This is a genomic window from Azospirillum aestuarii, from assembly GCF_016632405.1.
GTDB lineage: Bacteria > Pseudomonadota > Alphaproteobacteria > Azospirillales > Azospirillaceae > Azospirillum > Azospirillum aestuarii.
This window is the reverse complement of the sequence record NZ_JAEPIV010000020.1, coordinates 1-54,502: the sequence shown is the minus strand read 5'-3', so window position 1 is coordinate 54,502 and position 54,502 is coordinate 1. Positions and strand designations below refer to the sequence as shown.

Sequence of the window (54,502 nt, the reverse complement as noted above, 5' to 3'; positions counted from 1 at the left end):
GACGGCTTCATCCGGCCGGCCTCGTCGAACTCCTGGAACGCCTTGGCCACCGACGACTGGTTCGGGATGGTCACCATGCGCATCCAGCGCCCCAGCACCCGCATCGCGTTGACCGCGTTGAACGACTGCGAGCCGCCCGACACCTGCATCACGGCCAGCGTGCGCCCCTGCGTCGGCCGGACGCCGCCGCTCTCCAGCGGCAGCCAGTCGACCTGGCATTTCAGGATGCCGGTGATGGTGCCGTGGCGTTCCGGACTGACCCAAACCTGTCCCTCCGACCATTGCGACAGCGCACGCAGTTCGGCCACCTTGGGGTGGTCGGCCGGCACGCTGTCCGGCAGCGGCAGGTCGCGCGGATCGAAGATGCGCGTCTCCGCCCCCATGCGCTGGAGCAGACGCTCGGCCTCCTCAGTGAGGAAGCGGCTGTAGGACCGTTCCCGCAACGAGCCGTAGAGCAGCAGGATGCGCGGCGGGTGGGTCAATGGCCGCGCGGGTGTCAGCCTGTCGAGGTCGGGGACGTCGAAATAGGGTTCATCCAGGCTCGGCAAGCTGTCGAATCCGGTCGTCTCGATATCATGCATGGGTGCGTCCTTCGTACCAGGGCTTGGTCGCCTTGGCGATCTTCACGACCGACAGCATCACCGGCACCTCGACCAGCACGCCGACCACGGTGGCGAGCGCCGCGCCGGAACCCAAGCCGAACAGGCTGATGGCAGCGGCGACCGCCAGTTCGAAGAAGTTCGACGCTCCGATCAGCGCCGCCGGCGCCGCCACGCACCACGCCACGCCAAACCGGCGCGACAGCCAGTAGGCCAGCCCGGCATTGAAATAGACCTGGATCAGGATCGGCACCGCCAGCAGCAGGATGACCAGCGGCTGCGCCAGGATCTGCTCGCCCTGGAAGCCGAACAGCAGCACCAGCGTGGTCAGCAGCGCCAGCAGCGACACCGGCTGGATACGGTCGAGCACACGCTTCAGCGCCATCTCGCCACCGGAGGCCATCAGGCTGCGGCGCCAGAGCTGGGCGGCAACCACCGGAATGACGATGTAGAGCACCACCGACAGAAGAAGCGTGTCCCACGGCACGGTGATGGAGGCCACGCCCAGCAGCAGTCCGACCAGCGGGGCGAAGGCGAAGACCATGATGATGTCGTTCAGCGCCACCTGGCTCAGCGTGTAGTGCGGCTCGCCATCGCACAGGTTCGACCACACGAACACCATGGCGGTGCAGGGGGCGGCAGCCAGAAGGATGAGGCCGGCTATGTAGGAGGAGATCTGCTCCTGCGGCAGCAGCGGAGCAAACAGGTGGCCGATGAACAGGCTGCCGAGCAGCGCCATGGAGAAGGGCTTCACCGCCCAATTGATGAACAGCGTTACGCCAACACCGCGCCAATGCTCCCTCACCCGCCCCAGCGCGCCGAGGTCGATCTTCAGCAGCATCGGCACGATCATCAGCCAGATCAGCACCGCCACCGGCAGGTTGACCTTGGCAACCTCCGCCGCGGCGATGACCTGGAACAGGCCGGGCACCAGATGGCCGAGCGTGATACCAGCGACGATGCACAGCGCCACCCAGACGCTGAGGTAGCGCTCGAACAGGCTCATGGCGGGGCGGGCCGCCGGAGCGGCATGGATGTCAGCAGTCATGATGCATGTCCGTCAGGAGGTTTTGCCGATGCGGTGTCCGGCGGCATCGACGACCTGCTCGCCATCTTCCTTGGCGAAGGCGCCGCGCTGCGCGTCGGGGAGGATGTCGAGCACCGCCTCGGACGGGCGGCACAGCCGCACACCGAGCGGCGTTACCACGATCGGCCGGTTGATCAGGATCGGGTGGGCCATCATGGCGTCGAGCAGCCGGTCGTCGCTCAGCGCTGGATCGCCAAGCCCGAGTTCCGCGTAGGGCGTGCCCTTCTCGCGCAGCACGGCACGCACCGAAACGCCCATGCGGCGGATGAGGTCGGCCAGTTCGTCGCGCGCCGGCGGCGTCTCCAGATACTCGATCACCGTCGGCTCGACGCCGCTGTTGCGGATCAGCGCCAGCGTGTTGCGCGAGGTGCCGCAATCCGGGTTGTGGTAGATGGTGACCGGCGTCATCGCGCCGCATCCGGGGCGGCGGGCGCCTGGCCCATGTCGTCCAGCTTGCGCTTCAGCGCCAAACGGTCGAGCGAGGCGATGGGCAGGCTGATGAAGGCCTGGATGCGGCGCTGGATTTGACCGAACACCGTGGCGGTGAAGGCCGCCTTCTCCGCATCGGTGCCCTGGGCCCTGGACGGGTCGGCGAAGCCCCAGTGGGCCGTCATTGGCTGTCCCGGCCACACCGGGCAAACCTCGCCGGCGGCGTTGTCGCAGACGGTGAAGACAAAGTCCATGTGCGGAGCGTCCGGTGCGGCGAACTCGTCCCAGGTCTTGGAGCGCAGTTCGGCGGTCGGGAAGCCGAGCCGTTCCAGCAGGTCGTGGACATAGGGGTTGATGCGCCCGGACGGCTGGCTGCCGGCGCTGAATCCGCGGAAGCGGCCCTTGCCCTCCCGGTTCAGCAGGCACTCCGCCATGACGCTGCGGGCGCTGTTGTGGGTGCACAGGAACAGGACGTTGTAGACGCGGTCGGTCATCGCTGGATTGCCTTTCCAGGCCGCGGGGCGCGCGGCGGTTGGGATTGGAACCTCAGGCGTCGTGGTCACATCCGTCGGGACCACACAGAACGGCCTGGGTGAGGTCGGCGGAGCAGAGCTCGGGACGGCCTTGGCAGCAGTCCTCCATCAGGAAGGCGATCAGCCGCCGGGTGCCCTCGTAGTCGCAAGCGTAGAAGATTTGCCGCTGGACCCGCCAGGAGCGCAGCAGCCCGGCGCGCTCCAACGTCGCCAGATGGTGCGACAAGGTCGAACCGGGCACGCCGACCCGCTGGGCGACATCGCCGGCGGTCAGCCCGTTCGACCCGGCCTGGATGAGCAGGCGGAACACGGCCAGGCGGGTGTCCTGGGCCAGGGCGGCGAAGGCGTCGATGGCGTTCCTTGTTTCCATGATTTGACGTTAATCGAAATATGGAAGGGAGAGCAAGACAAAACCTGTCTCGGCGACAATGGCGCAGGCACCACCGTCCCCTCTGCCGTTCACTCCGTTGCCCACGGCCATATCATCCGTTAAGCTGATTGTTCGATTGATCGGGCATGATCGAAGGCGCGGCGTCTGACGAACCCGGCTTGGGCATGCTCCGCGACGTCACTGTCCAAGATGGACTGATCCTTCAGCCGAGGGAGTCCAGCATGCCAGGGGTGGGTGGACCAACGCTTGGCGATCGGGCACGCTGGACCCGGCGTGCCGTGCTGGGAGTCTTTTGCACGTCCGGCGCTCTTGCGCTCGATCGACGGGCCGCCGCTGGAGCCCTGGGCGATGCCCCCCTGCGCTTCGGCCTGACGCCGGTGTTCCTCGACTCCGACGCCCACCTCCTCACCATCCTCGAACGCTACCTCTCGGCCCGGCTCGCGCGCCCGGTCCAGCTGACGAAGCGGCGGACCTATCAGGAGATCACCACGCTCCTGCTCACCGGACAGTTGGACGCCGCCTGGATTTGCGGGTTTCCCTACGTCCAGTTCCGCAGCCAGCTGGCTCTGGTCGCAGCCCCCCTCTACCGCGGCCGTCCGCTCTATCAATCCTACGTCATCGTCCAGGCCGGCGACCCGGTGTCCGGTTTCGACGGGCTGCGCGGACAGGTCCACGCCTTCTCCGATCCGGACAGCAACTCCGGTTTCCTGGTGACCCGCCATCTCCTCGCCACCCGGCACGAGACGCCGGCGAGCTTCTTCCGGCGCAGCTTCTTCACCTACGGACACCGCAACGTGGTGCGGGCGGTGGCGAGCGGCCTCGCGCAGAGCGGCAGCGTCGACGGCTACGTGTGGGACGTCATGGCGGAAAGCGAGCCGGATCTCGTTGGACAGACCCGGGTTCTGCACCGCTCCGCACCGCTGGGCTTCCCGCCGATCGCCTGTCAGACGGCCCGTCTCGGCAGCCCCCTGGTGCGCGAGCTGCGGGAGGCGTTCCTCGGCATGGACGGCGACCCGGACGGCCGGGAGGTGCTGCGCCTGCTGCGGCTCGACGGGTTTGCCGGCGCCGATCCGTCGCTCTACGACGGCATCGCCGCCCTCTACGACGCCGTGAGGACAGCGTCATGACGTGGCCCCTGCGCCCGCGCGCGTGGCCGCTGGCGATCACGGTGCCGCTCCTGGTGGCGGGGCTGATGACCGCCGTCGGCTCGGCGATCTCCTCCTCGGTGCTGGCCCGTCTGGCGGATGACCAGGAGGCGCAACTCCGCCAGCTCGCCGGCGCCCACCTCGGCAGCCTTGCCGTGGCTCTGGCGCCACACCTCGCCCGCCAGGACGTGTGGGAGACCTTCGACGTGCTCGACCACGCCCGGCAGGCCGCCTCGGTGGCCTCCACGCGGCTGCTCATCGTCACGCTCCCCGACGCCTTCGTCGTCGCGGCCAGCGATCCCATGGCCTATCCGGTCGGCACCGCGCTTCCCCCGGCCTTGGCGGCGCATCTGGACGGCGCGGACCTCGCCATCGATGACGGGCGCGGCGTCGCGTGGTCCCACCGCCTCATCGGCACCGGCGACGCCCCCCTCGGCCACATCCTCGCCGAGATGGACATGGCGCCACTGCTGGCGGTCCGGCACGAGGTGCTGCGGACGCTGGTGGTGACCAACGCCGGGCTGACGCTGCTGCTCGCCGCCGTGGGCTATGGTCTGGTCGCCCGCCTTCTGCGGCCGCTCCGGATTCTCGACGCCTATGTCGAACGCATCCGCTCCGGCTCCGTCGAGCCGATCCCGGCGCGGTTCATCGCCGAGGAGAGCAGCGAGTTCGGCCGCCTGTTCCGCCGCTTCAACGCGATGGCGGCGGCGATGGCCGAACGCGAGGCCCTGTCGGCCAGGCTGGCGGACGAAGAGAAGCTGGCGCTGCTCGGCCGCCTCGCCTCCGGCATGGCGCACGAGGTGAACAACCCGCTGGGCGGCCTGCTGACCGCGGTCGACACCCTGCAGCGCCACGGCGCCGACGACGCCGTGCGCCACCGTTCCACCGCGCTCCTCGAACGCGGCTTGCGCGGCATCGGCCACGTCGTCCGCGCCGCTCTCGTGGTCTACAAGGAACCGGCGGGGGCCGGGGCGCTGTCGGCGGCGGACCTCGACGACCTGCAGTTCCTGATCGCCCACGAAGCGCAGCGGCGGCGCACCCGCCTGATCTGGGACAACCGCATGCCGGAGTCCGTGGCCGTGGACGGCACCGCGGTCCGGCAGATGGTGCTCAACCTGCTCCTGAACGCCTGCCGCGCCTCGCCGCCGGGAGCGGCGGTGGTCCTGGCCGCCACTACCTCGGCGATGGGGGTGAGCATCACGATCCGGGACGAGGGGCCGGGCCTGCCGATGGACATGGCCGAGGTTCTGGCGAGCCGGGGAACGGCGCCCCTGCCGCAAGGCGGCCGGGGACTGGGGCTGTGGACGGTCGGCCGCCTGCTCGACCGCGTCGGCGGTGGCGTGGACATCGAGGTCGGGCCGGCCGGCGGCACCGCCATCACCCTGACCATCCCACAGGCCGAGAGGAGACCGCGCCATGCCGCCTGACCCACCCGCGGCGGCGGAAGCCCCCGGCACCGCCCCGATCGTCGCCGTCATCGAGGACGACCCGATCATGGGTGAATCGCTGGTCGACCGGTTGGCGCTGGAGGGCTACCGACCGGTCTGGTGGCCGACCGGTGGCGAGGCTCTGGCGGCGTTGGCCGGGGTTCGGCCGGATCTCGTGGTTTGCGACATCCGCCTGCCGGACATGAACGGCGAGGATCTCTTTCAGGCCGCGGCTTCGCGGCTGCGCGGCGTCCCGGTTCTGTTCATGACCGGCTTCGGCGACATCGGACAGGCGGTGCGACTGGTCAAGGCCGGCGCCGACGACTATCTGACCAAGCCCTTCGCCATCGCCGACGTCCTGGCCCGCATCGACCAGCTGCTGCGGTCCCGGCGCGGCGGCGCGCCGACCGGCGCGCTCGGCGTCTCGCCGGCTATGCAGCGGGTGGAGCGCCTGCTGCGTCGCGTCGCCGACGTCGACAGCACCCTCCTCATCACCGGCGAGAGCGGCGCCGGTAAGGAGGTTGCCGCCCGCTTCGTCCATCAACTGTCCAAACGCGCCCAGGCTCCCTTCATGGCCGTCAACTGCGCGGCCATCCCGGGCGACCTGATCGACAGCGAGCTGTTCGGCCATGAGAAAGGCGCCTTCACCGGCGCCCACGCGACGCACCGCGGTTACGCCGAGCGGGCCGCGGACGGGGTGCTGTTCCTCGACGAGGTGGCGGAACTGCCGCTCCCGGTTCAAGCCAAGCTGCTGCGCCTCGTCCAGGAACGCGTGTTCTTCCGGGTCGGCGGCGAGAAGGCCCTCTCCTGCAACGCGCGCCTGGTGTGCGCGACGAACGCCGATCTGGAAAGCCGGGTGCGCGAGGGGCGGTTCCGCCAGGACCTGCTCTACCGCATCAACGTCATTCCCGTGGTGATCCCGCCCTTGCGCGAGCGCCGGGAGGATATCCTGCCGTTGCTGGTGGCCTACCTGCGTCATTACGCCGACAGCTTCGGTGCCGCCGTCCATGGCTTCACGCCCGCGGCCGAAGCGCGTGCCCTGGCCCATGGCTGGCCCGGCAGCGTGCGCGAGCTGCGCAACCGCGTCGAGCGTGCCGTCGCCCTGGCGGACGGCCCCTGGATCGGAACGGATCTTCTCTTTCCCGAGGGGGATGCCGCCGACACCGTCGTCCCCGCCCCGCCCTGGCCGCCGCTTGCCGCCGTGCGTGACGCCGTCGAGCGTGAGCACATCGCCGCCACCTTGCGGCGGTCCGACGGGCAGATGGCCAAGGCGGCCGATCTGCTGGGAGTCGGCCGGACGACGCTGTGGGAGAAGATGCGCCGGTTTGGCCTTGTGGCGGGCCCCCTGGAGCGGTTGCGGGATTAGCCTGGCCCTTCAGGGGGGCCGTCCACGCCCCATATGGAGCGGGGGCCTGCGACACCCCTTCGTTGCCCGCACCGCAAGACAGGAGCCGGCCATGTCGGAACACCGCGCGATCGACCGCCGCACCCTCGTGCTGAGCGTGGGCGCCCTCGGCACCACGGCGCTGCTCCCCAAGCCGGGCATGGCCGCGAGCCTCGTCCCGACGCCCGGGCAGACGGAGGGGCCGTTCTACCCGGTCAGCTTCCCCGACGATGCGGACAACGACCTTGTCCAGGTCCAAGGGGCTGCGGCGCGGGCACTCGGCACCGTCGCTCACATCGAGGGGCGTGTTCTCGACCGCGGTGGGCGCCCGATCCCCGGCGCCGTCGTCGAGATTTGGCAGTGCGACGCGCAGGGGCGATACCGGCATCCGCGCGCACCCGGCCACGACCGGTTCGACGGCGGCTTCCAGGGCTATGGACGCACGGCGGTCGATGCCGGCGGCGTCTACCGGTTCCGCACGATCAAGCCGGTGCCCTATCCGGGCCGGACGCCCCACATCCACTATGGGGTGATCGTTCCCGGCGCCGGACGCTTCGTGACCCAGATGTACGTCGAGGGCGAACCACGGAACGAGCGCGATGGCCTGCTGGCCAGCATCCGCGATCCGCAGGCGCGCCGCAGCGTGATCATCCCGTTGAGGGCCATGGGCGACGGCGAGCCGGGAGCCGTCAGGGGCACCTTCGACATCGTCCTGGAGCTGTGAACGCACCCGGAACGTTGCGAAGCTCGCCGGCGCCCTGCCTTGGGTGAGGATCCTGGATGGGCTCGGACTGATCGTACCGTTCCGGGATCGCCGACCGTTCGAGGCGTTCGGAAATCCGATCGTGACGCCCTCACGCGGAGGATTTCCCACCGGCCGGCGTTCGGAACTCCGAACGTCCTCTCCCCGCGGTGTGCTCCCCAGCTCGGCGGTTCGCGGCCCTCGCACGGGCTGGCCCCGATCTTGCTCCTGGCGTTGGGGAACGAAAAAATCGAGGGAGGACGCCCTATGACCGGATGCCAGAAGCTTGTCGAACTCGGCCGTCGCCAATTCCTGCGCAGCGGCGCCGCCGCAGCGGCGGGTGTGGCGGCCGCCACCGCGGTCTCTTCCACCCCGGCCAAGGCGGCGGTGTCCGCGGCCCGGGTCAGCTACCCGGCCAACCGCTTGGCCAACCTGAAGGACCTGACGGTCAACGAACCTCTGCAGATCGCCTACCCGGACAGCGACTCGCCGGGCGTGCTGATCAAGCTCGGCACCCGCGTGCCGGGCGGCGCCGGGCCGGACGGCGACCTCGTCGCCTACTCGACGCTGTGCCCGCACAAAGGCTTCCCGCTCGCCTATGACGGCCGCGACCGCACCTTGAGCTGCCCCGGCCACTTCTCGCGCTTCGACACCGAGAAGGAGGGGCAGCAGATCTGGGGACACGCCACCCAGAACCTGCCGATGTTCCGCCTGGCGGTCGACGCCGCGGGCGACATCACCGCCGTCGGCACCGACGAGCTGATCTACGGGCGCACCCGCAACGTGCTGCAGGGCTGAGGGAGGACCGGACCATGACCTACAAGCGCGGCGTCGATCAGCTTCCCATTCCGCCGGCGAACGCCACGGTGCGCAACGTCACCTGCGACTTCTGCATCGTCGGCTGCGGCTACAAGGCGATCTCCTGGCCGGTCGACCAGCAGGGCAGCGTGCGGCCCGACCAGAACGTCTTCGGCGAGGATCTCTCCCAGCAGCAGGGCGCCGAGAGCCCGGCCTGGTACGCGCCGTCGATGTACAACATCGTGTCCCAGAACGGCCGGCTCGTTCACCTCGTCATCAAGCCCGACAAGGACTGCGAGGTGAACGCCGGTCTCACGTCGGTGCGCGGCGGCCGGATGGGCGAGACCCGCTTCTCCGACCAGACCGGCACGATGACGGCGCGTCTCGGCCAACCGATGGTCTGGCGCTATTCGCAGATGATGCCGACCTCCTGGGAGGATTCGCTGGCGCTGGTCGCCGACGTCACCCGGCGGGTGATCGAGGAGATGGGCGAGGACGGGGTGATCGTCTCGGCCTTCGACCACGGCGGCGCCGCCGGCGGCTACGAGAACACCTGGGGCACCGGCAAGCTCTATTTCGACGCGCTCAAGATCAAGAACATCCGCATCCACAACCGGCCGGCCTACAACTCCGAGGTCCACGCCAGCCGCGACATGGGGGTCAGCGAACTCAACAACTGCTACGAGGACGCCGAACTGGCCGACACGCTCTTCGTCGTCGGCGCCAACCCGCTGGAGAACCAGACCAACTACTTCCTGGCCCACTGGGTGCCGAACCTGCGCGGCGAAACGCTCGACAAGAAGAAGCGGCTGCTGGCCTCCGAGCCGCACGCGGCGGCCCGGATCGTCATCGTCGACCCGCGGCGCACGCTGACGGTCAACAGCTGCGAGACGGTCGCCGGCAAGGAGAACGTCCTGCACCTGGCGCTCAACCCCGGCAGCGATCTGGCGCTCCTCAATGCGCTGCTGACCGAGGTGGTGGCCAAGGGGTGGCAGGCGACGGACTTCATCGGCCGGCACACCGCCGGCTTCGACGCGGCGGTCCAGGCCAACCGGCTGTCGGTGGAGGAGGCCGCGACGATCACCGGGCTCAAGCCGGAGGACATCCGCAAGGCGGCGCAGTGGATCGCCGAACCCAAGGCGGGTGGCAAACCGCGCCGGACGATGCTGGCCTACGAGAAGGGGCTGATCTGGGGCAACGACAACTACCGCACCAACGCGGCGATGGTGAATCTGGCGCTCGCCACCTGGAACATCGGGCGCGAGGGCACCGGCTGTGTCCGGCTCGGCGGCCACCAGGAGGGCTACGTCCGCCCGTCGGACGCCCATGTCGGCCGGCCGGCGGCCTACGTCGACCAGATGCTGATCGGCGGCCAGGGCGGCGTCCATCACGTCTGGGCGGTCGACCACTTCAAGTCGACGCTCAACGCCGAGGAGTTCCGCCGCATCTACCGGCGCCGCACCAACCTGGTGAAGGAGGCGATGGACAGCGTCCCCTACGGCGACCGGCCGGCGCAGGTGGAGCAGATCGTCGGTGCCATCAAGCGCGGCGGCCTGTTCAGCGTCGTCGTCGACATCCTGCCCACCCAGATCGGCGAGGCGGCGCATGTCTGGCTGCCGGCGGCGACCGCGGGCGAGATGAACCTGACCTCGATGAACGGCGAGCGCCGCCTGCGGCTGACCGAGCGCTACATGGACCCGCCGGGCGTGGCGCTGCCGGACGCCCTGATCGCCGCCCGTCTGGCCAACGCGCTGGAGGCCTCCTTCCGGCAGGCCGGCAACGCGGAGTATGCCGGCCGGTTCGCCGGCAAGTTCGCCTGGAAGACGGAGGAGGACGCCTTCCTGGACGGCTATCACCAGCACGCCGAGGGTGGGGAGTTCGTCACCTACGACCGTCTGCGCGCGGCGGGCACCAACGGCGTCTTCGAGCCGGTCACCGGCTATGAGAACGGCCGGCTGGTCGGCACCAAGCGGCTGTTCACCGACGGCACGTTCAAGACCGAGGATGGCCGCGCCAAGTTCCTCGCGACCCAGTGGCGGGGCCTGCAGGTAGCCGGGCGCGACCAGCAGCGTGAGAAGCACCCGTTCCTCATCAACAACGGCCGCAACAACCTCGTCTGGCAGAACGCCTTCTACGACGTCCACACGCCCTTCGTGCGCGAGCGCAACGGCGTGGCGCCGATCGAGATGCACCCCGACGACATGACGCGGCTCGGCCTGCAGGCGGGCGACCTGGTGGAGATCTACAACGACGTCGGCTCGACCCAGGCGATGGCCTACCCGACGCCGGCGGCCAAGCCCGGACAGGCCTTCATGCTGTTCATCGCCCCCACCGGGCAGGTGGGCAACATCATCAGCAAGGGGACCAACGAGCTGATGATCCCCAACTACAAGAACGTCTGGGCAAACATCCGGCGGATCGGCCATGCGCCCGGCGCCGACGGCATGAGCTTCAAGAACACCGAGTACCCCAACAGCCTGTGACGCCCAAACGCTGGAGCGGGGGGACGGACAAGCGCCCCGCCCCCGCTCCAGGGCTCCGCCCAATCAGGGAGGACGATGCAGAGGATAAGATGAGCGGAGCACCTCTGTTTCTCGGATGTAACGATGGCTGGGTTGCCGCATATGTTCCAAAGGGTGTAGAAAATAGAGACACACCAAAGGCGCGTGGCACCTGATGCATCTGGCGGAACTCCACCTGGAGAATTTTCGGCTCTTCGCGCGCTTGGCGATCACACTGCGCCCCGGGCTGAACGTCCTTGTGGGTGAGAACGACGCAGGAAAATCGGCGATCATTGATGCGGTCCGTTTGGTTGTTGGCGCCGCCGGACACGACACCGCACGGATCGATGCGGATCGCGATTTTCACTGGAGGAATGATCAGCTGGAGCCGGAAGCGCGGCTGTCGATCACCTGCAAGTTCGCCGGCATCTCCGAAGCCGACGCCTCCGGCTTTATCGAGCATCTCACTTACGAAGGCACTCCAGAAGCACCGCAGGCGCCTGTTCTGTACCTGACGCTGGTGGCACACCGTCCCACGAGAGCGGTCTCGGTCAAGGTCAAGCACGCCTCTCGCTGGCGTGTCTCGGTGGAATTGCGGTCCGGAAAGGATGGCCAGGGGCCCTGGTTCGAAGGACCCGCCCGAGCGCTTCTGGAAGCCACCTATCTAAAGCCTCTGCGTGATGCCGAACGTGAGTTGTCCTCTGGGCGGAACTCGCGTCTATCGCAGATTCTTCGTCACACGCTCGCCATTGCAGCGGAGGATGACGAGGCGTTCGACGTCGATGCCTTCGTCAATGCCCTCGGTTCGGGAGACTCGAACGTGTCGCTTCCGCAGACGCTGTTGCGGCGCGGTGAACTGGCCGATCATTTGATCGAAACCCACTCCGGGGTGAGCAAGGCGCGCGCCCGTCTGAATGAGGATTTTCTGCACCATCTCGCCTTGGGCTCCGATCGGATGTCCAGCCACATCGGCGTTGCATGCGGCGCCGATGAGATGCGGCTGCGGTTGTTGCTGGAGAAGTTGGAATTGCTGCTGCTTCCGAGTGCGCCGCCAGCCGCTGACGCCGAGTCGTCGTGCGCGGCGACGGCACGCCGCCCCCGTCTGCTTCCGCGTGGGCTCGGCTATCAGAACCTGCTGTTCATGGCCTGTGAGCTGTTGCTTTTGGGACAGGACGAGGAAAAGATGCCGCTTCTCCTCATCGAGGAGCCGGAGGCGCATCTGCATCCCCAACTTCAGCTTCGCCTCATTGATTTTCTGCTCAGCCGCACCGAGCCAGGTCTTCGCTCCGCCGCCGGGGTGCGGAAGGAGGAACCGGCAGCAGATCCGGAACCGACGGACAGCGACCGGAACATCGGGAAGGTGGCGCCGTCGGGAACTGGCAATGGCGCGGCACGGCCAGACACCCGGTCGGAGCGCCCGGTGCAGGTGCTGATGTCCACCCACAGCCCGGTCCTTGCGTCGAAACTGCCGCTTGGTAGCCTGATCGTTCTCGCGGGTGGTCAAGGCTTCTCCTTGGCGGAAGGCCGGACCCGGCTGGACGCTGGAGACTACCGGTTCCTGCAACGTTTTCTGGACGCGACCAAGGCCAACCTGTTCTTCGCGCGCGGCGTCATTATCGTCGAAGGGTCGGCGGAGGCGTTGCTGTTGCCGACCATTGCGTCCCTGCTCGGCATCGATCTGGCCAAGCATGGAGTGTCGATCGTCAATGTCGGCGGAACCGGTTTGCACCGCTACGCCCGCATTCTTATGCGCAGTGATGACGCTCCAGGCCCCTGTCCCGTTGCTTGCGTGACCGATCGTGACGTGCTGCCGGATTGTGCGCGAGACATCCTCAACCTGAAGCCTGGAAGCCGGCAGAAGACAGAACCCCAGATCGATGCCGAAGCGTGGATGAAGACGAAGGTCAAAGCGGATGGGCAACGCGTGAAGACGTTCGTTTCGGATCACTGGACCTTGGAATACGATCTGGCGCGCGCCGGGTTGGAGCGCGAAGTCTTCATCGCCGGGCGTATGGCGGCACACGACAATGAGCTCGACGGACCGGGCGACATGGCTGGAGCGGCGTGGACAGTACGGGAAGCCGAGGCCGAACAAGCCTATAAGCGCTTGCAGGAAGGCTGCCCCGACCCGATCGAGCGGGCGGTCCGCGTCTACAAGGTGGTGGCGGCCGGTTCGAAGGCGGCGGCGGCTCAGATCCTGGCCCGTATGCTGGAGGAGCGCTACGGCACGGCCGCCGAGCGACTGGTCTTCGCCGGCAAGGTGCCACGCTACCTGAGCGCGGCCTTGCGGCATGCCACGGGCACCGACCAACCGATGCCTGTTGTCAGAGCCGAGGCGCTCGCCGACGAATGAGCGAGGCCTTTTCGCTGCCCGTCATTGATGACGCCGATATTTCCTGGATCGAAGAGGCGTTGGGCTTGCGCTTCGAGGGCGAACGCCGGGATGTTCTGCGGGCCTTGGACTCCGGCGATGTCGAAGCCTGCCCGGGGAGCGGCAAGACGACGCTCCTGGTTGCCAAACTGGCCATTCTGGCTCGCAAGTGGACGGCGCGGAGTCGTGGCATCTGCGTGCTCTCCTATACCACCGTCGCCCGCGAAGAACTGGAAAAGGGGGTGCAGCGGGTGCCGGAGGCGGCACGCCTGCTGGCCTATCCGCATTATGTCGGGACCATCCACGGGTTCGTGAACAGCTTCTTGGCTTTGCCTTTCCTCCGGTCGAACCGTACGGGGCCAGTTGCAGTCCGTTTCATCGACGACGACCGGTGCCGGGCCGTCGCGCAGCGGATCATTTGGGAGGATGATCGGTTCGAACCGATTAGAAATTTCGCCCGCATCCGCGCCCAGAATTCATCACGAAAAGCCACGGCCGACGCTCCGAAGAAGACCGTGACGGAAGTTCTATCTGAACTGTGCGATACACTGGAGTACCGGGGGGCCGATTTAGGTCTGGACCTGTCGTCCTTTCAGTTGAAGGATCCAGAGCAAGCTACCTACAAATCCATGATTAAACTTCGGCGCCGCCTCCGCCAACTCGGGTGTTTCTTCCATAATGACATGTTTGCGTTCGGGGAACGGCTGATTGCCGAGGTGCCGCAGTACCCCGCTCTGATACGGCACCGCTTTCCCTGTGTTTTCATGGATGAGATGCAGGACACCCGCCCTTTGCATGCCGCCATGCTGTCGCGGCTTTTCCCCAAGGACGCCTGTGCGCTGCGGCAGCGCTTCGGCGACAGCGATCAGGCCATCTATGACGGAGACCGCGGCGAGCCCGGAGCCGTTCCGGTGGATGCCTTTCCGGACGCGCAGGCGCGCAGCCTGCCGCGCAGCAACCGGTTCGGGGGCTGGATCGCCGCGCGGGCGTCCGCCGTGGCGCCGAGCCGTCGTGAGATGGAAGGCGATGCCTTGCATCGCTGGGGGGCCTTGAAAGGCGAACCGACCGGCAGCCGCGGCCACACCATTTTCCTCTTCGGCCCCGAGGCCATGCATGAACGTCCGCTGCAAGCCTTCGGCACGCTGCTGTGCCGAGAGTTCGACGGCGATACCCTTCGCCATGGGGTGTTCACGGCCGTCGGGCGTGTTCACGCCCCTCCGGGTCAGCGCGCACGTAAGGCGGATCAGTTGCCACACTCCGTCCGTGACTATTGGAGCCGGTACGAACCGGACGCCTCCCGCCGTACGGCGCGGCCGCGTGTTCTTGCCGACTACCTGTGTCTGGCTCACCACCGACGAACCGAAAGCGGCGAACTGGGGCCAGCCATTACGGAACTGGCGCTGGGTTTGATCCATCTGCTGGAAGCGTGCGGAGCGCCCGCTTTCGGAACGCGCCACAACCCGCTTCGTCAACTTCGTGCGTATGCTTCTGAACGGCCGGCCTTGTGGCAGGCGATGCAGAAATGGCTTTGGGACTGCGCGACCATGAGCACGTCTCCCAATCCAGCCGCTTGGCCTGTCATCAGAGTCGCGACGGAAGCGCTTGTTAAAAGCCACCAGGAAGGAGGATGGCATGGTTCGCACCAGATGGAACCGATCGATGCGTTTCTAGAGTGGCCCGAGGAGGCGATTTTCCGGCCGCCCGAACAGCCTCCCCGCCACCTCTATGTCCACCACGGCGAGGATGGGAGGTCCGTGAACATCCGGCTTGGCTCGATCCACAGCGTTAAAGGGCAGACCCACACCGCCACCCTGATCCTCGACACGTTTTTTTACTCGTGCCACATTGGACGACATTTCCGGCTGCTGGCTGGTCGTAAGAGCCCTATGGCCCTAGATGCACAGCGATTGCTTTACGTTGCCATGACACGGCCGAGCCATTTGCTGTGCGTGGCGCTGAGAGCCAGCCATTTCGGTGAGGGCAAAGCTGCGCTTGGTTGGGAGCGTCGCCTGCAAGACGTTGGATGGCGGATTGAGCGCGTTGCCCCCTAACCGCACCCCTCTCAGACCGGCGCCCGATTGGTTCGCTCAATTCGATGGTTCTGGAAACGGCGATGTAGGCAGCCCATCTTGTCTCCGGAAAGCGGCGCGTGTCCCACGCCGCCGCGTGGAACGAGATGGCCCCGATGACCTCGCTGGATGTGACCACCGCTGCCCGCTGCTTCGCTGAGTTGGGCCATCCGACCCGGTTGGCGATCTACCAGCGTCTGGTGCAGGCCGGTGACGGCGGCATGACGGTGGGCGCCATCGGCGAGGAGATGGGCGTGCCGGCCTCCACCCTGTCGCATCACCTCAAGCAGCTGATGATCGTCGGGCTGATCGAGCAGGTGCGCGAAGGCCGCATCCTGCATTGCCGCCCGCTCTACCCACAGATGGAGGGCTTGGTCCGCTTCCTCACCGAGCAGTGCTGCGCCCGCCCGATGACGCCCCGGGCGGCCGAAGCGGAGACCGGGGCGCCGGGCTGCTGCTGACGGTCAACGTGGCCGGCGGCACGCCGCGAAGCCGAAGCTTCCCACCACCACGAGCGAGGCGGCGATCGCCGCGACGATCACCGGGCCGTAGGAGCCGTTCCACCGCCACAGCAGGGCGGCCAGCGTCGGCGCGACGGCTTTCAGCAGCGCGGTCGGCACCGTCAGCACGCCATTGACCGCGCCATAGGCCGAGCGGGTCAGCATGTCAGGCACCGCCGCGCCGCGCACGATGGTCATGATGCCGTTGGCGCTGCCGTAGAGCAGCGCAAAGGCGACTAGGACAGGCGTGCTGTGGCCGGCCAGGAACAGCAGGGCGAACGCCGCCGGCAGGGCGAGGGTTGTGGCGACGCCGATCCCGCGGATCGACAGGGTGTGGGCGGCGGCGGCGATGACGATGCGCCCGGCGACCTGGGCCGGACCGATCAGCGCCATCGCCCCCACCACAGCCGCCGCCGACAGCCCGCGCTCGATCAGCAGCGGGTAGAGGTGGAAGCTCAGCGCAGAGAAAATGGCGTAGTAGACGGTGAAGGCGATGGCCAGCCCCCAGAAGACCGGCTGACCCAATGCCCAGCGCACGACGCGGCGGTCCTCCGCCCCGCTGGCGGGCGCGGCGGTGGTCGCATCGCGCCGCCCGTCGATCACCGCCAGATGCAGGGGCACGCACAGGGCCAAGTTCACCAACGCCAACGCCTCCAGCGTGCCGCGCCAGCCCAAGCGGTCGAGCAGAAGCTGGGTCAGCGGGATGAAGATGGTGCTGGCGAATCCGCCCCACAGGGTCAGTGCGGTGATGCCGCGCCGGGCGCCGGCGCCGTAGCGTCGCGCCACGACGGCGAAGCCCGGCTTATAGAGCGTCATCGATTGGGCGAGCCCGAGCCCGATGAAGACCAGCACGAGCGGCCAGCCGCCGGGAAGCACCGACCAGGACCACAGCAGGGCGCCGGCCAGGAGCGAGCCCGCCGTCATCACCGCCCGCCCATGGCCGCGGTCGATGGCGCTGCCGACCGGGATGGCGGTCAGGCCGGAGCAGCCCAGCGCCAGCGACGCCAGCAGGTAGATCTCGGTCTTGCTCCAGCCGAGCTCGGCCGCCATCGGTTCGGCAAGCAGCGGAAAGCTGTAGATCAGGGAGCCCCAGGAGACGATCTGCGCGGCGCCGAGGCCGGCGATGAAGGCCTGCGGCGAGCGGAGCGCCCGGACCGGCACCCGCCCGCTGGACAGCGTGCCGCTCACGGCGCGTGCGGTCCGCAACAGCCACCCGCTTGGCCGGGAGCGACGAGCACGGGCTCGGGCGCGCAGCACGACGCGGCCGGCGCCGGCACGCCGCAATAGCCGGTGTCCTGCTGGGTGGCCGCAGCGCTCGGAAGGTCGCTGCTGCACACTCCGGTTTCCGGCAGGTCGAGCTTCACTGCGTGGGCGGCGTCCAGGTCGCCGGCGAGGAAGGCCGCGATCGAGCGCACCTGCTCGTAGCCGGTCGCCATCAAGAAGGTCGGGGCACGGCCGTAGCTCTTGACGCCGACGGTGTAGAAGCCCGGCTCGGGGTGGGTCAGCTCGCGCACGCCGTGCGGCCGCACCGTGCCGCAGCTGTGCAGGTTCGGGTCGATCAGCGGACCCAGCGCGGCGGCGCATTCGAGCCAGGGATCGAGGCGCAGGCGCAGCTCGCGCAGCGGTGCGAGGTCGGGCCGCTGGCCGGTGGCCACGATGATCTCGTCGATCCCGGCGATGCGGCGCCCACCGCCGTCCTCGACGGCGAGGCGGCCGTCTTCCGCCACCACTGCGGCGGCGCGGAAACCGGTGATCAGTTCAATGGCGCCGCTTTCCTGCCGTCGGCGCAGCGCTGTGCCCAGGGCGCCCCGCGCGTGCAACGCGTCGCCGTCGCCGCCGCCGAACACCCGCCGCAGGTCGTCGCTGCCGCGCACCGCCCAGACCACGCCGGTGCCCGGCTGTTCCTCACCCAGCGTCGCCAGATCGAGCAGCGCATTGGCGGCCGAGTGGCCGGCGCCGATGACGAGGACCCGCTTGCCGGCGTAGCGGGCACGCGCCGCTCCGAGCACGTCGGGGATGCCGTACGCGATGCGGGCGGCGTTGGTCGTCTCGCCGATCGCGGGCAGGCCGTTGGCGCCCATCGGGTTGGGCGTGCTCCAGGTTCCTGAGGCATCGAGAACGGCGCTCGCCAGCAGCTCGGTGTCGCCCGCCAGGGTTGCGACCCTCACGACGAAGGGAGTCGCGGCGCGGCCGGCGGTCTTGACCTTGTCGACGCCCTGGCGGCTGATCGCCGTCACCCGGTGGTTCAGGCGCAGGCGCGCGGCGATCGGCGGCAGGGCGGCCAGCGGGCGCAGGTAGCGGTCGACCAGCTCGCCGCCGGTCGGCAGGCCGTCGGGTGGCGGCGCCTGCCAGCCGCTGGCCTCCAACAGGGCGCGGGTGGCCTGGTCGATGTTGTAGCGCCACGGGGAGAAGAGCTGGACCTGAGCCCAGTCGCGGACATGGGCGGCGATGTCGGGGGCCGCCTCCAGCACCAGCGGCTCGAGGCCGTGATCGAGGAGGTGGGCAGCGGCGGCCAGGCCGACCGGCCCGGCACCGATCACGATAATGGGAAGGGACGTCATCTCTGGATCTCCAGGCAAGGGAGTGAGATTGCGCGAACCGGCGCACTCGGGCATAAATTTCTATGAAACCAGAAGTATCGTATCTTTTCGACCGGGTCAAAGGATAGTTCCAACTTCATCGAAATGTCCGAACGACAGACAGCGCCGTCCGATGAGTCGATGGGGCCTGCTGCGCTCCCCGCCTGTAGCGCGTGGCACGGGGCCGGTCCCGGTCCCTTCCCCGGATCATCAGGGTGCGACTGCGTTGTGCCTACTGGTCGTGGGGGCGGAGGTCTGGACACGGCCCATGCGGAATGGGTGCTGGAGCAGGAGCCTGCTCTTTCTTTAGCTGTTCCAACTGGTGGCTCGCCTCCTTCATCATGCGAAACCACGCTTGCCGCCGGGACTTTGGGTCCGCCCATTCGGCTTGGGAAGGGCCCTTCACGGCGACGGCGGCACGTGCCGCTGCCAAAAACAGGTCAGGGGAAAGAAGACGGGAGGGCGCCAGTGGGCACGTCTCATTGTGGTCTGGCAGATTTTGTGCGGGAGCTTTTGCTGTGATCACATAGGGCGGCACCCTGTTGGCGCGCGGTTGGTCTTTGTCCGTGTTCGGCGCATAACGCAGCGCCAGCAGCTCGTCCACCGTCAGCAGGTCATGATCACCGAGCCCATGGAGCTTGTGCAGGAGATGGTGGTCGAGAGGTGAGCCTTCCGTATTGGGAACGAACGCACCGTCGTCTCGGCGATGTTCCGCCAGGCGATGGCGCTCATCCTCCGCGTCTTGCATGGCTGTGAAAGCGGCTTCGAAGCGCTCCGCAAGGGGCGGTGCCCAGGCCTTCGACGGATTGAGGAGAGCGGCGTGCGTCTCCGGGGCTGCGGCACACAGCAGTTGCGCGAGCGGGTCTGCGAGACAATAGACGCGCCAATCCTCCCGCGAGGGAGGCCATCGCCGCAGGGAAATCAGCCGCTCGGCACCACTGAGCAGCGCGTAGGCCGCCACCAGAAGGTCGTAGCGCACCGGACCAGCAAGTGTGCCGAAGTCGGAGAGGAGGTTGTCGGTGCCCAACCAGCTGGGAAGTTCCATCCGCATCCAGGGTAGCCGAACGCTGCAAGCCAGCATCGTCCGACGCGCATGCCCACCATCGAACCGGGCTGGCAGCGCGAGCGTCTCCAGGAGCCCGATCAACACTGCTCGGATGGAGGCCGGGCAACCGGCCCCTGAAAATGCACCAGCGGTCGGCGTCCAGGCCAACGCCCGCATGGCGTCGTTCAAGAACGCCCGGAACGGCGCCTCGTGCATGGTCTGCGGATCCGGACCCTGGCGCCGGTCGGCCGCGGGCCAGTGGCCTGGATGGTGACGTCGATCAGGAGATTCCGCGGACCTGGTTCCCAGCCGGGTACGGCAGAGGACACAGTGGAGACGAGCCGCCGCTGGAGGCCCGTGAAAGACAAGCCCAGCATGCCGGCATGCCGGACACCCTGGAATGAGCGCGATGTCGTGCACCGGGCAGTGGAAGGCCAGAGCACAGGTCCAGTCGACGCGCAGGTGGTGGGGACGGCCCGCCGCTTCATCGCCGGCCAAGCATGCGGGGCAATGGAGGGGTGGCGGGTAAACCGTACAGCCGGTTCGGAAAGTTTTGCCCCACAAGGGGCGCAGCCGCGGCACCGTCAACCCGACCAGGGTGTGGAGCGGCAGGCCAAGTGATCGGGACAGGACGGTCAACGGTTCGGGAGCAGGATGGTGCGACAGGGCACCGGACAGAGGACCTTGCCCCGCCTGTTCTGCGATATGGTTGAGCAGATTCAGGGACGTCATGCTGTAGACGCCAGCCACCCGTCCAAACCACGCAGTGAGGTGTTCGTCGGGCAGCGGGCGCGGCACCACCGGCAGACGGGACACGGCCATCGTCTTAGGCCATGGCTTTGGGGCGGCGGTTCCGCACCATGGAGACGAGGGGCAACAGCAGATTGTCGTCGGACAGGCTGTCCTCGTCGATCCGCTCCTGGCCGTTGCGGATCGCGGCGATGGCAACCGTCTCCAGCAGCCGGAAGATGCGGCTCGTCACGCCGGACGTCGCGTCGATGAGAAGGCGCCGGAAGCGCTGGGTGTCCATCGCCGACGGCCGGCGCAGCGGCAGCACCGCCGAGACGCGCATCAGCAGCTCGCGCAGATCGTCATTGCTTCCCCAATGCGGCAACCCGAGCACCTCGAACCGCTCGGCCAGAGCCGGGTCAAGGCGGATGGCGATGTCCGCCCCTGGCGTCCCCAGCGCCACAAGCGGGATTCTCAGGCTGTTGTGCAACGTGCGGATCGCGGTGAGACAGAGGGTCTGCTGCTTGGGGCTGACATCGCCGATCTTGTTGAACTCGTCGATGAACAGCAGGCGGCACCCGACGCTGTCCACCAAACGGGCCACCGTGCGGTTGTCGGACTTGCCCGGTGGTGCGCCGAGCGCCCCCAGCAATTCCTCCCGGATCGACTGCGGTGTCGGCTCGTCCGGCATCTCTAGGTGCAGCGCCGGCCGGATCGTCGCGCCCGTCCCCTCGTTGAAAGACGTCGGATAGTCGCGGATGAACTTCTCGGCCATCAGGCTCTTGCCCATGCCGGGATCGCCGCTGACCAGCAGGCACGGCATGCGGGAGCGCTTGGGGAAATCGATGAGAAAGCGGAAGCGGTCCTCGACCAGCTGGGCGACCCGGTAGGGCACCCAGCGGTCCGAGAGGATGTAGCGCACACGCTCCTCATCGGAACGTCCGGCGATCTCCTGCTGGGCCGGCCCCAGATGGTTCAAATCCATAGCGGTCACCATTCTTCAACCTCGTCGGCGAGATCGGCAGGACTCGGAAGCGGTGTAACGGACCGGGGTGCCGGTCCGTCTTGCCCGTGACTTTGGGCTGGGAGCGCGGGTTCCACGCGTGGCTCGGGCGGCGGCAGGAGAAGCATCGGCGGGTTGGGCGACGCGAGTGCGACCGGTGCGGGCGTGTCGATCAGGTCGAGGGACCGGAAGGCGTCGAGCGTGGATTGCAGGCCCCGGCGCGCCTGCTTGGTTTGCCGTCCCCCTTCGGCAACCAGCGCCCGGCACTCCAGGATGGTCTCGTAGACCAGCTTCTGATCGACTTCGCGGTAACCTTGAGCCCGGAGCGCCTGCCGGGCTTGCTGGTGTTCCCAGAACGATATCCGGCCGGGAATCGGATCCCTCAGGCTGATCGGCCAGTAACGGTCAGCCGCGTCGTCGAACACCCAAACCTGACTCATGTCCCGCTTGTCGTAGCGGATGATCGGCTTTTCTCGGCGAACCTGCCAGTGCTTCAGGATAGGGTCGTGGTAGACGAGGTTGAACAGTTGGATGGTCTGTCCATCGACGGCCGGGGTGCGGAACGGCAGGAAATCCAGCAGCAACGGATCGTCGTTGGCCGGAGGCTCCCGCCGGCGATGGACCGGGAGAGCGGCGATGGCCTCCTCCCAGACGGCCAGCGGGGGACGCAGAAGCTGGCGATGCTCGCTGGCGTGGTAGATGCCGACAATCTGCAGCGCCAGCCACCGCTCGAACTCCGATTGGGTGATCCGCGCCCGGCCTTCGGCGTCATAATCACCGCGCTGCCGGGGATCGGAGAAGGTGGTGCCGGGCAGCAGGTGCACCTCGCCCATCAGACGCCCGATGAGCCGCTCAATGTGGCCGCCGACATGCGGCACCTTGACGGGCCGCGGCACGGTTTCGATCCCGTGTCGTCGGCATCCCCAGAGAAAGCCTCGGGCCTTGAACTCCCGCGCGTTGTCGAGATGCAGCGCCTGCGGAATCCCGGACACCGGCCAAGGTGCCATGATGTTGCGGGCCGCGAGCCAGGCTGCCTTTGTCCGGATGCCCTGTTCGAGGGCGTAGGCGACGCTGCATTCGCAGGGCGCGCGCAGCGTGACGTGGAAGCCGAAGACCATCCGGGTCCGGATGTCGATGGCCAGGGTCAGCCACGGCCGGCCGATGGGCTGACGATGAATGTCGTCGAGAACGATGACGTCGGCCAGCGTATGGTCGATCTGAATCACGTCGAGCGGATGCTCGACCTCATAGCGGCAGGTGTGAGGGCCAATCTTGTCGCGGGCGGCCTTGGGACCTTCGCGACGCCTGAGGACGAGGTCGGCCGGCAGGCGATCGACGCGCCGCTGGACTGTCGTTGCCATGACCTCCTTCAGCCCGACTTTCCGCAGCCGACGATTGACCTCCCGCACCAGCTTGGAGACTGGCGGCTTTTCGCGGGTCAGGTAGGTGTCGTCGATGGCCGCGTCGATGATGTCCGATTTCTGGGTGTTCAGTCGTGACCGGCCCTTGGTCCAGCCGCGGCGAAGTTCCAGGACGGATTCGGGCTTCGGATCATCCGAATAACGGCGCAGCAGCTTATACAAGGTCACCGCGCTGATGCCGAGTTGCGCAGCCTCCCGCTCGACGTCCAAGCGAGTTCGCTGTGTCAGCGCCACCAAGCGGGTCACGGCATCGAGACGAGCACGCAGCAGAGCCGCTTCCGCGGCCGATTGGTCTAAAAACCGCAGTCGTCCCCCGGAGCGATCGGTCGACATTGGCGCACGCTCCGGTTAACCTTATTCAGGCCAGGCTCGAGCTTCAGTTTGCGTTATTGGTGTGCGGTTAACAATATTGCTGTCGAGCTAAGTATTTGGGCTTCCTGAATTTTCGAGTTAAGCTTATTGAGATGACCGACACCGAGGCCGCCCCGTGAGTCACCGCCCCGACCGCCCGATCGCCGACCCCGCCGACGACCGCCTGGGCCGCGACGGCTTCGTCGCCCGCCTCGCCCGCGCCCTCGTCACCCCGGACGGCCGGGCCAGCGGTGTCGTGGTCGGCCTCACCGGCCCCTGGGGCAGCGGCAAGTCGTCCCTGCTCAACCTGCTGCAGGCGGAGATCGAGCGCCGGCATCCGGCCGCGGTGGTGGTGCGCTTCGACCCCTGGCTGGTGTCGGGCCGCGACGACGTCATCACCCAGTTCTTCGCCGAGCTGTTGGCGACGATCAATGCGGTGGGCACGGCCGCGGGCCGCAACGGCGATGCGCTGCGCGACCTGGGCGCCAAACTGGCCGGCTACGCCAAGGACCTGGCGCCGGCCGCCGGCTTGGTCAGCCTGGTGCCCGGCGCCGGTGCGGCGGCCGCCGGCGCCCTCAAGGCCGCCGAGACCTTGCTGACCCGCGATCGCTCCCTGGCGGCGCAGCGCCGCGAACTGACCACGCTGCTGGCCGGGGTGGCGGTGCCGATCGTCGTCCTCATCGACGAACTCGACCGGATCGAGGACGGCGAGGTCCGCGCCGTCGCCCAGCTCGTGCGCGCCGTCGCCGATTTCCCCGGCCTCTCCTACCTCCTCGCCTACGACCGCGACCGGGTGGTCGAGGCGCTCGGCGGCGGGAATGCAGAGCGGGGGGCCGCCTATCTGGAGAAGATCGTCCAGTTGGAGATCCCCCTGCCCATCGCCGTGGGGTCCGAGACGCGGAGCCTCTTTGTCGCGGAGTTCGAGAGCGCCACGCCGGCCGGCGTCCTGCCGGACGGCTGGCACTCCGATCCACGCTGGACCCGCCTCCTGGCCATCGCCACAGACGGTCTGCTGGCCACGCCGCGCGACAGCCGGCGGGTCTGCGGCATGTATGCCGTTATGGCGCCGATGGTCGCCGGCGAGGTCGATTGGCTGGATCTGCTCGGCTACTGCATCCTGCTGGCCAAGGCCCCCGCGGTCGTCCAAGCGATCCGCCGCAAGCCGCGTCTGGTGGTGTACGATGCTCCGGTGGACCCGGAGGCCGAGACGGACTGGGTCGCCTTTTCCGAAGGAGAGCGGGCCGGTCCCGACCGTCGGCTGGCTGATCTGGGCGTCGAACCCGACACGCCGCTGGCCCGCCTGCTGGAGCTGCTGTTCCCGCGGTTGCGCACTGCAGGCGCGGCGGGGCCCCCGGACATTGCCGACAGCCTGTGCCGGTACCGCCCACTCATGACGGTGCTGCGCCTCGGTCTCTTGCCCGGTGCCGTCTCGCGCCAGGAGATCACCTCGTTCCTGGCCAGCGACGACGCCACCATGCTGGCGCATCTCCGAACACGCCACGCGGAACGGACACTCGATTCCTTTCTTGCCCGGCTGCAGGATCTCCACCGGGAACTCGCAGACCCCAACCCCGAACGGACCCTACGGGTGCTCGGCCGCGTTCCACGGGACCTCGATGCCGTCCTGCCGGAACACACCGGCGAGAGCCATGCCCGATGCCTCTGGTTCAGCGGGTTTGTGCATCAGGCGGTGACCCGGTGCGGGGTGTCCCCCACCCTTGGAGAGCGCGTTCTGGCCACACTGATGGAGGCCGGCCACCTTGACGCCGCGGCGACCGTGCTGCGCCAGCAAGGCTTTACGCTCGGCCTGTTCGGGGACAAGCGACAAGACATCAATGACGCGTGGCTGCCGCCCGAAACCGTCGAGCGTCTGGCCGATGCGGTGGCCGGTGCCGTGGTGTCCCACTGGAAGGCCGGGACTCTGCTGTCGGCCGCCCACACACCCGAGCCCTTGTTCTTGACGCGCAACCTGGGCAAGTGGGACGCGGACTGCTACGCCGGTCTGACGGAGCGCGTTCGCGCCGACGATGGCGCGCTCCGCGCCGTCACACTCATGCTGTTCGGCTACGGCATGATCGGGTTCGCGCACGTGAACACCTTCCTGGATGCCGCCCTCCTGCAAGAGCGCTTGGCGGCGGTTGCGGACACCGATGCCGCGTGGGAAGGGCGGGCCCGGAAGGCCCGGTGGTCGGCCCTGCGCTGCCAGGCATATTGACGATGGCCGAAACCACCGCCATCGCACCGGCCATCCCGTTCGCGCTCGTGTCCACGCTGAGCGCCGCCACCGTCGAACGCCTGCGCGCCGCCATCGCCCGACCGATGGCCGCGGCGACCCGCCGGGCGCTGCTCGGAGACGGACGGATCTTCGTGCGCTGGTGCGCCCAGGCCAACCAAGTCGCGCTGCCGGCGTCACCGGCGACCGTGCAGGCCTTCCTCGCTGCCGCCCGCGCCGCTGGCCGTAAGGCTAGCACGCTGCGCCGTTACCGCAGCTCCCTGGTGTGGTGGCACGCCACCGCCGGCTTCGCCAATCCCTGCGCGGCGCCCGGTACCGGGACGGCCGTCGCGGCGGCGCCGGTCCCACCGGACGAGGTCATCCTCGGGCGCCTGGACGCCTATCTCGCCCTGGCCCAGCGCGCGATGGCCCCGGCGACGCTGCGCGCGCTGCGCGCCGACGCCCGGGTGTTCGCCGCTTGGTGCGCCGCGCGCTCCCTGCCCTGGCTGCCGGCGGCGCCGGAGACCGTGCAGGCCTTCGTCGACGACCTCGGGGCCAGCCGGCGGCCGGCGACGGTCGCCCGCTACCTCGGCTCGATCGCCACCCTGCACCGCGCCGCGGGCACCGCCAACCCCTGTGACCACTGGCGGGTCCAGCTCGCCCGCAAGGCGCATCGCCAGGAGCAGGGCGCCCGCCAGCGGCAGGCCCGGCCGCTCGGCGACGCCGAGCTGGCCGCCATCCTCGACCGCCTGTCCCCAGACGGCGGAGCGGCCTCGCTGCGCGCCCTGCGGGACCGCGCGCTGCTGCTGGTCGGGCGCGACACCCTGGCCCGCGCCGACGAGCTGGTGGCGCTGCGCTGGGCGGACCTGGAGCCCGTCGATCCGGACGACCCGGCGGCCGGGCCCGGCGAGGGGACGATCCTGATCCGCCGTTCCAAGACCGATCAGGCCGGCGAGGGCGCCATGGCCTGGCTGTCGGCGGACGCGATGGTGGTGCTCGCCGCGTGGCGCGCCGCCATTGAGGCGGCAATCGACCCGGCCACCGGCGCTCCCGCCGGGGCCGGGACGTTCCTCTTCCGCAGTCTCGCCCGCCGCGGCTTCGGCGAACGGATGAGCACGGCGGCGGTGCGGCGGGTGGTGGCGGAACGGGCCGCTAACGCCGACCCGCTCGCCGCCGGCTTCACCGGGCACAGCCTGCGCGTCGGTGCCGCCCAGGACCTGCTGGCCGCTGGCGTCGACCTTGCCGGGCTGATGCAGGCCGGACGCTGGAAATCGCCGCAGATGCCGGCGCGCTACACGGAGCGTCTGCGCGCGACGCGGGGAGCCGTGGCCCAGGTGCGTCGGGCGCGAGGAGCGGCTGACACCTGATTGCCCATTCAAGATGGGACCTGCAGGGTAGAGGCCACGACACGAAAGTGCGCAAAGTCTCCGGGATGTGAGAACGCAGCAGAAACGTGAGCTCCGCCGCGCTCCAGCATTCCTTTCTTCCAGCCGGCCGTGACGATCCCCGTCCGTCACGATGTGCCGTGATGGCCGATCGGCCACCCCGGTGGGTGTAGATCGAGGTTAGCCCCGGCTGAAATCCAGTGGCAGTTCGATCACACCAGCCTCGACGCGCGCGTGGCTGGCCACCCCGGACTCCCGACCACCCGAAGATCCCCATCGCCTACTCATAGCGATGATGTTGGCCGAACGCGCCAAGGATGTGCCGCATCCAGGCAGCGGCCGCCATAACAAAATCCGGTATCATTTACAGAATTTCTCCAGATTGTGCCTTGACATGACCGTGCCAATCACCCCAATGATTCGGAATTAATATTTTGATTGAACTCCAAGGGACTTGAGCGCTGTAACGCTTCGCTCCATGCGCTTGGCTATGGCCGGGTCACGATGACCGCCGTTCTGGTGCACTCTCAGGACGAAGCAGTTCGTATCCACATCGTCAATCATCGCAACAAAGACGGAATACTCGCGCTTCCCATCCTTCATATCCTCGTAGGCGACCACACCAAGTCTGCTGTAATCCACCAAGGTTCGTGATCGCCATAATTCTTTAAGCAAATGCAATCCTTCGGTTGTTGCCTCGCACCGAGTGGCGTCCACCGGGTAATTCGTGGCTTCGGCGTTCACCAGTTCGATTGCCGAGTCAACCGGAAGGGCCGCGACCATCTGGTTGTCAGGGGGAATGTTGGTTATTTCTCCAGATATTGATGACTGCGAGGTAACGCACCCAGACAAACCAAGAACGGCACAGATGATGGTTAAACCGCTAGCCCGCTTATGGGTTGTAATCATTGCCAGACCGTCCACTTCTTCCAAAGTCCACACCGCCTCGGTTACTATCCGATTTTTACGTTTCCTGCGCCCTGAAGGCAGTGATGAGGCGCTCCATCCGGGCCACAACAGCGGGCTCTCAGAGACCAAGTTGCTGCCGCAATTGCTTGACCATCCGTTCCGCATCGGCGCAGGCGGGAGTTTCCCCCGCGACATAGGTGCGGCGCACCGTCTGACCGACCTGGACCTGTGCAATCTCCTTACCGACCGAAATCGATAGCTGATTGGGACCGGTCACCTTACCCGGTTTCGCTGTGATCACTGGGCCATCCGCGGTCACAACCTCCATTGGACCAGGTTTGACGGCCCCGGAGAACTGGACGACCGCAAAGGCCCAGTCCGGTTTCACATCGACGATGGTGCCGATGGAGCTGGTCCTCTGGAAGTCCGCCTTGCAGGTTTCCAGCGCCGCCTGCTGCACCGCCAGATCACGCTCCCGCCGCGGGCGAAGGCGCTGCGCATCGGCTTCCAGTTTGGCGATGCGCGGCTCGAACGTCGCCAGCGTTTGATCGCCCGGCAGACGCTGCTGCGCCTCGCTCAAACGCTGGCGCGCGCCCGTGGCGTTCTCGGCGGCGATCAGGCCTTCGATGATCTGAACCATCTGGTTGCGATAGGGAGCGTTCTTCGCTTCCATCGCATCCAGCATCTGGATGGCGGCGGGATAATTCACGCCGTTCTGCCCGACCGCGTTCACATATCGCACCAGCACCGGAAAGGCGTTGCTCGTGTCGCCGGTGCGATAACGCGCCTGCCCCTCGAAGAACAGAATCTCATTGCCCGCCGGCTGGCCCGTTGCCTTGATCTGTTCGATCACGCTCAGCACTTGGCGTTGGTTGTCCGCGATGATGGCGGAGCGCAACCGATCGGCAAGCTGGTCGAACGAGAGAGCCTGGGCGAAGGACGGCGCATTGACCAGCAATGCGGCGGCCAAAAAGCCAGGAACGGCAAGATGCATCACGCTCACCACCCGGCCCCCTGGACGATACCCAAGGCGTTGCCCCGTCCGCATCCGGTCGTGTTGTTTTTCAGGCAGGTGTAGCGTTCCCGACTTGTCAGGATGCCGCTTGTCAGCGGGTACTTCTTCGAGATGTCGACGTGATAGCTCTGCAGCCCGATTTCGCAGAAATGGATGTTACCGTCCTTGTATCCGTTTGCCCGGCTATAAGGGTCGGGCCTCTGGCATCCCGACAGTTCCAAGGCCCTTGCAAGACTGGGCTCGGAAACAGACAACCTCTGGGTTGGGCCGTCGCAAATCCAGCCCGTCTTGCCCCCTCCAGAAGATTTGGAGAGGTCGTAACAATAGGCCAATGCCTCGATCATCTGGATTTTTTCAGGCTCGCGAGCCGTTGCAGGCGGTTTTGCAACGACGGGGGCCGGGGCGCTCGGCAACTGATAGCGCGCCGGCGGAGGAACATAGCCGGCGATTGCCGTCGATGCCGTATCAGGCACCGGCGACGCAGTGCCGATGCCTCGCCCGATTCCAGAACGCAGGCTACCCGAAGGCGTCAAGGTGCAGCGTTCCGATGTCCAGGCACCGCCGGAACTTGTGCAGTGCGCACGTTGGGCTGCGATGTTCGCGTCGGCTTGACGGCGTGCTCTGTCCTGGTCGTCCCGGCGTCGCTCCTGTTCCAATTGTTGTTGCCGCCGCTCCGCCTGTTGTGCCAAACGGTTGCTTTGTTCGATCTGTTGAAGAGAGCGCTGGGTGTTGCTCTGAATTCGATTGAGCGAATTCATCATGATGCGGTTGCCATCGTTGGTACCGTCATCATCATCGGCCAGCATCTCAGCCAATTCCGCATTGTATCGCGCACGACGCGCGCGGAAGGCCGCCTCTTTCGCAGCTTCCTCCTCCACCTCCTGACGCCGCCGCTCTTCGGCCGCCAAGCGATCTCGCTCGGCCTGCTGGAGCCGCGCCTCCTTGGCTTGATTGGCTTCAGCCTGCGCCCCGATCAACAGGCCATCAAGGCCCGCAGCAGAGAACTGTCGGGCCGAATTCTCGGCCCGCACTTGTCCGACGGCAACGAAGCCGATGGTCTTGCCATTGCGAGCGACCTGGACCCACGCCTGATTGTTTGAGCGAGAGACTTCGATAAGGCGCGTACCGACCGGCAAAGTTTCAATTTTGCGCGCCGTTGCGCTCGGCCCGTCACGAACTTCGCCAGCCATAATCGTTACAAGATCGCCGGCACATAATGGCCCCGACGCCAGCAACAGTATCGCGCCCGCGAAAACCGGATGAGCATTGAAAGATTTCAACATCTTCTCTATCCCATCGCCTGAAATTTCAGGGTATTTTCTCAGACGAAGCCGCAATGGGCAACCCGTTTTTGAGCTGGACTTTGTCCAATTGGCGAGGGCAGGCGATCGGTGAGAGACCGTTTCAGAAGTCCGGTGAAGGCAGGCGCCTGCGGTTTGGGTGGACGAGGCGGTGCAGCATGATCCTGATGGCAGCGAGGGTACCCTCAGGCTCCGGTCGTCTCTCGCGGCCATGTCGCAGACGGTGGAGCGGCCGGTCGCGCCGATCCGCATTCCCCGTGGAAGTGCGGAATTGAAAGCCCTGACGAGGGTGATCTGGCGTTCCCGGATTGTCCTTGGGGCGCCCGGTGTAGCCGACGATATCGCGGAATTGGACAGCGACGATGCCATCGGTCTGCCGGTCGATGCTTGCGTGTTCGAGGTTGGCATCAGCGCCGAACCACAGGCCTTGAACGGACATTCGGTCATTGCCGGCGCCTGGGCCGACGGGATGGCGATGCTCGACCTGGAGGGGAGGATCGTCATCGCCGCGTGTGAGGGCGAGGATGACACGGAGCAGTTCTATCTCAAACATGTTCATTTCGACGGTGAGACGGCGCGGCTGGTCAACCTCAACCCTGACCACGGCTCCTTGCCCGCGCCTGCTCCAGCTTGACGTTTCTGCCGTGCCTGAAGCGGTTGGCTCCGGTGATCGGGGTGCTGTTCGACAGCCGGAAACGTTGAACGGACGGTCGTATACTTGGAAGGCTCGCGAGAGCGTGCAGATCGGAGAACGCTCTCAAGGAGGGAATGAACGGTCATTTTCGGGAGGAGAAATTCATCGTTCAGCGCGAAATGTTTGCAATTGAAAGGCTTCCTTGCAAGATTATCATTTCATTACAACGTTCTATGGATTCAGCGGGATCGGCTCTGTTCGGTCAAATCGCTGGTTTTAATGTCCAAAATTTTCAAAGAAAGTTTTCAGGAGAAAGCGACACCGGGCCTGCGCTTCCGTTCCGCGGCGGCGGTGCGCGCCGTCAACGACGCCCGCGAGGCGAGGCGCGACGCCGATGTGCTGCGGGTGGCTGACGACATCCTGCCGCACGTCCGCGCGATGCGGCCCGGCTATTCCTGGGCAACCGTGGCCCGCAGCTTGGCTAGAAACGGCTCGCGGCGCCCCGACGGTGGCCCCTGGACCGGGCCGGCCCTGGCGCGTGCCGTGCGTCGCCTCGCGCGGGACGGGTTCGTGGACGACCGGGTGCTGGAGCGTACGCCGCGGCGGCGGGACAGCGACGACCTCGTCACCTTGGTCGCCTCGGCGGTGAAGACGCTGGACAACCCGACCCTGACCAACATTGCCCGGCATCTTGAAGAGCTGCATTGCCGGACGCCCCGCGGAGAAACGCGCTGGTCGGTCTCGTCGGTTCAGAATCTGTTGGGTCAGGCCGTCGCACAGGGTCTTTTGGAAGATCGACCGCTCCCTGCACCGGAAGCGCCTCGCCGGCGCGGCCGTCCGCCCAAATCGCTCAAAGGCCTGCAAAGCATCCCATAACAGTGACAGTCAATACCCGTGGTCAGGGGAGCAGCCCGAGCGTCTCCACCGTATCTCTGCCCAGGCCAAGCGACACGGTCATGACGGGCTGATACCTCGGCATTGTTGGTAGCATGGCTTGAGCTTAAGCTTTGTACTCCCCTCACGGTTGGACTGTCCTGATGCCACCGCCTCCCTCCGCCCCGCTTGCTCCGCTGCGCAGCGCCATCGTCGAAGCCCTGTATCCGACCAGCGCCAACATTCTGCCGGTGGTGTGTGAAGGGTTGGGGCTCGCGTCCGGTGACCGTGATGAGGCGTTCGCCAGCAAGCGCAACTATGTGCAGGGGCGGATCAGTGGATTGTCACGTGAGCGTTTGCTTCAGCTTGCGTACCAGCTTTTGCAGGATGGCCCGAACTATGAGCTGGAAGAGGCCGTGGGGCGGGTTGAGGAGGCTGGCGAGCGGTTGATCTCCGAACTCCTTCGGCGATCGATTGGCCGGGCGCTTATCCCATTCGACCTTTCCGGCCATGTGCCAATATTCGAGTTCCTGCGGGACATCTGGCCGATCGACCGCCTGCCGTCCCGTCTCTATTCCGGTGGAATGGTGCAGGATGACCTTGAGCGCCACATGCACCGAAACGCAGACATGGACAACGATGAGGCCCTGGAGGCCGTTGGTGCCTATACCTGCTCGCAACGCCGGTTCTTCCGTTTCCTGGAGGCTCTGCTTCATCCACGAACCCGGGAGGAGGATGAGCAGCGCCGGCTGGTCGCCATTCTGAATCCTCTCCTGCAACGCGATGGCTTCCATCTGGCCGAGACCAGTTCCATATCGGGCTATCCGGTGTTCACCGTCAAAGCCATCGGCGGCTCCGCCGGGGCGCCGGCCGACCCTCTCATCTCAGAGACACTTGCCGCTTTCGACGAGGCCAGCGTGCACGAAGCCTGGACCCGGGCGCTGCAGCGGCGGACAACCCATCCAGAGGGAGCGATCACCTCGGCCCGGACGCTGCTGGAGACCGTCTGCAAGCACATCATTGAGGATGCCGGCGGCACTTACAGCGATCGGGACGAGTTGCCGAAGCTTTACCGGACGGCCGCCGAGCACCTCCAGCTCGCCCCGGACCAGCACACCGAGGAAGTGTTCAAAACCATCCTCGGCAACTGCCAGAACGTCGTGAACAGCTTGGCCAGCATCCGCAACAAGCTGAGCGATGCCCACGGCCGTGGGCGCAAAGCGGTCCGCCCGTCGGCACGGCATGCGGAGCTGGCGGTGAACCTCGCCGGGACGGTGGCGACCTTCCTGGTGTCGACGTGGCGAGCCCGCCAAGCGTCCCAACCATGAAGCGCCACGCTTCCCAATCTCACGCGGTGCGTTCTCCGCTCATGGCGGCAGCAACGAGGGCCTGCGCCTCGCCGGCCACGGCCCGTCCGGTCTCCCGGCGCTCGCTGTAGCGGTCGGTCAGATAGTCGCTGCGGTCGCGCACCAGCAGGGTGAACTTCACCAGCTCCTCCATCACGTCCACCACGCGGTCGTAGTAGGGCGACGGCTTCATCCGGCCGGCCTCGTCGAACTCCTGGAACGCCTTGGCCACCGACGACTGGTTCGGGATGGTCACCATGCGCATCCAGCGCCCCAGCACCCGCATGGCGTTGACCGCGTTGAACGACTGCGACCCGCCCGACACCTGCATCACGGCCAGCGTGCGCCCCTGCGTCGGCCGAACCCCGCCGCTTTCCAGCGGCAGCCAGTCGATCTGGCATTTCAGAATGCCGGTGATGGTGCCGTGCCGCTCCGGGCTGACCCAGACCTGCCCCTCCGACCATTGCGACAGCGCGCGCAGTTCGGCCACCTTGGGGTGGTCGGCCGGCACGCTGTCCGGCAGCGGCAGGTCGCGCGGATCGAAGATGCGCGTCTCCGCCCCCATGCGCTGGAGCAGACGCGCGGCCTCCTCGGTGAGGAAGCGGCTGTACGAACGCTCGCGCAAGGAACCGTAGAGCAGCAGGATGCGTGGCGGGTGGGTGGACACATGCCCAGGCGTCAGCTTGCCGAGGTCCGGCGCCTCGAAATAGGGCTCGTCCAGGCTTGGAAGGTCCGCGCCGTTCTCACTATCATGCTCAGACATGCCGACACTCTCCGGTGATGGTCCCATAGCGGCGCCGGACCATCAGGCGCCGGCCCGCCCCTCGTACCAGGGTCTGGTCGCCTTGACGATCTTCACCACTGACAGCATCACCGGCACCTCGACCAGCACGCCGACGACGGTGGCGAGCGCCGCCCCGGAGCCCAGGCCGAACAGGCTGATGGCCGCCGCCACCGCCAGCTCGAAGAAGTTCGAGGCGCCGATCAGCGCCGCCGGCGCCGCCACGCACCACGCCACCCCGAACCGGCGCGACAGCCAGTAGGCCAGTCCGGCGTTGAGGTAGACCTGGATCAGGATCGGTACGGCCAGCAGCAGGATGACCAGCGGCTGCGCCAGGATCTGCTCGCCCTGGAAGCCGAACAGCAGCACCAGCGTGGTAAGCAGCGCCACCAGCGACACCGGCTGCAGCACCGACAGCGCGCGGGCCAGGGCGGGCTCGCCGCCCGACGCCAGCAGGGTGCGGCGCCAGAACTGGGCCGCGACCACCGGCAGCACGATGTAGAGCGCCACCGATAGCAGCAGCGTCCCCCAGGGCACGGTGATCGACGAGACGCCGAGCAGCAGCCCGACCAGCGGCGCGAAGGCGAAGACCATGATCAGGTCGTTCAGCGCCACCTGGCTCAGGGTGTAGTGCGGCTCGCCCTCGCACAGGTTGGACCAGACGAAGACCATGGCCGTGCAGGGAGCCGCCGCCAGCAGGATCAGCCCGCCGATGTAGGAGGGAATCTGCTCCGCCGGCAGCAGCGGAGCGAACAGGTGGCCGATGAACAGGGAGCCGAGCAGCGCCATCGAGAAGGGCTTGACCGCCCAGTTGATGACCAGCGTCACGCCGACGCCGCGCCAGTGTTCCTTGACCCGGCCCAGCGCGCCGAGGTCGATCTTCAGCAGCATCGGCACGATCATCAGCCAGATCAGCACCGCCACCGGCAGGTTGACCTGGGCCAGCTCCGCTGCCGCGATGGCCTGGAACAGCCCGGGCGCCAGATGGCCGAAGGCGATGCCCGCGACGATGCACAAGCCCACCCAGACGCTGAGGTAGCGCTCGAAGAGGCCCATGGCGGGGCGTTCCGCCGGGGCGGCGTGGATGTCAGCCGTCATGTCGATGGTCCTGTCAGGAGGCTGGGGCGACGCGCCGCCCGGCGGCGTCGACGACGGGCTCGCCGTCTTCCTTGGTGAAGGCACCGCGCTGTGAAGCGGGGAGGAGATCAAGGACCGCTTCCGACGGCCGGCACAGGCGCACGCCGAGCGGCGTCACCACGATCGGCCGGTTGATCAGGATCGGATGCGCCATCATGGCGTCGAGCAGCGCCGCGTCCGTCAGCGCGGGATCGTCGAGACCGAGTTCGGCGTAGGGGGTGCCCGTCTGCCGGAGCACGGCCCGCACCGGAATGCCCATGCGGCGGATCAGCGCCACCAGTTCGTCCCGGCTCGGCGGCGTCTTCAGGTACTCGATCACCGTCGGCTCGACGCCGCTGTTGCGGATCAGCCCCAACGTGTTGCGCGACGTTTCGCAGTTGGGGTTGTGATAGATGGTCACCACGCTCCCAGCCACCAGATCCTCGGCCGGCTGCGCGAGGTCGGCGCGCAGGCAGACGGCGCTCCCCGGGCACAGGCCGGCGAACTGCGCGCTGGACTGGATGGCCGGCGGAGCCGAGGCCCGCTCCACCCGCTGGAAGCCGAAACGCTCGAAGAAGCCGGCGGCGCCGGTGGTGAGCAGCCACAGCCGCCCGACCCCCAGCGTCAGCGCCTGCGCGCGCACGGCCGCCACCACGGCTCGGCCACCGCCGGCGCCGCGACGCTCGGCCGGAACGACCACGGAACGCAGCAGGGCGTCGGCGCCATGGATCTCCAGCCCGCCATAACCGAGCGTCCCCCGGTCATCCGCGACGCGCCAGAAGCGCCGGCCGGGCTCGTCAAGATCGTCGGTTGGCAAGCCGTTGGCCGCCAGCAGGCGGGCGAGCACCGGGCGCTCCGCGTCGGCCAGCGGGATGACGCTCCCGGTCATGCGTCGCTCCCCGCGGCGGCCATGTCGTCGAGCCTGCGCTTCAGGGCCAGCCGGTCGAGCGAGGCGAAGGGCAGGCTGGCGAATGCCTGGATGCGGCGCTGGATCTGTCCGAACACCGTGGCGGTGAAGGCGGCCTTCTCGGCGTCCGAGCCCTGGGCGCTCGACGGGTCCGGGAAGCCCCAGTGCGCCGTCATCGGCTGGCCCGGCCACACCGGGCAGACCTCGCCGGCGGTGCTGTCGCAGACGGTGAAGATGAAGTCCATGTGCGGCGCCCCGGGCTGGGCGAACTCGTCCCAACTCTTGGAGCGCAGCGTGGCGGTCGGAAAGTCGAAGCGCTCCAGCAGGTCGCGGACGTGTGGGTTGAGGCGCCCAGTCGGCTGGCTGCCGGCGCTGTAGGCGCGGAAACGGCCGCGGCCCTCGCGGTTGAGCAGGCATTCGGCCATGACGCTGCGGGCGCTGTTGTGGGTGCACAGGAACAGGACGTTGTGGACGCGGTCGGTCATCGCGGGATCGCCTTTTCCAGGCCGCGGGGTGCGGCGGGTCGGGTCAGGTGTCGGGGCCGCAGCCTGCCGGGCCGCAGGCTCCTGCCTGTAGGAGGTCGGTGGAGCACAGCTCGGGACGGCCCTGGCAGCAGTCCTCCATCAGGAAGGCGATCAATTGCCGGGTGCCCTCGTAGTCGCAGGCGTAGAAGATTTGCCGCTGGACCCGCCAGGAGCGCAGCAGCCCGGCGCGCTCCAGCGTCGCCAGATGGTGCGACAGCGTCGAGCCGGGCACACCGACCTGCTGGGCGACGTCCCCGGCGGTCAGCCCGTTGGGTCCGGCCTGGATGAGCAGGCGGAACACGGCCAAGCGGGTGTCCTGGGCCAGGGCGGCGAATGCCTCAATGGCATTCTTCGTTTCCATGCTTCGACAATAGTCGAATCGTCCAATTGAGGCAAGGGGCAACCCGTGTATGTCATGGCTGCATCGCAGCGGGCGGCTCGTCCGCTCGGGTGATCTGTGCCTGTGACGAGACGATGTCCTCTGTATGGGTTGCGATACGGGTGCAGGATTTGCGTCCCCGATTGCTCCCCTGCCATCCGGTGGTCTACCCTGTCTGAAAGGGGTATTCACTGGGGAACGGTCGTGTCCGACACAATGCGCACTCTGATCCAGCGGTGGCGGGAAGACCAGAACGCCACGTACCGCTCTTGGTTCTTGTGGGAGGAACGGGTAAAGAACTTTCGCTCGATCCGCCGCGGCATCCAGCAGGTCGTCGCCGACATCGAAGCTGGTACCTTCGGCAACGCCTACCGCGGTTCGTCGCTGGAAACAGTCGTCCATTCCATCGCCGAGCAGCGCCAGATCTTCAAGGGGGCCGATCACGCCTTCCTATGGAAGCCCAAGCTGCGCATCCCGGACATCTACGAGAACCCAGACAACCAGAGGGCCTTCGGCCGCCTGCTCGACACCTGTGTGTGTTGCAACGCCGAGGCCCAGGTCCTGGCCGCCATTCGGCAGATCGACGCCAAGCAGATCAAGGGGCTCGGCCCGGCCGTCGCGAACTTACTGTATTTCCTGCACCCGACCATCGTGCCACCGTTCAACACCGCCATCGTGAACGGGTACAACGCGCTGACCGGCGCCAAGGTGAAGCTGGGCCGCTGGGATGAGTACTTGGCGATGCGCCAGGGCATCCTCGCCCTGAATGCCGCATACCGGGACGCGCTGTCGAATGATCTGGGCGCGATCGGCGGGCTCCTGTTTGATATCGGCAGCGGCCGCTATGCGGCGCCGCCGCGCGCGGACGATGCAGTCGCCCGGGCCGCCTGGGAAGTCGACCTGGCCAAGGTGCGCGAGGAGAACGCCAAGGCCGCAAAGGCGCTGGCCGCCGAGCGGGAGGGCGACCGAACCCACACCGAGGTCCAGGGCTGGCTGCGGGATCTCGGAAGGGCGTTGGACTACGACGTCTGGATCGCGTCGAACGATCGTGGCCGGGTCTACAACGGCGGCAAGCTCTGCGAGGGCTGTCTGGAGCGGCTGCCGGAGGCGATCGAGAAGACCTCCGGCACCGACGCCATCCGGCTCATCGACGTGCTGTGGCTCTACCGCGGCAAGGCGCAGGTCGCTGCCGCCTTTGAGGTGGAGCACTCAACCTCCATCTACTCGGGCATCGTCCGCATGCTCGATCTGGCGCTCGGCACGGAGGCGCACGCGCTGGAGGGTCTGTTCCTGGTGGCGCCGGACGGCCGCCAGGAGGAGGTCCGGGCCCAGCTGGCCCGGCCAGCGTTCAGTCGGGTTGCCGACCTCAAGGTCCGCTATCTGCCCTATGGGGAACTGGAAGCCCACCGGAAACAAATGGCCCGCTTCGGCTCCGGCATGAAGGCGATCCACGCCATCTCGCGGACGCTCATCTAGCGATCGGGACAAGCGGAGCGTGGGACACTCGCAAGGCTTGGGCCGGGGTGCGTTGGAGGTTGCCATCTGAATCGGACGATCGACGACCTCGTGCGCGCGGTTGGGTTCCGCATCACGGACCCGAAGGCAGGCGACTTATCAAGCGCCAAGCCCCTGGGCTTTATGGATGAGGGGTACGCATGCAGCCAAGGCGGATGAGGCATGCGTGCAGCGCCTTGCATGGCCATCAACATGACCGTTGACCTTCCAGTCGCTGGAAGGCGCAGGCTGTCCTCCAGTGACGAACCAGTACGGTCCGGAAGGACCCCGTCAAGGAGGATACCGATGTTGCAGTTCACCGTTCCCGGCATGAAGTGCGGCGGTTGCGCCAACTCCATCCGCAAGGCTTTGGTCGCCATCCCCGGTGTCACGGCCATCCAGGCCGACCCGCCCAACCGCCTTCTCACCGTTGACGGCACCGTCAGTGCCAACCTGATCATTCAAGCCCTGGTCGACGCGGGCTATGACGCCTCGCTTTCGTCCTGAGGAGCACACATGGTCACAAGGGTTAACGCGCTGCCGGGACGTGCTTTGCCGGCGTCCTGACACTCTCTGCAACGTCGGCCCCGGAACAGGGGCTTGGCATTGCGCACGCGGCCGTCCGGACTGAGCGTGGTGGATGCGGCAGCACGCCCACCTGCCTTCGGCGCTGAGTTGCGGATGGCGCGTGTTCAGGGCGACGGAACCAGCAGGGTTCCGTCGTCCCTCTGCTTTCACAGCCGATCGACGTCGGTTCGATCGTCGACGTCGAAAAAACCCTTCACCTTCCAATGATTGGAAGGACCATCTGTAAGGGCAGCAAGGAACAACAGGAGCCAGCCATGGCTGACCCAGCTGCACAGGAGCGGACGGCGCCGCAGGAGCAGGCCGCGTCCGAACTCGACATTAGCATCGGCGGGATGACCTGCGCCTCGTGCGTGGGTCGTGTCGAGAAGGCCATCCGCAAGGTCTCCGGGGTCACCGACGTCGCTGTGAACCTCGCCACCGAGAAGGCTCGCATCACGTTCCAGGGCGCCCCGGACACCCAGGGCGTGGTCGCGGCGATTGAGGTAGCCGGGTATGAGCCCGCGCTGGTTGAACAGCCCCTGCCTGCGCAGGTTGGGACCGAAGTTGACCTACGAGTCGATGGAATGACCTGCGCGTCGTGCGTTGGCCGGGTTGAGAAGGCACTCCGGAAGGTGCCGGGCGTCACCGAAGCCACCGTGAATCTCGCGACCGAGCGGGCGCACGTTGTGGGGCACGGTTTGGATGCTGCCACGCTGGTCGAAGCGGTCGAGAACGCCGGATACTCGGCCAGCCCGGTTGCTCATGATCAATCGGTAGCAACGGCTTCCGACGCGGCTCAGGATCGTAGCCGTCGCGAGCTCAACCATGTGCTCATCGCAGCAGTCCTGTCAGCGCCTCTTGTCCTCGGCATGGTCGGTGACCTCCTCAGCCTGCCCATGATGTTGCCGGGCTGGGTGCAGTTCGCGCTGGCGACGCCGGTGCAGTTCTGGCTGGGCTGGCGCTTCTACCGGGCCGCCTACAAGGCCGTGCGCGCCGGGAGCGGCAACATGGACCTGCTGGTGGCGCTGGGCACATCGGCCGCCTGGGGGCTCAGCATCTACATGCTGCTGACGGCGCACCCGGGGCACACGCCACATCTGTACTTCGAGGCTTCCGCGGTCCTGATCACCTTCGTCCTGCTCGGCAAGTGGCTGGAGGCCCGCGCCAAGGGCCAGACGGCCGCCGCCATCCGTGCGCTTATGGGCCTACGGCCGGATAGGGCCCGGGTGCGCCGGAATGGGGCTGAGGTCGAGGTCCCAGTCGAACAGGTCCGTGTGGGCGACCTGGTGGTCGTGCGCCCTGGCGAGCGTGTCCCTGTGGATGGCCGCGTGCTCGAAGGCACCAGCAGCGTCGACGAGTCAATGCTGACTGGTGAACCGCTGCCCGTTGAGAAGACGGTGGACGCCAAGGTCACCGGAGGCTCCATCACTGTGGACGGCCTGCTTGTCGTGGAGACGACGGCGGTCGGCTCGGAGACGATGCTGTCGAAGATCGTGCGCTTGGTCGAGGGCGCGCAGGCCTCCAAGGCGCCGATCCAGCGGACGGTCGACAGGGTCAGCGCTATCTTTGTCCCGGTGGTCCTGGCCATCGCCGCCATCACTTTCGCGGCGTGGTGGGGCGTCACCGGCGAGCTCGAGGCGGCCATCATCACAGCCGTCTCCGTCCTCGTCATTGCCTGCCCCTGCGCGCTCGGCTTGGCGACGCCGACCAGCATCATGGTCGGCACCGGCGCCGCCGCCCGGCACGGTATCCTGATCAAGGACGCCGAGGCGTTGGAGGGAGCCCACGCGGTGACGGCGGTTGCTTTCGACAAGACCGGGACTCTGACCGAGGGGAAGCCGCGCGTCACTGATCTCGTCACGGCCGCAGGGCTGGTAAAGGCGGAGGTCCTGCGTGTCGCCGTCAGTCTTCAGCAGGGCAGCGAGCACCCGCTGGCGCACGCCGTGCGCGCCCGGGCCGAAAACGATGGGGTTGATGCGGACACACTGGCCGAATTCAAGGCGTTGGCCGGGCGTGGCGTGTCGGGAGTGGTGGACGGCCGGTCTGTCCTGCTCGGCACCAAGCGGCTGATGGCCGAGAACGGGTTGGCCGATGCGGTCCTGGCGACAGTGGCGGCGGACCTGGAGGCCTCCGGCCGGACGGTCTCCTGGCTGGCCGAGGCAGTGCCGCAGAAGCGCGTGCTCGGGCTGGTGGCGTTCGGCGACACGATCAAGGAGTCGTCACGACAGGCGGTGCAAACGTTGCACGCACAGGGCATCGAGGTAGTCATGGTCACCGGCGACAGCAAGGGCGCCGCACAGGCTGTGGCCAAGGAGCTTGGTATCGACCGGGTGTTCGCCGAGGTGCTGCCGGGCGACAAGGCCGAGGTTGTGGCAACGCTGAAGGCTGAGGGCAAGGTTGTGGCGATGGTCGGTGACGGTATCAACGACGCTCCGGCGCTTGCGGCCGCGGATGTCGGTATCGCGATGGCAACCGGCACCGACGTCGCCATGCACACAGCTGGCGTCACCTTGATGCGCGGCGATCCGGTGCTGGTCGCCGGTTCCATCGACGTGTCGCGGCGGACCTACGCGAAGATCAAGCAAGGGCTGTTCTGGGCCTTCATCTACAACCTGATCGGCATCCCGCTGGCGGCGTCCGGGTTCCTGAGCCCAGTGCTGGCCGGTGCGGCGATGGCGCTGAGCTCGGTCAGCGTGGTCTTGAACGCGCTTACGCTCCGGGGCTGGAAGCCCCGGGGCCTCTGAAGGGAGGTTTGCATGAACATCGGTGAAGCCGCCAAGGCGTCCGGCATGAGCGCCAAACTGATCCGTTACTACGAGAGCATCGGGCTCATCTCCGAGGCGGGACGAACCGTCTCGGGGTATCGAGTCTACACAAGGCAGGAGGTGAACATCCTACGTTTTGTGAAACGGGCACGGACGCTGGGCTTCAGCATCGAGCGCATCCGGCAGCTTGTAGGTCTATGGCAAAATAAGCAACGGGCCAGCGCCGAGGTGAAGCGGGTTGCCCTGGAACACGTAGCCGAGCTGGAGGCCAAGATCACCGAGATGCAGGCCATGGCTGACACGCTGAAGGAGCTCGCTGATGCCTGCCAGGGAGACCACCGGCCGGACTGCCCCATTCTCAAGGACCTTGAGGAGCCCGGCAACACCCTTGCCCCTGCGCGCGGCTAGCCACTGCGCGGGTACCGCATGAGTATGGTAACGGTTCTAGTCAGCGCTTAAGGACGGCTTTCAGAACTCAATGAGACGGGCCGCGATGATAACGATGCAAGCTGTGATCTTGCCCCGGTTCGGTGGACACCCCTGTTAAGCTCCCAGGGGAGCGGGAAGGTGTCTGATGACGAAGATGAGGCGGTCCTTGGCGGACGAGTTCAAGCGAGAGGCCGTTGCCCTGCTTGACGGCAGCGGCCGTCCCCTGGAGCATGTGGCGCGGGAGTTGGGCCTCCAGCCATCCGTGCTGCGGAATTGACGCCGGGTGGCCCAAAGCCAGCCGCCGCGTTCGCGGTCTGGCGCTCCGGCCGCGCCAGGCGCCGCCCCGTCGGCCACACCGGACGAGCAGGCGACGGAGATCGCGCGGCTGCGGCGCGAGCTCGAGAGAGCCCGGCAGGAACGCGACATTTTAAAAAAGGCCATCAGCATCTTCTCGGAAGCGCCGAGATGAGGTTCCGTTTCGTCGAGGACCACCGGGACGAGTTCCCCGTCCGGCTCATGTGCACGGTGCTCGGAGTGTCCACCAGTGGGTACTACGCGTGGCGTGGGCGGCCGGAAAGCGGCCGGGACGCTGCCAACCGGCAGCTTTTGGCCGAGGTCCGGCGCGTCCATGGGCGCCACCAGGGCCGCTATGGCAGCCCGCGCGTGCATGCCGCCCTACGGGCAGAGGGTGTTGCCGCCAGCCGGGGCCGGGTGGCGCGGCTGATGCGCCGGCACGGCATCCGGGGCGCGGCCGCACGCCGGTTCCGGCCTGCCACCACGGACAGCCGCCATGGCCTGCCGGTCGCCCCCGACCTGCTGGGCCAAGCGTTCCGGGTGGCCGAGCCCAACCGGGTCTGGCTTGCCGACATCACCCACCTGCCCACCGGCGAGGGCTGGCTATACCTGGCGGCGGTGCTCGACTTGGCGACCCGCAAGGTGGTGGGCTGGGCCATGCGCGACCATATGCGCGCCGAGATCGCCACATCGGCTCTGGTCATGGCCATCCAGCGCCAGCGACCATCCACGGGCCTTATTCAGCATTCCGACCGCGGCAGCCAGTACGCCTCCCGGGACTACCGCGACCTGCTGCAGGCCGCCGGCATGCGGCAGTCGATGTCGCGCAAGGGCTGCTGCTATGACAATGCGCCGATGGAGAGCTTCTTCCACACCCTCAAGGTGGAGATGGTCCACCGGACCCGGTTTGAGACCCGCGACCAGGCCCGCCGGGAGTTGTTCGCCTACATCGAGACCTACTACAATCGCCAGCGCGCCCACTCGGCCATCGGGTACATCACACCCGAGCAGGCCGAGCTACGATCTGCGTGAACCCGTGTCCACCGAACCGGGGCAAGATCACCTACCGCATGGGCTTCGAGATCGAACCCAAGGGCGACGGTTCTCAACTGCGTGTGTTCATCGACTATGCCTATCCCGTGTCGCTGGGTGGGCGCGTCACCGGCGGCCTTCTCGCTGGGCCCTATGCCTGCTGGTGTGTTCGGCGCATCGCCCACGATGCGGCGAACCTTGGTTGAACCAATAGGCCAACGAATCTGTTGCCCGTAGCAACGCGTTCAGCCGGACGGGGCGCGGTACGCCTCCCGTTCGAAAGACCTCACCCGGAGAAAGGGCAGCCCATGTTCACCCGTCGAGTTCGCCGAGTTATCGTCCCATGCGCCACCGCCATGGCCCTGTTCGCCGGAACGGCGGTGGCCCAGCAAACGAATCCACAAGGCCAAACGCTGGGCACGATGTCGGGGCAAGGCATGGGGCAGGATCAGGGTATGACACACGGGCAAGGGCAAGGAATGCACCTGGGCGGCCAAAGGGCGCAGACTATGCCCAAGGACCCCGCGTCGCGCGCTTACATGGAGGGCATGCGTAAGATGAACAGCGACATGCGCAAACCTATGACCGGCGACGCCGACCAGGATTTTGCGCGCATGATGGCGGCCCACCATCAAGGCGCCATCGACATGGCTCGCGTTGAACTCCAATACGGCAAGGATCCCGACCTCAAGGCGATGGCGCAGAAGGTGATCGATGACCAGACGAAGGAAATCCAGGAGCTTCAGGACTGGTTGAAGCAGCATCCGGCCAAGCAGGCTGTCAAGAAATAGAGGAGGGTCATGCGGAGGAGTGATGGCTTCATTGTTCGGGAAAGTCGGCGCGCGCGTTGTCGCTGGGCAATGCGACGATGAAGCGGGACCAGGGTGTCGCGTTGGGCGGCTTGAAGGCGTGTGCTGACGGGTTCCGGCGCGATGACTCCACCGCTCTCTACGCCGCCATCGACAGCCAGCCCGGCGGCGTTATCGCGGTGTCCGACCTGAAAAACCATGCCCTCAGATCGACCGTGCAACGCTCAGCCAGGTTTAAGGCTTGTAGCAGTTATCAAACCGGTTACTCCGGCGAAGCGGGCATGGAGCCAGTCGATACCCGCCTCACAGCCGAAGTCACGGCGCACGCGCGTCTCCCCGGCCGTACCCAGGGCCACACGGCCGGCCGGATCGCGGATGAGCGATTCCAGCGCGGTGGCCAGTCCGGCGGAGTCCTCCGGCTCCACCAGCCATCCGGTGCAGCCGTGCTCGATCAGCTCCGGAACCGCGGCGGTGCGGGTGGACAGGCAGGCCAGCGCCTGCGACTGCGCTTCCATCAACACGTTGGGCAGGCCATCGCGGTCGCCGTCGTGGGCGGTCCGGCAGGGCAGCACGAACAGGTCGGCGCGCCGGTACTGGGCGAGGACCGTGTCCTGCGCCTTAGCCCCTAGCCACTCGATGCGGTCGGAGAGGCCATGGCGCTCGGCTTGCGCCTTCAGAGCCGCCAAGCGGTTTCCGTCGCCGACATGGACCCAGCACCAGTGCAGCCCGGCAGGAAGCTGGGCCAGCGCGTCGATCAGCAGGTCGAAACCCTTCTTCTCCACCGCCCGCCCGATCGATAGCAGGACCACTGGGTCGGCGGCGTCGGACCCGTCCCGCGCCGGTCGCCCGGCCGGAGGGTCGGGGAAGCGCGCGAAGTCCAACCCGTGATATAGCAGCTCCACACGTCCCGGCTCCGGCGCCAGCGCCTGCAGATGGGCGTGGCCGAGCGCGGTGCAGGTGACGCCCCAGTGGGCGTCGGTCAGTTTCTTGCGCTTTTCCCAGTCCGGGGAAGTCCAGATGTCCTTGGCGTGGGCGGAGAAGCTCCAAGGCAGGCCGGTCAGCAACGCCGCATACCGGGCGACGCTGGCCGGGGTATGCAGGAAGTGGGCGTGCAGCCAAGTGACGTCCGACGGCAGCTCCGCTGCCAGCACGCAGGCTTGGCCAAAGCGGCGCACGCGGTTACGGCTGGGGTCACGCCTAAGGTCGGCCATCCAGGCGGCCCGTGCCGAGCGCCAGCCTGGCAGCTGGTACGCCGCAGTCAGCGCGCGCAACATGCGCGCCGGCTCCTCGTGTAGGTATTCGGGCAGATAGGTGACGGCGGCCCCGATGCGGCGGTTCAGTGTGTGCACCGCCTTGTCGGTCGGGCGACGCAGGCTGACGATCAGTTGACGCAACCCTCGCCGTTCCAGCCCCAAAATCTCCTGCGCGATGAAGGTTTCCGACAGGCGGGGCCAGCCCTTCACAATGACGGCAACGGTCATGTCCACTCCTCTGCGGCAATTCTGCGTTCGGGCAAGAGGTTGGCCAACTGGTCAGCCCCTGCCTGCCGTCGGCAGGTGCCGGCCGGCGAGGTGGTTGACACTCTCCAGCCCATCGAGCAGGCCCGGCACCACGACGGAGGAGGGCGGCGCCTGCCAGGGCAGCCGGCGCAGCGCCGCCGCCATCGCCGCGGCGTCGCGCACCCCGTCGTCCATCAGCACGGAGACCAGCCCCAGCTCCTGCGCGCGGGCGGCGCGGATGGTCTGCTCGCGCCGCGGCACCTCGCGCGGGACGATCAGCGCCTTCTTGTCGAAGGACAGGATCTCGCAGAAGGTGTTGTAGCCGCCCATGGCGACCACCCCCACCGCCCCCTGCATCAGCCGCTCGATCCGCGCCTCGAAGGCGGTGGCCTCGACGTTCGGCAGGGCGTCGGCGCGGGCCAGGAATTCGGCCTGGAGGTCCGGCTGCATGAAAGGGCCGAACACCAGCACGGCGCGGTAGGGGATGCCGGGATCGCTCTCGTAGGCGCGCAGCACCCAGTCGACCAGCGCCTCGCCGTCGCCGCCGCCGCCGGGGGTGACCAGGATGTAGGGCTCGTCCGGCAGGCCGGGGCCGTGCGGCACCGCCGGGGGCACGGTGCGGTGCAGGTAGCCGGTGTACACCATCTTGTCGCGCACCGATTGGGGTACGTCGATGCCCTCCAGCGGGTCGCAGATCTGCGGCAGGCCGTAGGCCCAGATCTCGTCGTACAGGTTCTCCAGCGCCGGCAGGACCTTCTTGCGCTCCCACTCCGGGGCGAGCAGGGCTGGTTCGTCCATCACGTCGCGCAGGCCCAGCACCAGCGGCACGCCGCGGCCCTTCAGAAGCTCCAGCGTCTCCCGCACCTCGCCGCGCAGGCCGAGCGGTTCCTTGTCCACGATGAACAGGTCGGGCTGGTAGATCTCCGCGGTGTGGCGGATCAGCGAGGCCCGCATGGACAGGATCTCGTCGATGTCCAGATGCAGGTTCAGCGCCGTGTATTCCCCGTTGCGCAGCTTGATCACGCCGGGGATGCGCACGAAGTCCGCCCGCGTGCGGAAGTCGAAGCTGCCGACGATGGGCGAGCCGGACAGGATCAGCACGGACAGGTTGCTGTAGCGCTCCACCAGCGCATGCGCGATGGCCCGGCAGCGGCGGAGATGGCCGAGGCCGAACGTGTCATGGCTGTAGATGAGCACGCGGCCCGAGGTCGGACCTTCGCTCATGAGCTTCCTTCCCCTTGTGCCTGGCTGCCGGTGTGTGGCGCCCGGCCGCGCGTCGCGCCATGTTCGCGGGGCGGTCCTTCCACGTCACCGGGAGCGTGGGCCCGGTGACGTTGCGAGCACCGTCCTGAGGGCCCTCGCGCCGATCCCGGTGTCTCCCTCCTCTCCCCATCCCGCGGCTTGGATGACCGGTTCATGTAGGACCGAAGATCGGCAGCCGTGAACGGCGCGCCGCTCAGTTTGTGAACGCCGGCCCTTGCCAGTTCCGTGGCAATCGCCGGCCATGCGATGCGTCGTCGACGTGCCTTCGTGATCTCGTCCAGCAAGGGGGTCAGCAAAAGCCCATTCGTCACGCCGGCCGTACGGAGGCCCGCGGTTGGGCGCGGCAACCGGGCCACGGCGTACCGAAACCGCTGGGCGACCACGATGAGGTCCATGCCGGTCCCGGTTAGCCCACGCCCCCGGCCCGCTCGGTGGAGTGCCGACGCGGTGCCGTGAGCCTTGTGCTCCCCCATGCGCTCATCCTCTGCCCGATGTTCATCATTAATGACTGGCATAGAGGCCATTGCCGGTCCTCCCGAACGCGACAACGTCGTACGGGTGGCTGGGATGGTCCATGCCCGGCGCGCTTGCGGGCATGCCGGGCGCCGACGGCCCTGCAACCGGAGGATTCTCCGTCCGCAGCCGGGTTACATCCGAAGCCGGCACGTGTCCCTCCAGGACATAGCCGTCCACCATAGCGGTGTGGCAGGACTGCAACGCCTTGGGAACCTCATTCCCGGACCTGATCCGGACCATGTCCTCCACGTCGCGGACAACGGCTGAGAACCCCGCTGCCCGCATGTGTTCGATCCATTTGCCACAGCAATTGCCGGTCGGTGACTCCCAGACCGTAAGCTCCCCGGCTGCTACCGGCGCGCTCTCGAAGAGGGCGGAACCGGTGATCAGGTGAACGCCCACGAGCCCAACACCGAGCAGGAGACCCCAGCGCGCTTCCCGGAGCCGTCGCATCACCGCAGCGTGGGCATACGGCGACCGGGTGGTCACCTTCCTTTTTCGCTCTCTCATGGTCATGACGGTCTTCCCGCTCCACGGCACTCTCCCCCGAGCGGTGGGTCTGGACGACGCCGCGCGGGTGGGAGGGGCAAGGGTGCTTCAGTGCGCCTATTTCGAAGGCGTGAGCGTCTCGATGCGGTACATCCCAGCGGCGTCCTTTCCGATGGTGAAGGCGACCGGGTCGCCCGGCTTCACAGCCTTGAGGTCCACATTCGGGGCGACCACGAAGTCCATGCTCATCGCTGGCCAGCCGAGCGCAGCGATCGGGCCGTGGCTAAGGTTCACCAAGCGCTTCGCCGGATTGACGGCGTTGACCGTCCCGGTCGTGCCCACCGCTACCGGCTGGGCGACCGGCGTGGCATGGCCACGGTGGTCCATTTGTGCCCACGTGGCGGCGGGCAGGACCGCCAGCGCGGTCAGCGAGGCAAGCATGGCCGCAGCGATCTTACGGTGCATGGATAATCTCCTTGGGTTGAGCATCAGTGGACGGAAGGTCACGGGGAAGCGGCGGCTTTGCTGCCGCCTGGCGGCGGATCGCCGGCGTCTTGACCAGGGCGTAGATGGCGGGGATGACCAGCAGCGTCAGTACGGTGGAGGAGACCATGCCGCCGATCATCGGCACGGCGATGCGCTGCATCACCTCCGAACCGGTGCCGGTGCTCCACATGATCGGCAGGAGACCGGCCATGATGGCAACCACCGTCATCATCTTCGGACGCACGCGCTCGACAGCGCCCTCCATGATGGCGTCATAGAGATCGGCCACGGTCATGGGTTGCCCTTCGGCGGCACGGCGGCGCTTCCGGTCCTCGAGCGCGTGGTCGAGATAGATGAGCATCACCACACCGGTTTCGGCAGCGACGCCGGCAAGAGCAATGAAGCCGACGGCCACGGCCACGGAGAGGTTGAAGCCGAGCAACGCCATGTACCAGACACCGCCAACCAGTGCGAAGGGCAGCGACAGCATGACGATCAGCGTCTCGGCGATGCGCCGGAAATTCAGATACATCAGCAGGAAGATGATGGCGATCGTCACTGGGATGACGATCTTCAGTTTCGCCGCCGCGCGCTCCATGTACTCGAACTGGCCGCTCCAGGTGACATAGTAGCCGGCAGGCATCTGCACCTGCTCGGCAACCACCTTGCGCGCGTCGGCGACGTAACCGCCGATATCGCGGTCGCGGATGTCGACGTAGATATAGGCTGACAGCAGTGCGTTCTCGGTGCGCACCGTTGCCGGGCCCTTGGTCAGCCGCACCGAGGCGAGCTGGCCGAGTGGAATCGCCCCGCCCATTTCCGGGTGAAGCAGGATGCGGCTAGCGATGGCGTCGGGATTGCTGCGCAGCTCCCGCGGGTAGCGGACGTTGACGGAGAAGCGCTCGCGCCCTTCCACGGTCGTCGTCACCATCTCGCCGCCGAGTGCCGTCAGGATGGTGTCCTGCAAATCGCCTACCGTCAGACCGTAGCGGGCCAACTGCTCCCGGTTGGGATCGATCTCTAGGTAATAGCCGCCGACAATGCGCTCGGCGTAGGCGCTGGTCGTGCCGGGCACCGCCTTGACCACGGTTTCGATCTCGCGGGCAAGCCGCTCCATCTCCTCCAGGTCCTTGCCGAACACCTTGATGCCGATCGGCGTGCGGATACCGGTGGAGAGCATATCGATGCGCGCGCGCAACGGCATCGTCCAGGCGTTGGAGATGCCGGGCATCTGCACCGCCTTGTCCATCTCCGCCACCAGCTTTTCATAGGTCATCCCCGGCCGCCAGTCGGACGGCGGCTTCAGGTTGATGACCGTCTCGAACATCTCGGTCGGCGCAGGATCGGTGGCGGTGGCGGCGCGCCCGGCCTTGCCGTAGACCGACTCCACCTCGGGGAAGCTCTTGAGGATCCGGTCCTGCGTCTGGATCAGTTCGGCCGCCTTGGTGATCGACAGGCCTGGAAGCGTGCTCGGCATATAGAGGATGGTGCCCTCGTTGATCGCCGGCATGAACTCGCTGCCGAGCTTGCTGGCCGGAACCACCGACCAGGCCAGCAGGCCGATCGCGATCAGGATGGTCGGGATCTTGGCGCGCAGCACCAACGTGATCAGCGGTCTGTACAGCCAGATCAACAGGCGATTCACCGGATTCCGGCGTTCGGGGATGATCCGGCCACGCACGAACAGCAGCATCAGCACCGGCACCAGCGTGATCGACAGGAAGGCGGCGCCGGCCATGGCGAAGGTCTTGGTGAAGGCCAACGGCTTGAACAGCCGGCCCTCCTGCGCTTCCAGCGTGAAGACCGGCAGGAAGGACACGGTGATCACCAGCAGGCTGAAGAACAGCGCCGGCCCGACCTCCACCGCCGCGTCGATCAGCACCTTGGCGCGGTTGGCGTCCGGCGGTGCGTGCTCCAACCGCTTGTGGGCGTTTTCGATCATCACGATGGAGGCGTCCACCATAGCGCCAACGGCGATGGCAATGCCGCCCAGGCTCATGATGTTCGACGTCATGCCCATCCAATCCATCACGATGATGGCGATGAGCACGCCAACCGGCAGCGTGACGATGGCGACCAACGCGCTGCGCACATGCAGTAGGAAGACGATGCAGACGAGCGCGACGATTACGCTCTCCTCAATCAGCGTCACCTTGAGGTTGTCCACCGCTCGAAGGATCAGGTCGGAGCGGTCGTAGACGCTCTCGATGCTCACGCCCTCGGGCAGTCCGGCCTTCAGCTCGGTAAGCTTGTCCTTGACGTTCCGGATAACGTCGAGCGCGTTTTGTCCATAACGCTGGAGCGCAATGCCGCTGACCACCTCGCCTTCGCCGTTCAGCTCGGTCAGGCCGCGGCGCTCGTCCGGGCCGATCTCCACCCGCGCCACGTCGCGCAGCAGGATCGGCGTGCCGCGATCGACCTTAAGGACGATGTCCTCTATATCCGTGGCGCCGCGCAGATAGCCACGGCCGCGCACCACGTACTCGGTCTCCGCCATCTCGACGACGCGGCCGCCAACGTCCTGGTTTGATGCGCGGATCGCCTGGGCGACCTTGGTCAGCGGCACATCGTAGGCCTGGAGCTTCTGGGGATCGACGACGACTTGGTATTGCTGAACGAAACCACCGACGCTCGCCACTTCGGCGACACCCTCCGCCTTGGTGAGCTGGTAGCGCAGATACCAATCCTGCAGCGTACGCAGTTCCGCCAGGGTGCGGTCCTTGGCGAGGACGACATATTGGTAGACCCAGCCCACGCCGGTGGCGTCCGGTCCAAGCGTCGGGGTAACGCCGTTGGGCAGCCGTTTGGCGGCAAAGTTCAGATACTCCAGAACGCGGGAGCGCGCCCAGTAGATGTCGGTGCCGTCCTCAAAGATGATGTAGACGAAGGAGGCTCCGAAAAATGAGAAGCCGCGGACCACCTTGGACTTAGGCACGCTGAGCATGGCGGTGGTGAGCGGATAGGTGACCTGATCCTCGACCACCTGTGGAGCTTGGCCGGGATAGTCGGTGTAAAGGATGACCTGGACATCGGACAGGTCGGGCAGCGCGTCGAGCGGAATGCGCGACACCGAATAGGCGCCAGCTCCGATGAGAAACAGTGTGCCCAGCAGGATCAGCGCGACGTTGCGCGCCGACCAGCGGATGATGGCGGCGATCATGGATATGCCCTCCGCCGGCTATTGGTGCTGGTGCTGACCGCCGCTGCCGCCAAAGGCGCTCAGGGCTGCACGCAGGTTGCTTTCGGAATCGATCAGGAAGTTGGCGCGCACGACGACGCGTTCGCCCTCCTCCAGCCCGGCGAGAATCTGGACGTAGCCATCGGCGCGGGCTCCGGCCCTGACGTCACGCGGTTCATATCGGCCCTCGCCGGTCTCTACCAGCACCGCCTGCCGTCTGCCGGTGTCGAGCAGGGCGGAGTCCGGCACGGCCAATTCCGCCACGGCGCCAGGGGTGACGTTCAGATCACCGTTCAGGTGGACAGTGGCATAGAGGTTCGGCTTGAGCAGGCCATCGGCATTGGGCAGCTCAATGCGCACCTTGCCGGTTCGGCTCTCGGCGGTCAGCGTCGGGTAGACGAAGCTGACCTTACCGGTGAAAGAGCTGCCCGGAAGCGAATTGACGGTGACGTCGACCTGTTGTCCCGGCTTGACGTAGCCGAGATCCTGCTCGAACACGTCGGCGATCAGCCAGACATTCGACAGGTCGGCGATGCGGTAGAGTGCCTCGCCAGGCATGAAGCGCATACCGCGCACGGCACCCTTTTCCAAAACCACGCCTCCGGCGGCCGCGCGGTAGGTCAGGCTACGCGACACCTTGCCGGTCTTGCGCAGCCTCTCGATCTCCTCCTCCGGGACGTCGAGGTTGCGCAGCCGCTGGAGCGACGCTTCGGCGAGCTGGCCGCCATCACCGCTTCGGCGGGCGACGAGGTATTCTTGCTGGACCAAAACCAGTTCCGGGCTGTAGATCTCCATCAGCGGCTGACCTTTGCGGACGGTGGCGCCGGTGGTGTCGACCAGCAGGGTTTCGATCCAAGCCTCGAACTTTGGGGCAACAACGAAGAGCCGGCGTTCATCCACCTGGACGGTGCCGACCGCCCGTACTTGCCGGGAGACCGTCCGCCGCTTCGTCGCTTCGGTTCGCACGCCGAGCTTCTGAACCTTGTCGGGGCTGATGGTGACGGCGCCGGATGCGCTGTCCTCGCCCTCGTAGACCGGGACGTAATCCATCCCCATCGGGTCCTTTTTGGGCACCGGAGAGGTGTCCGGAAGACCCATGGGGTTGCGGTAATAGAGGATTTTGCGCGGACCGGCCGATGGTTGTGCCGACGCGGTGGCCGGTGCCGAAGTGGCGCCGGCCTCATAGACCGGGATGTAGTCCATCCCCATGCTGTCCTTTTTGGGTACCGGAGAGGTGTCCGGAAGACCCATGGGGTTGCGGTAGTAGAGGATCTTTCCCGGACCGGCGGACGTCGCCGCAGCGGGAGCGCCATGTCCGTCATGGCCCGACTGAGCCAGAGCGGGCGTTCCGACCGCGATGGAACCGACTGCCAGGGCGGCGAGGACGACGGGAAGGAGAGTTGATGGGCGGCTCATAATTCACCTCCGATCAGGCGTTCGATCTCGGCGAGCCGGATTTGTTCCTCGAACGTCACATTCACGTATTCGACCAACGCGCGGCGCAGCGTCTGCTCGGCGACCAAGAGGGTGGCGAACTCTTCCCGCGACAGTTCGTAGCCGCGCGCGGCGGACTCCAGCGCAATGCGCGCCTGCGGCAGGGTAATCTCCCGCACGATCCGCTTGCGCTCCTTCAGTGCGGCCAGCATGGCGTAAGCCTCGTGCACGTCGGTGGCGACGTCCAGACGGAGCTGCTCCAGCTTGGCCCGCGCCGCTCCGGCCATTGAGGAGGCTTCGCGCTGCTCGGCCCGGCGGCGGTCGGCATAAAGCGGAATGTTGACCTCGACCATTGCTTGATAGCCGTCGAAACGGCCATCGCTCCGCATGACGCCGAGACCCAGTTCCACGTCCGGATAGCCGTTCTTCTCGGCGAGGCGGCGCGTGCCGTCCGCCGAGTCGATCTGCGCGAGCTGGGCGCGGATCGCCGGGTAATCGGATCGGGCGCGGTCGACCAGCGCATCGGCCGTCAGCATCTCCAGCGGCGGGACCGTTCGGGGTTGGGGTTTCGCCGGCAGCGGGGCTTCCGGGGAGCGGACGAGCAGCCCGTTCAAACGCACCCGGGCGCGGTGGCGATCGGCGTCCATGCGCGCGACGTCGGCGGCGAGCGTCCCGGCTTCGGCGTTGGCGCCGGTGACGTCCTGCTGCTTGCCAGGACCCTGGGCGTAACGGGCACGCGCCAGATCCGACAGGCGGCGAACCGTGCCGAGCAGTTTGCGGGTCTCGTCGGCCGCCAGATGCGCCGCATGGTATTCCGCGTAGGCGACCTTGACGCGGTAGGCGATCTGGTTCGCCACCTCCGCCTGGGCAGCGGCGGCCTTGCGACTGTCCGCCGAGGCGATCTCGCGTTTCAAGTCGCGCTTGCCCCACAATGGGAACATCTGGCGAACCTGATACAGCTCCCGCCCGGCGCGATCGCGTGGCAGGTAGCCAGGCTCGTTGCGCGGCAATTCCAGCTCGACCTTGAGCTTGGGGTCGTCGAGCGCACCTGCGGAGTCGATGCGTGCCGTCGCGGCGTCGGCCTCCAGGGCCATCGCGGCAGCCTCCGGGTTCAGGCGTCGGGCGACATCGATGAGATGGGTGATGTCGGTGTTCGGCTCGGCAGCGACGGCGGCCACGCTGCCGAGCAGCAGGATCGCGGTTGCGGCAAGCATCCCACGTGAAAGGTGCAATCGGTGTGGTGCGGTCATAGTCTTGATTCCGCGCAGCCGGTCAGCCTGTCCCTGGCTGGCCGCGGGGCGGCATGACTTGGACGGCTTCCGTTCGAGGGGTGGTGTTGAGGCTTGCAATCCCCACCGCAAGCGAGGTGCAGCAGGGATGGAAACATGTCAGCGAAAGGAATTGGATGGAGGCGAATCCGGTGTGATCCGGCGCGCTCCGATCATGCCGGAAGCGGTATCGTTCCCAGCCGAAGCTCCCAGGTTCCGGCAGCAAGGTGCTGCCATCTCCATCCCGCCCTCCAGATTTCCCAATGACGGAACGCCATCAGGACCCAAGGTTACCGAGCCGCGGACCCAGCGCACCGGTATTGAGCGGTATCAGCTGTGATAGCCGGAAGCCGCTTGGCCGATGGCGAAGTCGAGATAGCTGTGCGCCTGGGCGTGGTTGCCCTGGTTGTGCAGATAAGTGCCGTAGGTGGCGTTGCGCTCGGCCATGCTTCGGGTGACGCGGTCAAGAGCGTGGTTGCCGTCCTTCAGAAGA

45 protein-coding genes and 2 pseudogenes are annotated in these 54,502 nt (G+C 67.0%); 21 read left to right on the top strand and 26 right to left on the bottom strand.

Translation table 11 applies throughout. From position 1 onward, the window contains the following. The 5 genes from arsH (JJL56_RS24705) to JJL56_RS24685 form a co-directional block, all read right to left on the bottom strand. Positions 1-581, bottom strand: a 581-nt coding sequence (arsH, locus tag JJL56_RS24705) for an arsenical resistance protein ArsH (RefSeq protein WP_200486715.1), incomplete at its 3' end; no start/stop codon positions are given. Continuing rightward, positions 574-1,647, bottom strand: coding sequence for an ACR3 family arsenite efflux transporter (arsB, locus tag JJL56_RS24700; RefSeq protein WP_425599145.1), 1,074 nt, complete (start codon positions 1,645-1,647; stop codon positions 574-576). The genes arsH (JJL56_RS24705) and arsB (JJL56_RS24700), both read right to left, overlap by 8 nt. Before the next feature lie 12 nt (positions 1,648-1,659). Next, positions 1,660-2,094 (bottom strand): arsenate reductase (glutaredoxin), encoded by a 435-nt coding sequence (arsC, locus tag JJL56_RS24695; protein WP_200486690.1) that lies wholly within the window; start codon positions 2,092-2,094, stop codon positions 1,660-1,662. Beyond that, complete coding sequence (locus JJL56_RS24690; protein WP_200486689.1) at positions 2,091-2,609, bottom strand: arsenate reductase ArsC; 519 nt, start codon at positions 2,607-2,609, stop codon at positions 2,091-2,093. Before JJL56_RS24690 ends, arsC begins: the two co-directional genes overlap by 4 nt. Before the next feature lie 52 nt (positions 2,610-2,661). Further along, entirely contained in the window at positions 2,662-3,018 is a 357-nt protein-coding gene (locus tag JJL56_RS24685) for an ArsR/SmtB family transcription factor (protein ID WP_200486688.1), read from the bottom strand. Positions 3,019-3,317: 299 nt separating this feature from the next. Between JJL56_RS24685 and JJL56_RS24680 the strand changes: the two genes are divergently transcribed. The 9 genes from JJL56_RS24680 to JJL56_RS24640 all read left to right on the top strand — a co-directional run bounded on the left by JJL56_RS24680 (position 3,318) and on the right by JJL56_RS24640 (position 15,937). After that, positions 3,318-4,166, top strand: coding sequence for a substrate-binding domain-containing protein (locus JJL56_RS24680; RefSeq protein WP_345772635.1), 849 nt, complete (start codon positions 3,318-3,320; stop codon positions 4,164-4,166). Beyond that, complete coding sequence (locus JJL56_RS24675; RefSeq protein ID WP_200486686.1) at positions 4,163-5,611, top strand: sensor histidine kinase; 1,449 nt, start codon at positions 4,163-4,165, stop codon at positions 5,609-5,611. Before JJL56_RS24680 ends, JJL56_RS24675 begins: the two co-directional genes overlap by 4 nt. Further along, positions 5,601-6,977 (top strand): sigma-54-dependent transcriptional regulator, encoded by a 1,377-nt coding sequence (locus JJL56_RS24670; RefSeq protein ID WP_200486685.1) that lies wholly within the window; start codon positions 5,601-5,603, stop codon positions 6,975-6,977. Before JJL56_RS24675 ends, JJL56_RS24670 begins: the two co-directional genes overlap by 11 nt. 91 nt (positions 6,978-7,068) lie before the next feature. Next, positions 7,069-7,719, top strand: coding sequence for a dioxygenase family protein (locus JJL56_RS24665; RefSeq protein WP_200486684.1), 651 nt, complete (start codon positions 7,069-7,071; stop codon positions 7,717-7,719). A 285-nt stretch (positions 7,720-8,004) separates the two neighbouring features. Further along, entirely contained in the window at positions 8,005-8,535 is a 531-nt protein-coding gene (locus tag JJL56_RS24660; protein WP_200486683.1) for an arsenate reductase (azurin) small subunit, read from the top strand. Between the two features lie 14 nt (positions 8,536-8,549). Further along, a complete protein-coding gene (locus JJL56_RS24655) occupies positions 8,550-11,018 on the top strand; it encodes an arsenate reductase (azurin) large subunit (RefSeq protein WP_200486682.1) in 2,469 nt (822 codons plus the stop codon). Between the two features lie 193 nt (positions 11,019-11,211). Next, a complete protein-coding gene (locus tag JJL56_RS24650; RefSeq protein ID WP_200486681.1) occupies positions 11,212-13,389 on the top strand; it encodes an ATP-dependent nuclease in 2,178 nt (725 codons plus the stop codon). Continuing rightward, positions 13,386-15,458 carry a UvrD-helicase domain-containing protein gene (locus JJL56_RS24645; RefSeq protein ID WP_200486680.1) on the top strand — a complete coding sequence of 691 codons (2,073 nt, stop codon included), beginning with the start codon at positions 13,386-13,388 and terminating at the stop codon, positions 15,456-15,458. The genes JJL56_RS24650 and JJL56_RS24645 overlap by 4 nt, the downstream gene beginning before the upstream one ends. A 98-nt stretch (positions 15,459-15,556) precedes the next feature. After that, positions 15,557-15,937, top strand: coding sequence for an ArsR/SmtB family transcription factor (locus JJL56_RS24640; protein WP_345772634.1), 381 nt, complete (start codon positions 15,557-15,559; stop codon positions 15,935-15,937). Between the two features lie 3 nt (positions 15,938-15,940). Here JJL56_RS24640 and JJL56_RS24635 read toward each other — a convergent pair whose 3' ends face one another. The 6 genes and pseudogenes from JJL56_RS24635 to JJL56_RS24615 form a co-directional block, all read right to left on the bottom strand. Continuing rightward, the gene (locus JJL56_RS24635) at positions 15,941-17,164 is read right to left on the bottom strand and encodes an MFS transporter (RefSeq protein ID WP_200486679.1); all 1,224 of its coding nucleotides are present in this window, start codon (positions 17,162-17,164) and stop codon (positions 15,941-15,943) included. Beyond that, positions 17,161-18,537 carry an NAD(P)-binding domain-containing protein gene (locus tag JJL56_RS24630; RefSeq protein WP_247891231.1) on the bottom strand — a complete coding sequence of 459 codons (1,377 nt, stop codon included), beginning with the start codon at positions 18,535-18,537 and terminating at the stop codon, positions 17,161-17,163. Before JJL56_RS24630 ends, JJL56_RS24635 begins: the two co-directional genes overlap by 4 nt. 250 nt (positions 18,538-18,787) lie before the next feature. Continuing rightward, positions 18,788-19,816 (bottom strand): hypothetical protein, encoded by a 1,029-nt coding sequence (locus JJL56_RS33340; protein ID WP_247891230.1) that lies wholly within the window; start codon positions 19,814-19,816, stop codon positions 18,788-18,790. Positions 19,817-20,014: 198 nt separating this feature from the next. Continuing rightward, positions 20,015-20,422, bottom strand: a pseudogene (locus JJL56_RS34090) (TniQ family protein); the annotation flags it as partial. A 4-nt stretch (positions 20,423-20,426) separates the two neighbouring features. After that, positions 20,427-21,314 carry a TniB family NTP-binding protein gene (locus JJL56_RS24620; protein WP_200486676.1) on the bottom strand — a complete coding sequence of 296 codons (888 nt, stop codon included), beginning with the start codon at positions 21,312-21,314 and terminating at the stop codon, positions 20,427-20,429. A gap of 5 nt (positions 21,315-21,319) precedes the next feature. Beyond that, a complete protein-coding gene (locus JJL56_RS24615; RefSeq protein WP_200486675.1) occupies positions 21,320-23,086 on the bottom strand; it encodes a Mu transposase C-terminal domain-containing protein in 1,767 nt (588 codons plus the stop codon). Positions 23,087-23,240: 154 nt separating this feature from the next. On the opposite strand from JJL56_RS24615, the gene JJL56_RS24610 reads away from it, so the two are divergent. Together JJL56_RS24610 and JJL56_RS24605 are read left to right on the top strand one after the other, a co-directional pair. Next, positions 23,241-25,319, top strand: a complete 2,079-nt coding sequence (locus JJL56_RS24610) for a P-loop NTPase fold protein (protein ID WP_200486674.1) — start codon at positions 23,241-23,243, stop codon at positions 25,317-25,319. A 2-nt stretch (positions 25,320-25,321) separates the two neighbouring features. Further along, on the top strand, positions 25,322-26,683 hold the full coding sequence (locus tag JJL56_RS24605; protein ID WP_200486673.1) for a site-specific integrase: 1,362 nt from the start codon (positions 25,322-25,324) through the stop codon (positions 26,681-26,683). 444 nt (positions 26,684-27,127) lie between these two features. Here the strand turns inward: JJL56_RS24605 and JJL56_RS24600 are convergent, their stop codons facing one another. From JJL56_RS24600 to JJL56_RS24590, 3 genes are all read right to left on the bottom strand, one after another. Continuing rightward, the gene (locus JJL56_RS24600; RefSeq protein ID WP_146206564.1) at positions 27,128-27,634 is read right to left on the bottom strand and encodes a hypothetical protein; all 507 of its coding nucleotides are present in this window, start codon (positions 27,632-27,634) and stop codon (positions 27,128-27,130) included. 94 nt (positions 27,635-27,728) lie between these two features. Next, entirely contained in the window at positions 27,729-28,607 is an 879-nt protein-coding gene (locus tag JJL56_RS24595; RefSeq protein WP_211111966.1) for a hypothetical protein, read from the bottom strand. A gap of 2 nt (positions 28,608-28,609) precedes the next feature. After that, entirely contained in the window at positions 28,610-29,908 is a 1,299-nt protein-coding gene (locus tag JJL56_RS24590) for an SH3 domain-containing protein (protein ID WP_200486671.1), read from the bottom strand. Between the two features lie 229 nt (positions 29,909-30,137). On the opposite strand from JJL56_RS24590, the gene JJL56_RS24585 reads away from it, so the two are divergent. From JJL56_RS24585 to JJL56_RS33335, 3 genes are all read left to right on the top strand, one after another. Then, positions 30,138-30,560, top strand: coding sequence for a hypothetical protein (locus JJL56_RS24585; RefSeq protein WP_211111965.1), 423 nt, complete (start codon positions 30,138-30,140; stop codon positions 30,558-30,560). A gap of 189 nt (positions 30,561-30,749) precedes the next feature. Next, positions 30,750-31,436: a type 2 periplasmic-binding domain-containing protein gene (locus JJL56_RS24580; RefSeq protein WP_200486669.1), complete on the top strand. Its 687-nt coding sequence runs from the start codon at positions 30,750-30,752 to the stop codon at positions 31,434-31,436. A 161-nt stretch (positions 31,437-31,597) separates the two neighbouring features. Continuing rightward, entirely contained in the window at positions 31,598-32,761 is a 1,164-nt protein-coding gene (locus tag JJL56_RS33335; RefSeq protein ID WP_247891229.1) for an abortive infection family protein, read from the top strand. Between the two features lie 19 nt (positions 32,762-32,780). Here JJL56_RS33335 and arsH (JJL56_RS24570) read toward each other — a convergent pair whose 3' ends face one another. The 5 genes from arsH (JJL56_RS24570) to JJL56_RS24550 are packed head-to-tail and all read right to left on the bottom strand — an operon-like array spanning position 32,781 to position 36,468. Beyond that, on the bottom strand, positions 32,781-33,542 hold the full coding sequence (gene arsH / locus JJL56_RS24570) for an arsenical resistance protein ArsH (protein WP_200486668.1): 762 nt from the start codon (positions 33,540-33,542) through the stop codon (positions 32,781-32,783). A gap of 42 nt (positions 33,543-33,584) precedes the next feature. After that, complete coding sequence (arsB, locus tag JJL56_RS24565; protein ID WP_200486711.1) at positions 33,585-34,616, bottom strand: ACR3 family arsenite efflux transporter; 1,032 nt, start codon at positions 34,614-34,616, stop codon at positions 33,585-33,587. 55 nt (positions 34,617-34,671) lie between these two features. Next, positions 34,672-35,565 (bottom strand): arsenic resistance N-acetyltransferase ArsN2, encoded by an 894-nt coding sequence (gene arsN2 / locus JJL56_RS34085; RefSeq protein WP_200486667.1) that lies wholly within the window; start codon positions 35,563-35,565, stop codon positions 34,672-34,674. After that, positions 35,562-36,068: an arsenate reductase ArsC gene (locus JJL56_RS24555; protein WP_200486666.1), complete on the bottom strand. Its 507-nt coding sequence runs from the start codon at positions 36,066-36,068 to the stop codon at positions 35,562-35,564. Before JJL56_RS24555 ends, arsN2 begins: the two co-directional genes overlap by 4 nt. Positions 36,069-36,111: 43 nt before the next feature. Continuing rightward, on the bottom strand, positions 36,112-36,468 hold the full coding sequence (locus JJL56_RS24550) for an ArsR/SmtB family transcription factor (protein WP_040137404.1): 357 nt from the start codon (positions 36,466-36,468) through the stop codon (positions 36,112-36,114). Between the two features lie 222 nt (positions 36,469-36,690). On the opposite strand from JJL56_RS24550, the gene JJL56_RS24545 reads away from it, so the two are divergent. From JJL56_RS24545 to copM, 7 genes and pseudogenes are all read left to right on the top strand, one after another. Continuing rightward, positions 36,691-37,962: a type II restriction endonuclease gene (locus tag JJL56_RS24545; RefSeq protein ID WP_200486665.1), complete on the top strand. Its 1,272-nt coding sequence runs from the start codon at positions 36,691-36,693 to the stop codon at positions 37,960-37,962. Between the two features lie 324 nt (positions 37,963-38,286). Further along, a complete protein-coding gene (locus tag JJL56_RS24540; RefSeq protein ID WP_200486664.1) occupies positions 38,287-38,487 on the top strand; it encodes a heavy-metal-associated domain-containing protein in 201 nt (66 codons plus the stop codon). A 335-nt stretch (positions 38,488-38,822) separates the two neighbouring features. Continuing rightward, a complete protein-coding gene (locus tag JJL56_RS24535) occupies positions 38,823-41,291 on the top strand; it encodes a heavy metal translocating P-type ATPase (RefSeq protein ID WP_200486663.1) in 2,469 nt (822 codons plus the stop codon). Between the two features lie 12 nt (positions 41,292-41,303). Further along, positions 41,304-41,720, top strand: coding sequence for a Cu(I)-responsive transcriptional regulator (cueR, locus tag JJL56_RS24530; RefSeq protein WP_200486662.1), 417 nt, complete (start codon positions 41,304-41,306; stop codon positions 41,718-41,720). 166 nt (positions 41,721-41,886) lie between these two features. Further along, a pseudogene (locus JJL56_RS24525) lies at positions 41,887-43,067 on the top strand (IS3 family transposase). Between the two features lie 38 nt (positions 43,068-43,105). Next, positions 43,106-43,273, top strand: a complete 168-nt coding sequence (locus JJL56_RS24520) for a hypothetical protein (RefSeq protein WP_200486661.1) — start codon at positions 43,106-43,108, stop codon at positions 43,271-43,273. 150 nt (positions 43,274-43,423) lie between these two features. Further along, positions 43,424-43,858 (top strand): CopM family metallochaperone, encoded by a 435-nt coding sequence (copM, locus tag JJL56_RS24515; protein ID WP_200486660.1) that lies wholly within the window; start codon positions 43,424-43,426, stop codon positions 43,856-43,858. Between the two features lie 242 nt (positions 43,859-44,100). Here copM and JJL56_RS24510 read toward each other — a convergent pair whose 3' ends face one another. The 7 genes from JJL56_RS24510 to JJL56_RS24480 form a co-directional block, all read right to left on the bottom strand. Then, on the bottom strand, positions 44,101-45,357 hold the full coding sequence (locus JJL56_RS24510) for a glycosyltransferase family 4 protein (protein ID WP_200486659.1): 1,257 nt from the start codon (positions 45,355-45,357) through the stop codon (positions 44,101-44,103). Between the two features lie 51 nt (positions 45,358-45,408). Next, positions 45,409-46,599, bottom strand: a complete 1,191-nt coding sequence (locus JJL56_RS24505; RefSeq protein WP_200486658.1) for a glycosyltransferase family protein — start codon at positions 46,597-46,599, stop codon at positions 45,409-45,411. Between the two features lie 540 nt (positions 46,600-47,139). Further along, entirely contained in the window at positions 47,140-47,670 is a 531-nt protein-coding gene (locus JJL56_RS24500; protein WP_200486657.1) for a DUF411 domain-containing protein, read from the bottom strand. Positions 47,671-47,760: 90 nt separating this feature from the next. Continuing rightward, positions 47,761-48,108: a copper-binding protein gene (locus JJL56_RS24495; protein ID WP_200486656.1), complete on the bottom strand. Its 348-nt coding sequence runs from the start codon at positions 48,106-48,108 to the stop codon at positions 47,761-47,763. Beyond that, positions 48,098-51,289, bottom strand: coding sequence for an efflux RND transporter permease subunit (locus JJL56_RS24490; RefSeq protein WP_200486655.1), 3,192 nt, complete (start codon positions 51,287-51,289; stop codon positions 48,098-48,100). Before JJL56_RS24490 ends, JJL56_RS24495 begins: the two co-directional genes overlap by 11 nt. An 18-nt stretch (positions 51,290-51,307) precedes the next feature. Beyond that, positions 51,308-52,723, bottom strand: coding sequence for an efflux RND transporter periplasmic adaptor subunit (locus tag JJL56_RS24485; RefSeq protein WP_200486654.1), 1,416 nt, complete (start codon positions 52,721-52,723; stop codon positions 51,308-51,310). Further along, positions 52,720-53,991 carry a TolC family protein gene (locus JJL56_RS24480; RefSeq protein ID WP_200486653.1) on the bottom strand — a complete coding sequence of 424 codons (1,272 nt, stop codon included), beginning with the start codon at positions 53,989-53,991 and terminating at the stop codon, positions 52,720-52,722. Before JJL56_RS24480 ends, JJL56_RS24485 begins: the two co-directional genes overlap by 4 nt. Positions 53,992-54,502 lie beyond the last annotated feature (511 nt).

Excerpts from the sequence above, each read along its gene's own strand:
- JJL56_RS24480 (WP_200486653.1), bottom strand. The coding sequence starts at position 53,991 with ATGACCGCACCACACCGATTGCACCTTTCACGTGGGATGCTTGCCGCA.
- JJL56_RS24645 (WP_200486680.1), top strand. The coding sequence starts at position 13,386 with ATGAGCGAGGCCTTTTCGCTGCCCGTCATTGATGACGCCGATATTTCC.
- JJL56_RS24535 (WP_200486663.1), top strand. The coding sequence starts at position 38,823 with ATGGCTGACCCAGCTGCACAGGAGCGGACGGCGCCGCAGGAGCAGGCC.
- JJL56_RS24675 (WP_200486686.1), top strand. The coding sequence starts at position 4,163 with ATGACGTGGCCCCTGCGCCCGCGCGCGTGGCCGCTGGCGATCACGGTG.
- JJL56_RS24650 (WP_200486681.1), top strand. The coding sequence starts at position 11,212 with ATGCATCTGGCGGAACTCCACCTGGAGAATTTTCGGCTCTTCGCGCGC.
- JJL56_RS24690 (WP_200486689.1), bottom strand. The coding sequence starts at position 2,609 with ATGACCGACCGCGTCTACAACGTCCTGTTCCTGTGCACCCACAACAGC.
- arsB (WP_425599145.1), bottom strand. The coding sequence starts at position 1,647 with ATGACTGCTGACATCCATGCCGCTCCGGCGGCCCGCCCCGCCATGAGC.
- JJL56_RS24585 (WP_211111965.1), top strand. The coding sequence starts at position 30,138 with ATGTCGCAGACGGTGGAGCGGCCGGTCGCGCCGATCCGCATTCCCCGT.
- cueR (WP_200486662.1), top strand. The coding sequence starts at position 41,304 with ATGAACATCGGTGAAGCCGCCAAGGCGTCCGGCATGAGCGCCAAACTG.
- JJL56_RS24630 (WP_247891231.1), bottom strand. The coding sequence starts at position 18,537 with ATGACGTCCCTTCCCATTATCGTGATCGGTGCCGGGCCGGTCGGCCTG.
- JJL56_RS24660 (WP_200486683.1), top strand. The coding sequence starts at position 8,005 with ATGACCGGATGCCAGAAGCTTGTCGAACTCGGCCGTCGCCAATTCCTG.
- JJL56_RS24510 (WP_200486659.1), bottom strand. The coding sequence starts at position 45,357 with ATGACCGTTGCCGTCATTGTGAAGGGCTGGCCCCGCCTGTCGGAAACC.
- JJL56_RS24685 (WP_200486688.1), bottom strand. The coding sequence starts at position 3,018 with ATGGAAACAAGGAACGCCATCGACGCCTTCGCCGCCCTGGCCCAGGAC.
- arsH (WP_200486668.1), bottom strand. The coding sequence starts at position 33,542 with ATGTCTGAGCATGATAGTGAGAACGGCGCGGACCTTCCAAGCCTGGAC.
- copM (WP_200486660.1), top strand. The coding sequence starts at position 43,424 with ATGGCCCTGTTCGCCGGAACGGCGGTGGCCCAGCAAACGAATCCACAA.
- JJL56_RS24605 (WP_200486673.1), top strand. The coding sequence starts at position 25,322 with ATGGCCGAAACCACCGCCATCGCACCGGCCATCCCGTTCGCGCTCGTG.
- JJL56_RS24555 (WP_200486666.1), bottom strand. The coding sequence starts at position 36,068 with ATGACCGACCGCGTCCACAACGTCCTGTTCCTGTGCACCCACAACAGC.
- arsC (WP_200486690.1), bottom strand. The coding sequence starts at position 2,094 with ATGACGCCGGTCACCATCTACCACAACCCGGATTGCGGCACCTCGCGC.
- JJL56_RS24490 (WP_200486655.1), bottom strand. The coding sequence starts at position 51,289 with ATGATCGCCGCCATCATCCGCTGGTCGGCGCGCAACGTCGCGCTGATC.
- arsB (WP_200486711.1), bottom strand. The coding sequence starts at position 34,616 with ATGGGCCTCTTCGAGCGCTACCTCAGCGTCTGGGTGGGCTTGTGCATC.
- JJL56_RS24485 (WP_200486654.1), bottom strand. The coding sequence starts at position 52,723 with ATGAGCCGCCCATCAACTCTCCTTCCCGTCGTCCTCGCCGCCCTGGCA.
- JJL56_RS24540 (WP_200486664.1), top strand. The coding sequence starts at position 38,287 with ATGTTGCAGTTCACCGTTCCCGGCATGAAGTGCGGCGGTTGCGCCAAC.
- JJL56_RS33335 (WP_247891229.1), top strand. The coding sequence starts at position 31,598 with ATGCCACCGCCTCCCTCCGCCCCGCTTGCTCCGCTGCGCAGCGCCATC.
- JJL56_RS24505 (WP_200486658.1), bottom strand. The coding sequence starts at position 46,599 with ATGAGCGAAGGTCCGACCTCGGGCCGCGTGCTCATCTACAGCCATGAC.
- JJL56_RS24500 (WP_200486657.1), bottom strand. The coding sequence starts at position 47,670 with ATGACCATGAGAGAGCGAAAAAGGAAGGTGACCACCCGGTCGCCGTAT.
- JJL56_RS24520 (WP_200486661.1), top strand. The coding sequence starts at position 43,106 with ATGGGCTTCGAGATCGAACCCAAGGGCGACGGTTCTCAACTGCGTGTG.
- JJL56_RS24495 (WP_200486656.1), bottom strand. The coding sequence starts at position 48,108 with ATGCACCGTAAGATCGCTGCGGCCATGCTTGCCTCGCTGACCGCGCTG.
- JJL56_RS33340 (WP_247891230.1), bottom strand. The coding sequence starts at position 19,816 with ATGCACGAGGCGCCGTTCCGGGCGTTCTTGAACGACGCCATGCGGGCG.
- JJL56_RS24590 (WP_200486671.1), bottom strand. The coding sequence starts at position 29,908 with ATGTTGAAATCTTTCAATGCTCATCCGGTTTTCGCGGGCGCGATACTG.
- JJL56_RS24655 (WP_200486682.1), top strand. The coding sequence starts at position 8,550 with ATGACCTACAAGCGCGGCGTCGATCAGCTTCCCATTCCGCCGGCGAAC.
- JJL56_RS24620 (WP_200486676.1), bottom strand. The coding sequence starts at position 21,314 with ATGGATTTGAACCATCTGGGGCCGGCCCAGCAGGAGATCGCCGGACGT.
- JJL56_RS24615 (WP_200486675.1), bottom strand. The coding sequence starts at position 23,086 with ATGTCGACCGATCGCTCCGGGGGACGACTGCGGTTTTTAGACCAATCG.
- JJL56_RS24550 (WP_040137404.1), bottom strand. The coding sequence starts at position 36,468 with ATGGAAACGAAGAATGCCATTGAGGCATTCGCCGCCCTGGCCCAGGAC.
- JJL56_RS24670 (WP_200486685.1), top strand. The coding sequence starts at position 5,601 with ATGCCGCCTGACCCACCCGCGGCGGCGGAAGCCCCCGGCACCGCCCCG.
- JJL56_RS24665 (WP_200486684.1), top strand. The coding sequence starts at position 7,069 with ATGTCGGAACACCGCGCGATCGACCGCCGCACCCTCGTGCTGAGCGTG.
- arsN2 (WP_200486667.1), bottom strand. The coding sequence starts at position 35,565 with ATGACCGGGAGCGTCATCCCGCTGGCCGACGCGGAGCGCCCGGTGCTC.